Consider the following 55,149-nt stretch of genomic DNA (forward strand, 5'->3'; position numbering starts at 1 on the left):
GCCGAGGGCAGCGCGCCCGACACCCAGCCCTCGCAGCGGCCCGAGCCCATTCCCGCGCCGCAGGCCCCCGACGCCCCCGGCACCTCCGAGGCCGCGCGGCTGGCCGTGGGCGGCGATGCTCCAGTGCAGCCGGGGCTTCCGACGCTGCCGCCCGAGGCACCGCTGGCCGAAGCGCAGCCCGCCGTTTCCACCGACCCGGCCCAACCGCCGCAACCGGCAGAGGACAGCGGGCTGGCGGCAGAGCCGGAACCGGCCCCCGACGCTGTTTCGGAAGCACCCGAAATGGACAAATCTCCGCTGCCCGAGGCAGAGCCGGAAAAGCCCCGCGTCACCGTGCTGACCCCGGAGCGCAGCGAAACCTCCGAGCCCGCGCCGCAAGAGGAGCGCCCGGCCATTGGCACGCCCGCCGACACGCTGGTAGGGCGCGAAGGCGCGGTGCCGCAAAGCCGCCTGCCGGTGGTCTCGGACGCCGAAGAAGTACCGGACACCACAGCCCCCGCGCCGCAGGACAGCCCGCTCTATCGTTATGCGGCCGCCACGGATCTTCCCGCCGGCGAGCCCGCGCTGTCGATTGTCTTGATTGATGACGGCAGCGGGCCGCTTGGGCCGGAGGCGGTCGAGGCGTTCCCCTTCCCGGTGAGCTTTGCGATCTCGGCGGACCATCCCGATGCCGCGGCGGCCGCGGCGGCCTATCGCGCGCGCGGGTTCGAGGTGCTGGCTCTGTCCGACCTGCCCGAGAATGCCACGCCCGCCGATACCGAGGTCGCACTCGAAGGCGCGCTTGGCGCGGTCCCCGAGGCCATCGGCGTGCTCGAAGGGCCGGATCTGGGCCTGCATCAAAGCCGCGAAATCGGCACGCAGGCGGCGCAGTTCCTGCGCGATACCGGCCATGGGCTGCTGCTGATGGCCAATGGGCTCAACACCGCCGAGGCGCTGGCGCGCCGCGAGGGCGTTCCGGCGCTGACCGTGTTCCGGGACTTCGACGGCAAGGGGCAGGACCCGCGGGTGATGCGCCGGTTCCTCGATCAGGCCGCCTTCAAGGCGCGTCAGGAAGAGGGCGTGGTGATGCTGGGCCGTCTGCGCGCCGACACGGTCTCGGCGCTGCTCTTGTGGGGGCTGCAGGACCGCGCCAACAGCGTGGCGCTGGTGCCGGTCTCGGCCTTGCTGAAGCGCCAGCAGAACGACGGCTGATCTTTCCGCCTGACGGGCATTGAGCGGCTGGCGGGCTTGGGAGCGCGTCAGCCCTCGGCGCGCGCCCAGCGGCTGAGGTCGCGCTGCAGATCGCCATAGCCGGTCAGCCGCCGCTCGAAGGCGAGGCCAAGGCGGGCGGCGTGTGTCTCGGCGAGCGCCGCAAGCGCCGGGTCGTCGGTCTGCGCAAGATGCACCAGCGTGGTGTACTGGCCGAAATACATCTCGCGCAGATCCGGGTGCCGGTCGAGCCCGAGCGGACGCCAGACAAAAGCGTCGAACTGGCGCACGAGGAAATCGGTGAGGAAGAAACTGCGCATCTCGCCCCGTGCCTCGAACCGCGCGACGCCGTCGAAAAACGCATAGCAATGGGGGCCTTGCAGCATCTCGATGCCAAGCTCGTCGCACAGCGCCTGCAGTCGCCCGCCGGTGCCGCAATCGGCGTAGAGCAGCTTGATCTCGTCATACTGCGCGCGCTGCGCCGCCACGGCAGCGCGCACGGCCTCGGGGATGCGGTCCGGCGTGTTGTGAAGCTCGGCGGGCAGGCAGCGCAGGTCCAGATGGTCCAAGCTGCCAGCGGCCTGCGCCTTGATGTCGAGGATTTCGCGGGCCAGCGCGCCGCAGGCGATCAGCAGGATGCGGGCAGGCGCGGGGGGCGGCCCGTCACGGCGCGGCCTTAACTCTGCGCCAGGTCCAGAAGTGTCAGGTACAGAAAAGTCGGCCTGAGAAGGCTCAGAACCGGAAGTGTCAGGCCCGATGAAGTCAGGCGCGGGTGTCATCTGCTGGCACAGAGGACATGCCCCAGCGGATCAGCAGCGCGACGGCGAGAAGCAGCGGGATCACCTTGCTGGCGCCCCAGGCGACGAAGGCCCACACGGTCAGCCCCGCAGAAGCGAGAACCGCGATAAGAAGGGTCACAAGCGTGGTCACCGGCATGGGCATCTCCTTTCCCTGTCTCTAAAGATAGGGGCCTGTCCCCGTGAAAGCAAAGGCAAAAGCGAAATTCGGCCACATTCCTGCGCCGGACCGGCAGGCAGAGCCGCTGGGGCCGGGGGCGGGCCGCAAAGGCTGGGCTCATTGCGCGGGGGCGCGGTTGTGGCGGCGGGCGACCAGTTCCTTGGCGGTTTCCACGGCGACGGCGGCATCGCGGCAATAGGCGTCGGCCCCGATGGCACGGCCAAATTCCTCGTTCAGCGGCGCGCCGCCGACCAGCACGATGTAATCGTCGCGCAGCCCCTCGGCGACCATCGTGTCGATCACCACCTTCATATAGGGCATCGTGGTGGTGAGCAGCGCGGACATGCCGAGGATGTCGGGCTTTTCCGTGGCCATCGCCTCGAGATAGGCCTCGACGGCGTTGTTGATCCCCAGATCGACCACCTCGAACCCCGCGCCCTCCATCATCATCGCCACAAGGTTCTTGCCGATGTCGTGGATGTCGCCCTTGACCGTGCCGATCACCATCTTGCCGATGGTCGGCGCGCCGGTCTCGGCCAGCAGCGGCTTGAGGATCGACATGCCGCCCTTCATCGCATTGGCGGCCAGCAGCACCTCGGGCACGAAGAGAATGCCATCGCGGAAATCCTCGCCGACGATCTTCATGCCGCCGACCAGCGCCTCGGTCAGCACCCGGTAGGGTGCCCAGCCCCGATCCAGAAGAATGGTCACGCCTTCCTCGATCTCTTCCTTCATCCCGTCGTAGAGATCGTCGAACATCTGCTCGACCAGTTCGGCGTCATCGAGTTCCGAGAGAATGATCTCGTCGTCGGCCATGGTCACCTCCCTTGCAACTGCCTTGCAACTTCTTTCCAGCCTGCGCCCGGGTGCGCGCCCGCTCATGGCCGATTGCGACACCGGCGGGCCCGGAGGCGACCTGCGCGCCGGGGAGATTGCGTATGTTCACTTTATGTTCTACCGTGGCGCCATGAGCGAGATGTCCCGCATCGTCGAAAAAGAGCGCCGCAGGGGGCGCGGTGCGGGCTCGCGCGACAGCGGCCGGTTCGAGCGCTATTCCTATGCCGATGCGCATGATGGCTGGGACATTCCCGAAGATCTTCCGCCGCTGCGCACCGAGGTCTCGGAAGAACGCCCGCGCAGTATGATCAACCGCGTGCGCTCGCCCGACTTGCCGTTCGACCGGTCGATCAATCCCTACCGTGGCTGCGAACATGGTTGCATCTACTGTTTCGCCCGGCCCAGTCACGCCTATCTTGGCCTCTCGCCGGGGCTGGATTTCGAGACGCGGCTGGTGGCGCGGCCCGAGGCGCCGCAGGTGCTGGCGCGCGAGCTGCGGGCAAAGGGTTACGACGTGGCGCCGCTGGCGATTGGCACCAACACCGACCCTTACCAGCCGATCGAGCGCGACCGGGGCATCATGCGCGCCTGCCTTGAGGTGCTGTCGGAGTTCAACCACCCGGTGGCGATCGTCACCAAGGGCACGCTGATTGAGCGCGACATCGACATCCTGTCGGATATGGCCGCGCGCGGGCTGGTGCGGGTCGGCATTTCGGTCACCACGCTGGACGCCGATCTTTCCCGCCGGATGGAGCCGCGGGTGCCTGCGCCAGCGCGGCGGCTGGCGACGATCCAGCGGCTGAGCGCGGCGGGCATCCCGGTGCGGGTTATGGCCTCGCCGATGGTGCCCGCGCTGACCGACCCCGAGCTTGAGAGCATCCTTGCCGCCGGGGCCGAGGCCGGGGCGAGCGCCGCCAGCTGGATCATGCTGCGCCTGCCGCGCGAGGTCGCGCCGCTCTGGCGCGCATGGCTGGAAGAGCATTACCCGGGGCGCGCGGCGCGGGTGATGGCGCGGCTGCGCGAGATGCACGGTGGGCAGGACTATTCGGCGCGCTGGCACAGCCGGATGCGCGGCGAGGGGACCTATGCGCAGCTGATCGCGCAGCGGTTCGACAAGGCGGTGCGGCGGCTCGGGCTGGACGCGGCGCAGCCGGCGCTGCGCTGCGATCTGTTCCGAGCGCCGCCCCGGGCCGGTGATCAGCTGTCCCTGTTCTGAGACCCAGATCTCTTCGAAGGACGTTGCCTAGCGCACCACCCGAACCGGCTCGCAAGCGCAGAAGATCACCGTCTGACCGGCATTCTTGGCCGCCCGAAAGCCGCGCCGGTCAGCCCCGGCGACGCCCGCGCCGCGCGCGCTCGGGGGCAGAGCCGCTCAGCCCGTCGCTCTCGGAACTGAACGGACCCAGCGCCGCGACGATCTGCTCAAGCGTCGGGCGCGGGCCCAGCGGGCGCTCTTCCAGCGCCGCGCGCATGGCGCGCAGGTGCTCCGGCGTCGTGCCGCAGCAGCCGCCAATGATCCGCGCCCCGGCGTCGCGCGCCATCACCGCGTAATCGGCCATCAGATCCGGCGTGCCGTCATAGTGGATATGGCCGTCCTCATAGCGCGGGATCCCGGCGTTGCCCTTGGCGATGATCGGCCGTTCGGTGCCGCTGGCGGCAAAGCCCAGCACCGTGCGCAGAAGGTCCGACGCGCCAGTGCCGCAATTGGCGCCAAAGGCCAGCGGCGGGTTCGGCAGGCTCTCGACCAGCCGCCCGAACTCGGCCGAGGTGACCCCCATCATCGTGCGCCCTGCGGTGTCAAAGCTCATGGTGCCGCACCACGGCATGTCCTGCCGGGCAAAGGCCTCGGCGGCGGCGCGGACCTCTTCGGGCGCCGAGATGGTCTCGAGCCAGAGCACATCGGCGCCGCCTTCCTTCAGCCCGGCGGCGGTCTCTTCGAAAATCTCAACCGCCAGCGCGTGGCTGAGCGTGCCGACCGGCTCCATGATCTCGCCCGTGGGGCCGACCGATCCGGCGACCACCACCGGGCGCCCGGCGGCGTCGGCCACCTCACGCCCCAGTTCGGCGGCGCAGCGCGAGAGAGCGCGGGCACGGCCCCCGGCGTCATGTAGCTTCAGCCGGGCGGCATTGGCCCCAAAAGAGTTGGTCAAAAAGATATCGGATCCCGCGTCGACCGCCCCTTGGTAGAGGGCGCGGATCTTGCCCGGCTGCGTCTCGTTCCACAGTTCGGGCGCATCGCCTGGCGCAAGCCCCATGTTGAACAGCGTGGTGCCCGTGGCGCCATCGGCAAGCAGCCAATCGCGCGTGCCGAGCAGCTTGGAAAGCGCATTCGTCATAGTATGCCTCTTGGAAATTCTCCCCCGCCGTGGGCTTTCCACATCATGGCACATGGCGCAATCCCTCCCGTCGCGGCGGCGCCAATCAGCCGGTTTTCCCTGTGCGAGACGGCAACGCTCAGCCGGTCATGCCGGGCCCGCGCAGCACCATCAGCTCGCCCACATTCTCGCGCGTGACATAGCCCAGAACGCGGCTCTGCGCGTCGATCACCGCCACGGCGGGCGCTTGTGCCAGCGCGTCCAGCACCGATTGCAGCGGCGCGGCGAGGGGCAGTTGCGGCACTTCGGTCATCAGCTCCGAAACCTGCCGCGCCGCGTGATCCTCGGCCATGCCGCGAAACAGCGCATCGCGGGTCAGAAAGCCCGCAAGCTCGCCGCCGGGGGCCAGCACCGGAAACTCGTGCTGCGTGGTGCGGATCAGGGTCTGCCCGGCCATCGCCAGCGTGTCCTCGGGGCGCAGCGCCTCAAAGCTGGTGATCATCGCGTCGCGCGCCAGAAGATCATGCGCCACCGCGCGGCTCGCGACGTCCTGACTTTCCGCCTGTCCGGCGAAGAACACGAAGATGGCGATCAGGATCAGGATGAAATTGCCCGAGCTGAGCCCCCAGAAGGCAAGGCCAAAGGCGAGGATCTGCCCGGTGGTGGCCGCCGCCTGCGTGGCCTTCACCCGTCCGATGCGCAGCGCCAGCACGGCGCGCAGCACGCGGCCTCCGTCCATCGGAAAGGCGGGGATCATGTTGAACAGCGCCAGCGCGAGGTTGATCGACGCAAGCTGCCCGAGGAAGGCGCCGGTGCCGGTGCCAAGCCCTTCGAGCCCGCCGAAGCCCGAAGAGGCGCCAAGCAGCACCAGCACCAGCCAGATCACCACGTTTACCATGGGCCCGGCCAGCGCGACGAGGATCTCTTGCACCGGGTTTTCGGGCATCCGCTCGAGCCGCGCCAGCCCACCGATCGGCAGCAGCGTGATATCGGGCGTCTTGATGCCGAAGCGCCGGGCGGTCAGCGCGTGGCCGAACTCATGCGCCACGACGCAGGCGAAGAGGGCGAGGATGAAGAGGATGTTCTGCACCGCCGCCGCCGCGCCGCCCACCGACCACGCCGCCGCGCCGATCCAGAGCAGCAGCAGAACGAAGGTCGCATGCACCCGCAGCTCCGAGCCGAACAGGCGACCGATGGGAAATGACCAGGACATGGGCAGAGCCTCTCTCGCTGGGCGGGCGGCACCCGTGGCCGCTGCCTTCCCCAGAAGAGTTAATCATTTCCGCCTGTTTCGGAAGAGGGCGCAGCCACGCGCGGTTTTTTGCCGCGATGCTGCAACCGGGTTTGGCGCTACGCGTTGGCTCTCTGAGGCAGGCGCGCATCGCGCCGCACAGAGGAGATTTTCATGAAACGATTTGCCCTAGCCACCGCGCTTGTCACTCTCGCTGCCGCGCCGGTTGCCGCCGCCACCGCCACCGCGCAGCTGTCGGGCACCGATGGCAGCGCCATTGGCACCGTGACGGTCACCGACACCCCCTCGGGCATGGCGCATGCCAGCGTCGAGCTGCAGGGCCTTCCGGAAGGCGTGCATGGCATCCACATCCACGAGACCGGCGATTGCTCGGCCAGCGATTTCACCTCGGCGGGCGGCCACCTCGCGGGAGATGCCGAGCATGGCGTGATGGTCGAAGGCGGGCCGCATCCGGGTGATCTGCCGAACGCGCATGTGCCCGCCGATGGCGCGGTGACGGTCGAGGCCTTCCTGCCCGATTTCGATGTGGAAAGCCTGATGATGGACGACGATGGCTCGGCCTTCATCGTGCACGCGGGGCCGGATGACTACGAAAGCCAGCCCTCGGGCGATGCGGGCAGCCGTCTGGCCTGCGGTGTGTTTGAAGCGGACTGACCCACGGTTGATCTGACGCGGTGTGCGGATCAGCGCGCGCCGTGTCAGTGGCTCATAGCCCATGCGATGGCGTCCTCGAGCCGGTCATCGCCCCAGAAAAGCTCGTGTCCCACCAGAAAGCTCGGTGAGCCAAACACCCCCAGCGTCATGGCATCGGCGGTGGCGCTGGCGAGCGCCTGAACGATTTCTTCTGACCCGGCGCGCTCCATCACCCGCTCGGGGTCCTGACCGATCTCGCGCAGGCTTTCAGGCAGGTTCGGAGCCTCGCCCGCAGGCTCGCCTTGTTCGAACCAGCGCCGATAGGTGGCGCTCGTGTAGTCGATGCCCCAGCCCTCGTGCATGCCGAGCTCGGCCACCTCATTGGCCAGCACCAGCCCCGCCAGTGGATAGGGCGCCGGAAGCTTCGGCGAAAGCCCGTACCCCTCGGCCCGCCGCGCGATGTCGCGCCACATGTAGGCGGTCTTTTCCGGCTTGCCTTTAAAGGGGATGTTGTTCTGCGCGACCATCACGTGGCGGACGTTGAACGGATGCCAGCGGACCTCAACCCCTTCGGCTTCCGCCAGCTGAGGCAGGCGCATGACGGTCAGGTAGCTGTAGGTGCTGCCGATGGAGTACCAGAAGTCGATCGGTGTCATGCGAAATCCCCCTTGCTCAGGAGATTAACAGAAAGCCGCGCGGAAATCTCGGCGCGGCTTCAAGTGCTCAGTCTGGCTGTCCGCGCCGCCTCGCAGCTGACGCGGACAGGGCCGGAGCCGTGTCAGCCATTGCCCGAGCCGGTGAAGCGGGCCGCGTCGGCGGCCGCGCGGCGGATGGCGTTCGACTTGTGGACGGTCTCCATATACTCGGCCTCGGGGTCGCTGTCGTAGACCACGCCGCCGCCCGCCTGAATGTAGAGCTTTTCATCCTTCACGATGGCGGTGCGCAGGGCGATGCACATGTCCATGTCGCCGCCCGCGCTGAAGTAGCCCACACCGCCCGCATAGACGCCGCGCTTTTCGGGCTCCAGCTCATCGATGATCTCCATCGCGCGCACCTTGGGCGCACCCGAGACGGTGCCTGCGGGCATCCCGGCAAAGAAGGCCGACAGCGCGTCCTGATCCTCGGCCAGCTCGCCCACGACGTTCGACACGATGTGCATCACGTGGCTGTAGCGCTCGATGGTGAACTGCTCGGTCGGGCGCACGGTGCCGATCTTCGAGACCTTGCCGGTGTCGTTACGCCCCAGATCGAGCAGCATGAGGTGCTCGGCCAGTTCCTTCTTGTCCGCCAGAAGATCGGCCTCGAGCGCGCGATCTTCCTCGGGGGTGGCACCGCGCGGGCGGGTGCCAGCGATCGGGCGGATGGTGACCTCGCGGCCAAAGACCCGCACGAGGATCTCGGGGCTTGCGCCGACCACCTGAAAGCCGCCGAAGTTGAAATAGAACATGAAGGGCGACGGGTTGGTACGCCGCAGGCTGCGATAAAGCGAGAAGGGCGGCAGCGGGAAATCCTGCGTCCAGCGCTGCGCCGGAACCACCTGAAAGATGTCGCCCGCGCGGATGTAATCCTTGGCCTTCTCGACCGCGGCCTTATAGCTCTCGCGGGTGAAGTTCGAGACCGGCTCACCGACCTCGCGCGCCTCGCCCAACTCGCGGCCCGCCTGCGGCAGCGCGCGTTCCAGATCGCGCACCGCGTCCATCACCCGTTCGGCGGCCTGCGCATAGGCGGCGCGCGCCGACTGGCCCGACTGCACCCAAGCGGGGGCCACGACCGTAACCTCGCCCTTCACCCCGTCGAGCACCGCCACCACCGAGGGGCGCAGCATCACCGCGTCGGGCAGGCCAAGCGGATCGGGGTTCACGTTGGGCAGGCGCTCGACCAGACGGATCATGTCATAGCCGAGGTAGCCGAAAAGACCCGCCGCGGCCTGCGGCAGATCCTCGGGCAGGTCGATCTTGCTCTCGGCGATCAGCGCGCGCAGCGAGGCGAGCGGATCGAGGGTTTCTTCCTCGAAGGCCTCGGGATCAAAGCGCGCCTGACGGTTCAGCCGCGCCTGCTGGCCGTGGCATTTCCACACGAGGTCGGGCTTCATGCCGATGATCGAGTAGCGCCCGCGCACCTCGCCGCCGGTGACCGACTCCAGCATGAAGGCGTCCTTGGCCGCCCCCGTCAGCTTGAGCATCAGCGACACCGGCGTGTCGAGGTCGGCGGCGAGCCGCGTGTAGACGACTTGGTTTTCGCCCGCTTCATAGGCGCGGGCGAACTCTTCGTAGGAAGGCGTGAGAGTGACCATTGGCTTACCGGAAGTTGGTGTGAACGGCATTCACCGCCTGCTGGTCGATCGAGACCCCGGCACGCTCCTGAATGTCGGTGACATAGGCGCGGAAGAGGTCCTGCGCCACGCTGTTTGCGGCCCGGTCACGCAGCAGCCCTTCAAGCTGCTTGGAGGCATCCGTGTCGCGATCGACCGGCGCGATCCCGTCGAGCTGCATGACCAGCGCGGCACCGTCGCCGGGCAGGGCGCGGGTCTCGCCTTCGGTCATCTCGAAGGCGGCGGGCAACAGCGCGGCGGGCATCTCGGGGATCTGCGCGTCGCGGGTCAGCCGCTCTTCGCGGGTCGGCTCGAGGCCCAGATCCTCGAAGCTGGCACCGTCCTTGATCTGCTGCGCGAGGTCTTCGGCCTGCGCGACCAGCATCTCGGTGGTCTTGTCCTTGTCCCAGCCTTCGGCAACCTCGGCGCGCACTTCCTCGAAGGGACGCGGCGCGGGCGGGCGGATCTCGTCAAGGCGCATGGCATAGACGCCACCATCGCCCAGTTCGGCAATCGCCGGGTAGTCGTCTTCGGTGACCTGCTGCGCGGCCTCGCGGAACACGTCATAGCCCGCGATGCCCTGATCGCTCTGCTGGTTCCACTCGATCTGGCCAAGCTCCATATCGGTGTCACCGGCAAGCTCTTCGAGCGTCGCGCCGCCCGCAAGCTCGTCGTCGAGGCTTTGCGCCATTCCCTCGATCACGCGGCGGGCGCGGTCCAGCGCCAGCTCGTCGCGCAGCTGCGGCACGGCTTCCTCAAAGGGCGTTTCCTGCGCCTGCAGGATACCGTTCACCCGGTAGAGCGCCGGGCCGAGGTTCGACGGCAGCGGGCCGACGACATCGCCGCTTCCGGCGGCGAAGACTTCGGCACCGGCCTCGCCAAGCGCGTCTTCGGTCAGATCGCCCATATCGGTGTCGCTCAGCTCCAGCCCGCGCTCTTCGACCAGACCTTCGAAGTCGATCTCGCCCGACGTGATGCGCGCCATCGCCGCCTGCGCTTCGGCGTCATCCCCAAAGACCAGACGTTCGATCAGGCGACGCTCGGGCAGGTTGAACTCTTCGCTGCGCTCGTCATAGGCGGCCTGCAGCGCTGCATCATCCAGCTCGACGCTGTCGACGATCATGTCGGGCGTGATCCAAGCGTAGGTGATGACCTTGGTCTCGGGCATGGTGAACTGATCGATGTGATCGTCGTACCATGCCTGCAGCTCGTCATCGGAGGGCACCGGCAGGCCGGTCTCCAGCGCGTCGCGGCCGATGCGCGCCCAAGTGAACGAGCGCGTCTCGCCCGCCCAGCCAAGCAGCGTGTCGACATAGGTGTCGGGCAGCGCGGTGCCCGAGTAGATCGCGGCGTTGATCAGGTTGCGGGCGCTCTCGTGGCGCAGATCGGTTTCGAACTCGGCCTCGGTCAGACCGGCGTTCTTCAGCGCGTAGGCATAGCTTTCGCGGCTGAACTTGCCGTCCGGTCCTTGGAAGGCCGGCATCTCGCTCAGCGCCTCGGCCACCTGATCGTCGCCGACCGAAAGCCCGATGCGCTGTGCCTCGTCGTCCAGCGCGGCGCCGGTCACCACCTGCGCCAGCACCTGCCGGTCGAGGCCGAACTGCTGCGCCTGATCCAGCGTCATCGGCTGGCCGGTCTGCGCCTCAAACGCGCGCATCTCGTTCTGCAGCGCGCGGGTGTAATCGGTGGTCGAGATATCGGTGTCGCCCACCGAACCGATGCCGCTTACGCCGCCGCTGAAGTTGACCGTGCCGAAGGCGCCGAAGCCCATCACCACGAGGATCAGGAGACCCCATACAAGGGTCTTGCTGATACTGCTCTTGCCGCGTGCCATCGCTGCCTCTCGCTCGTCCTGTTTCTGGCGTCGGGGTTTACTGGGCCAAGCCCTTGCTCGCAAGGGGCCTCTCGGCCTTGTTGGCCTGCGGCCAGTCGAGCGCGGCAAGCCGGTCGAAGAGCGTGCCGATCTCGGCCCGGTTCACATTGGCGAAGGCAAAGCGGAACTGCCGCGCGCCGCGCGGGTCAGAGGCGGGCATGAACATCGTGCCGGGCAGGGTCAGCACGCTTGCCTCGCGCACCAGCTTCGGCGCCAGATCGGCAGAGCTGCCCTCGAAAGGATGCTCGAAATAGGCGAAATAGGCCCCAAGCCCGAGCAGCTTCCAGCCCTTGGCTTCCAGCTTGGGCATATTGTCGGCGATGGCGGCGCGGCGGTCGAGGATTTCATCGCGCTCTCTGGCCACCCATTGGCCAAGGTTCCGCAGTCCCCAGAGCGCCGCGCGCTGCCCGAGCTGCGGCGTGCAAATGGTTACAGTGTCGAGAAATTTCTCGATCTCTGGCAGCAGATCTTCAGAAGCGATCACCGCGCCGACGCGGTGCCCGGTCAGACGGTAAGCCTTGGAGAAACTGTAGAGCTGGATCAGATGCGCGCGGTCCTCGGGGTCGGTCAGCAGATCATGCGGCGCGCCGCTGCGGCTGTCGAAATCCTTGTAGGTCTCGTCGACGATCAGCTTGAGGTCATGCGCCTTGGCCAGCTTCATGAAGGCGCGCAGGGTCTCTGCGGGATATTCCGCGCCACCGGGGTTATTAGGTGAAACCAACACGATAGCGCGCGTTCTTTCGGTGATGAGCGAGGAGGCGGTTTCGGTCTGCGGAATGAGGTGTTCGTCGGTCGGCAGGGGCACCGTGGTGACACCGTCCATATCCAGCCACATTTTATGGTTGAAGTACCAAGGGGTTGGCAGAAGAACCTCGTCCCCTTCACCGCAGATCGCGCTAATGCTGGCTGCGAAGGCTTGGTTGCAACCCGCGGTGATTGCGACATTTTCTGGGCGAACCTCTGCGCCATAATGCGCAGACCAATGCGCTGCCAGTTCCGCGCGCAAATCCGGTAGTCCCAGAACCGGCCCGTAAAGGTGCGTTGCCGGGTCTTGCAGGGCCTCGGCCATCGCCGCCACCAGCGGTGCGGGCGGCGGGTCGATCGGCGCGGCCTGACTGACGTTGATCAGCGGACGGTCGGGCGGGAAGGTGACCCCATCGAGCCAGCGGCGCGCCTCCATCACCGGCGGGGCGAAGGTGGTCTGGGTGCGGCTGAGCTTGGTCATGTCTGGTCTCTCCCTCAAAACTGCGCGGACGCTATCAGCGCCATGCAGCCGGGGGAAGAGGTCTCAGGCGGCTTCCCCAGCGTCGAAACTGGCGCGGGCGGCGGTGATCTCGCCATGGTGGCTGTCGGCCCAGACCAGCAGCGCGCCAATCGGCGCCAGCGACGAGCGGCCAAGCTCGGTCAGCGCGTATTCGACCGATGGCGGCTTGGTCGGAAAGACCTGCCGCGACACCATGCCATCGCGCTCCAACTGCCGCAGAGTCTGTGTGAGCATACGTTTGGAAATGTCTCCAACCTGCCGTTGCAATTGGGAAAATCGCTTTGGAGCGGGTTCGAGCGCCACGAGGATCAGCAGCGTCCACTTTTGCGCCACCCGGTCGAGCACATCCCGCACCGGGCATTGCGCCTCATCCTCGGGGGCGCCGGTCCATGCGGCCATACTTTCGAGCATGGCGCGCACCGCATCAGGGTTCCCTGCGTGTAACCTTGTCATGCGAATGTGCCTCCTTCCGGGATCAAGCGAGTAGGTCTAAAAAAGAGACCATAACTCGAATCAGAACCCTGCGCCAGATCGCATCGGACCGGGCAGGGCGCACAGAAAGGAAAGACCATGTCGGAGAAGCTTGATTACCTGATCACCGGCGCCACCGGGCAGCTTGGTGCCCTCGTGCTGGAGCACCTGCGCGCAGCGGCCCCGAAGGCACGCATTGGCGCGCTGGTGCGCCGGGCCGAGGCCGCCGCCGCGCTCGAGGCACAGGGCCTTGTGGTGCGGGTCGCCAGTTACGACGATCCGGCGGCGCTGGAGGCGGCGTTTGCGGGCGTCGACAAACTGCTGCTCATCTCCTCCAGCGAGGTCGGCAAGCGGGCGGAGCAGCACGGCAATGTGATCGCCGCGGCAGAAAAGGCCGGGGTTGGCTTCATCGCCTATACCTCGATCCTGAACGCCACGAGCTCGCCGCTGACCGTTCTGCCGGGCGAACATGTGGAGACCGAAGAGGCGCTGGCCGCCTCGGGTCTGCGCTACGCGCTGCTGCGCAATGGCTGGTACAGCGAGAACTACGTGATGGGCGCCGGTGCCGCGCTGGAGCATGGGGCGCTGATCGGTGCGGCGGGCGACGGGCACATCGCCTCGGCGGCACGGGCAGATTTTGCGGCCGCGGCCGTGGCGGTGCTGACCGGCGAGACCCCGGCGCGCGGCACGGTCTATGAGCTGGCAGGCGACGACAGCTACACGTTGACCGAGTTCGCCGCGGCGCTGTCGGAGATCGCGGGCAAAGAGATCCCCTATGTGAACATGAGCGAGGCCGATTATGCCGCGGCGCTTGAAGGCGCGGGACTGCCCGCTCCGGTGGCGCATATGCTGGCCGACAGCGACAATGGCGCGGCTCAGGACGGGCTCTACAGCGACGACATGACACTCTCGCAGCTGATCGGTCGCCCGACCACGCCGTGGCGCGAGACGCTGAAAGCGGGCGTCAAACTGGACGCGTAACCGGCGCTAAAGGCACAAACGAAAAGGGGCGCCGCCGTGATGGCAGCGCCCCTTTGCAATGTGGAAGACCCGAAGATCAGTCCGCGGTGCCGTGGAACGGTTTGACGTATTGTAGCGCCATATCCCACGGGAAGAAGATCCACGTGTCCTGGCTCACCTCGGTGATGTAGCTGTCGACCTGCGGGCGGCCCATCGGCTTGGCGTAGACGGTGGCCACATGCGCCTTGGGCAGATGTTTGCGCACCACTTCCAGCGTGCGGCCGGTGTCGACCAGATCGTCGATGATCAGCACGCCGTCGCCGTCGCCCATCACCTCCATGTCGGGGAACTTGATGACCTTCGGCTCGGACTGATCCTGATGGTTGTAGCTCTTGACCGAGATCGTATCGACCATGCGGATGTTGAGCTCGCGCGCGATTATCATCGCGGGGGCCATGCCGCCGCGGGTGATTGCCACCACGGCGCGCCATTCGCCACCGCTTTCGGGGGCATGGCTTTGCAGCCGCCACGCCAGCGCGCGGCTGTCGCGGTGCAGCTGGTCCCAGCTTACGTGAAAGCCCTTTTCATGGGGCAGGCGGTCGGTCATCTCGGGCATGGGAGCACTCCCTGGCGGATATCTGTCGTCGGTGTGAAGGGCTCAGCCCTTGGAGATGTCGGGCGCGTCGACGGCCTTCATGCCCACGACATGATAGCCCGCGTCCACGTGGTGCGTCTCGCCTGTCACGCCCGCGCCCAGATCAGACAGCAGGTAAAGCGCCGATCCGCCGACGTCGTCAATGGTCACGTTACGGCGCAGGGGCGAGTTATATTCATTCCACTTCATGATGTAGCGGAAATCGCCGATGCCCGAGGCGGCCAGCGTCTTGATCGGACCTGCGGAGATTGCGTTGACCCGGATGCCGTCCTTGCCGAGGTCTTCGGCGAGGTAGCGCACGGAGGCTTCGAGGGCCGCTTTGGCCACGCCCATCACGTTGTAATGGGGCATGATCCGCTCGGCACCGTAATAGGTAAGCGTCAGCGCGGAGCCGCCATCGGTCATCATCTTCTCGGCGCGCTGCATCACCGCGGTGAAGCTGTAGACCGAGATATCCATGGTCAGCTTGAAGTTGTCGCGGCTGGTGTCGACGTAGCGGCCACGCAGTTCGTTCTTGTCGGAAAAGCCGATCGCGTGCACCACGAAGTCGATCTTGTCCCAGCTCTCCTTGAGGCTGTCGAAGAGCGCGTCGATCGACGCCTCGTCGGACACGTCGCAAGGCAGCACGATGTTCGAGCCAAGCTGCTCGGCCAGCGGATCGACCCGCTTTTTCAGTGCGTCCCCTTGGTAGGAGAAGGCAAGCTCTGCCCCCGCCTCGCGCAGTTTCTTCGCGATGCCCCAGGCAATCGACTTGTCATTGGCGAGACCCATGATCAGGCCGCGTTTTCCGGCCATCAGAGTATTTGACATCCCTCACCTCTACCCGGCATTGATTTTGTTTGTGTCCTTTAGGCGATTGGCCGGGGCGCATCAAGGGTTTGAGCGACGCCACGTCAGAAAGCGGGCGGCACAGAGCGGGCAGCACAGGGAGACAGGCAGATGAGCGACCGGACCGGAATCTTTGCAGGGGATGACCCTTTCGAGATCGCACGCAACTGGCTGAAAGAGGCCGAGGGCACCGAGCCCAACGATCCCAACGCCATCGCCCTGTCGACGGTCGATGCGGAGGGTCTGCCCAATGTGCGCATGGTTCTGCTCAAGGAAATCGAGGCGAGTGCCTTTGTTTTCTACACCAACTACGAAAGTGCCAAATCTAAGGAAATTTTAGGCAGCGGTAAGGCAGCTTTTGTGTTACATTGGAAATCGTTGCGGCGTCAGATCCGTGTTCGTGGATTTGTCGACAGGGAGGACGGCCCGCAAGCGGATGCATATTACGCGTCTCGTTCGCTCAAATCGCGTCTCGGGGCCTGGGCTTCCAAACAGTCCCGGCCTCTTGCGTCGCGAGCGGCACTTATGGCGGAAGTTGCCAAGATTACGGCGACGAAGGGGCCGAACCCGCCGCGGCCTGATTATTGGGGGGGATTTCGCATCACTCCCGTTGAAGTTGAATTTTGGGCCGATGGGGCGTTCCGGTTGCATGACAGGTTCGTCTGGAGGCGCACAAGTGTTTCGGATGAGTGGACAGTGACCAGATTAAATCCTTGAATTTCATGTTACGCGAAATGCAATTTCGCAGAGAATACAGGTTTCAATGACTTGCAATTGAGAGCCACACTGGCGCAAGACAGTGGTGGGGATACGCAAGACGACCAGTGGAAACGCATTTGACACAAGAAGAGAGTGAAACGCGGCGCGTGCTCGGCCGGGTAAAATGGTTTGACCCGGTAAAGGGTTTCGGGTTCGTCCTCGCGGATGAGGGAGGGCCCGACATTTTGCTGCATGCCAATGTGCTGCGCAACTTTGGGCAGAGTTCGGTCGCCGATGCGGCGCGGATCGAAGTGGGCGTTCAGCGCACCGATCGCGGCATACAAGCCACCGAAGTGTTCCGGATCGAACCGCCGGAGGCGCCCTCTGGGGCTCCGCTTGCGGATTTCGAGGAGATCGACCCCGAGATCATCAAGGCAGCTCCGCTGGAGCCGGCACGGGTGAAATGGTTCGACAAGGCCAAGGGCTTTGGCTTTGCGAATGTCTTCGGACGCGATCAGGACGTCTTCATCCATATCGAGGTGCTCAGGCGCTCGGGGCTGGCCGATTTGCAGCCCGGCGAGGCGCTGGCAATCCGCGTGATCGAAGGAAAACGCGGTCAGATGGCCACGGAGGTCTGCGCATGGGAAACCGCCTTGGTGCCCTGAGCCTTCTCGGGCTGGGGCTGAGCATTCTGTCAGGGCAGGCGGCGCAGGCGGCCTGCAATGACGAAAGCCTGTGGCTTCGCGGTGACTGGGGCAGCGCACGCTTTGCGGTGCAGGTCGCGGATGACACGCTCGAGCGGGCGCGGGGGCTCATGTTCGTCGAGCAGATGCCCTCGAGCGCGGGCATGCTCTTCGTCTATGATGCGCCGCATGAGATGAGCTTTTGGATGAAGAACACGCTGATCCCACTGGACATGGTCTTTGCGGATTCCGAAGGCGTGGTCATCTCAGTGCATGAAAACGCCGTGCCCGGCGATCTGACGCCGATCCCCAGCGCGGGAGAGGCGCAATATGTGCTGGAGATCAACGGCGGTCTGGCGGCACAGCTGGGCATCGCCGAGGGCAGCGAAATGCAACATCCGCGCATCTCTGCCGCCGCTTGGCCCTGCGAGTGAGTTTTCCGCTTTTCAATCCCTGACGAGGCTTGTATTGCCTGTCGCGTCGGGGCGTAGCGCAGCCTGGTAGCGCGACGGTTTTGGGTACCGTAGGTCGGAGGTTCGAATCCTCTCGCCCCGACCACCACAGAGCGGCGGAACAAGTGTTCCGCGTCTCTGGCTTCCTGCTTCAGCACAATCCCTTCCGACGCGGCAGATGTGACCGAGAGATCGCAGGTGCTCAGTTTTTGGGCGTCAGGGCAATCCCGAGAAAAAAAGTCATTAGGGCTGACCTGAAGACAATCGGCCACATCTTGTGTCAGGCGGGGCTCTATTGTTGCGCGGGCGGCTCAAAGCCTACGCTACGTAAGCTTTGTGGCGATACGTCCAGTACCGCACAGCGCGCAATTACCCATATAGATGGTGTCCCCGAGGGGGCGGCTCACCAAATATATGGTTGCGGTGGGAATTTTTCGTTGACCGATGACGGGTTCTTGATCCAGTTTGTTGTCAGCGGATCAAGAGCCACAATATGTAGTGGCCTTCAGCAGGGTCAGATCAAACCTAAGCCTTTCTAATTCTGGCGGGCGCGCGATGGCGTGTCCGGCTGGGAAAGGTCTGTGCCTCGCAATCCGATTTGAATTGTGGCCAAGGCAAAGGCAGAGGCGAACATGAAGATCGACAGACGTTTTACCACCGCGGGGCAGGACGCATACGCGGGCATCGATTTTGTCACCACCAGTTCCGAGATCCGCAATCCCGACGGCAGCTCGGTCTTCAAGCTCGACGCGCTGGAGGTTCCGGCGGGCTGGAGTCAGGTCGCCTCTGACGTGATCGCGCAGAAATACTTCCGCAAGGCCGGTGTCCCGAGCGAACTTAAGACCGTCAAAGAGCAGGGCGTGCCGGAGTTTCTCTGGCGCTCTGTGCCTGCCTCGGCGGACACGCCGCGTGGCGGCGAAACCTCGGCCAAGCAGGTCTTTGACCGCCTCGCAGGCGCATGGACCTACTGGGGCTGGAAGGGCGGCTACTTCACCGCCGAGAGCGATGCGCGCGCCTATTACGACGAGATGCGCCACATGCTTGCCCGCCAAATGGCCGCGCCAAATTCGCCGCAATGGTTCAACACCGGCCTGCACTGGGCCTATGGCATCGACGGGCCGAGCCAGGGCCATTTCTATGTGGACCATAAGACCGGCAAGCTCACCAAATCGAAATCCGCCTACGAGCATCCGCAGCCCCACGCCTGTTTCATCCAGTCGGTCAGCGACGATCTTGTGACCGAGGGCGGCATCATGGACCTCTGGGTGCGCGAGGCGCGCCTGTTCAAATATGGCTCGGGCACCGGCACCAACTTTTCGAGCCTGCGCGCCGAGAATGAGCCGCTGTCGGGCGGTGGCAAATCCTCGGGCCTCATGGGCTTTCTGAAGATCGGCGACCGTGCGGCGGGGGCGATCAAGTCGGGCGGCACCACGCGCCGCGCCGCGAAGATGGTGATCGTCGACGCCGACCACCCGGATATCGAGGATTTCATCAACTGGAAGGTCCGCGAAGAGCAGAAGGTGGCCAGCATCGTCGCCGGCTCGAAGATGCACGAGAAGATGCTCAACGCCATCTTTGACGCGATCCGGGGCTGGGACGGCACCGAGAGCGACGCCTATGATCCCAAGGTGAACGCGGGGCTGAAAACCGCTGTTCGTGAGGCGAAAAAGCTCGCAATCCCAGAGACCTATATCAAGCGGGTGCTGGACTACGCGAAGCAGGGCTACGCCGGCATCGAGTTTCCGACCTACAACACCGACTGGGACAGCGAAGCCTATGCCAGCGTCTCGGGCCAGAACTCCAACAATTCGATCCGTGTCACCGATGCCTTCCTGCAGGCGGTGCGCGACGATGCCGATTGGGAGCTGATCCGCCGCACCGACGGCAAGACCGCCAAGACGATCAAGGCGCGCGACCTGTGGGAGCAGGTGGGCCATGCCGCATGGGCCTGCGCCGATCCCGGGATCCAGTTCCACGACACGGTGAACGCATGGCACACATGCCCCGAAGATGGCGCGATCCGCGGCTCGAACCCGTGCTCGGAGTATATGTTCCTCGACGACACCGCCTGTAACCTCGCCTCGATGAACCTGCTGACCTTCCTCAAGAACGGCAAGTTCGATGCAGACGGCTATGTGCACGCCACGCGGCTGTGGACGCTGACGCTGGAAATCTCGGTGCTGATGGCGCAGTTCCCCAGCAAGGAGATCGCGCAGCTTTCCTATGATTTCCGGACACTTGGCCTTGGTTATGCAAACATCGGCGGGCTGCTGATGACCATGGGGCTGAGCTATGACAGCGACGCGGGCCGGGCGCTCTGCGGGGCTCTGACGGCGATCATGACCGGCACGGCCTATGCGACCTCGGCAGAGGTGGCGGCAGAGCTTGGGGCCTTCTCGGGCTACGCGCGGAACCGCGAGCATATGCTGCGGGTGATGCGCAATCACCGCGCCGCCGCTTATGGGCGCGCCGAGGGCTATGAGGGGCTGGCGGTGCCGCCGGTGCCGCTGGATCACGCGAACTGTCCGGATCAAACCCTTGTCGATCTTGCGAAATCTGCGTGGGACGAGGCGCTGACGCTGGGCGAGAAACACGGCTACCGCAACGCGCAGGCGACGGTGATCGCGCCCACCGGCACCATCGGTCTGGTGATGGATTGCGACACCACCGGGATCGAGCCTGATTTCGCGCTGGTGAAGTTCAAGAAGCTGGCGGGCGGCGGCTATTTCAAGATCATCAACCGCTCGGTGCCCTCGGCACTGGCGGGGCTGGGCTACACCTCCAGCCAGATCGAAGAGATCACCTCTTACGCGGTGGGCCATGGTTCGCTTGGCAATGCGCCGGGGGTGAACCACACGGCGCTGATCGGCCACGGCTTTGGCAAGGCGCAGCTCGAAAAGATCGAGGCGGCGCTGGCCACCGCCTTCGACATCCGCTTCGTGTTCAACCAGTTCACGCTGGGCGAAGAGTTTTGCCGCGGCACGCTGGGCATTCCCGCCGACAAGCTGAACGACCCGAGCTTCGATCTGCTGCGTCACCTCGGCTTCAGCAAGGCCGAGATCGAGGCGGCGAACGACCATGTGTGCGGGACCATGACGCTGGAAGGCGCGCCGTTCCTGAAGGCCGAGCACATCGGCATCTTCGATTGCGCCAACCCCTGCGGCAAGAAGGGCAAGCGCTACCTCAGCGTCGACAGCCACATCCGCATGATGGCCGCCGCGCAGAGCTTTATCTCGGGGGCAATCTCCAAGACCATCAACATGCCCAACTCCGCCACCATCGAGGACTGTCAGCAGGCCTATGAGCTGTCGTGGTCGCTGGGGGTGAAGGCCAACGCGCTCTATCGCGACGGCTCCAAGCTCAGCCAACCGCTGGCCTCTGCACTGGTCGAAGATGACGAGGACGCGCAGGAGGTTCTCGAGACCGGCACACCCACCGAGAAGGCGCAGGTGTTGGCCGAGAAGGTGATCGAGAAGGTGGTGGTCAAGGAGCTGGTCCGCAGCCACCGAGAGAAGATGCCCGATCGCCGCAAGGGCTACACCCAGAAGGCGGTTGTCGGCGGGCATAAGGTCTATCTGCGCACTGGCGAATATGGCGACGGCTCGCTTGGCGAGATCTTCATCGACATGCACAAGGAGGGCGCGGGCTTCCGCGCGATGATGAACAACTTCGCCATCGCGGTCTCGGTCGGCCTGCAATACGGCGTGCCGCTGGAGGAGTTCGTCGACGCCTTCACCTTCACCAAGTTCGAACCGGCGGGCATGGTGCAGGGCAACGACAGCATCAAGAACGCCACGTCGATCCTCGATTACGTGTTCCGCGAACTGGCGGTGTCCTATCTCGACCGCACCGATCTGGCGCATGTGAAGCCCTCGGGCGCGACCTTCGACGATCTGGGCCGCGGCGAGGAAGACGGGCTGGGCAATGTCGAGGAACTCAGCGAACGCGCCGCGAACCGCTCGCTGGAAGTGCTCAAGCACATCTCCTCGTCGGGCTATCTGCGCAAGCGTCTGCCCGAGGAGCTTTCGGCGCTCGGCACGCTGGTCGCCGAAGAGCGCGTAAGCACGGGGGTGACTTCGGTGACCGCCACCGCCACCTCGTCGCTGGCCATGGATGCGCGAACCAAGGCGCGGATGCAGGGCTATGAGGGCGAGGCCTGCGGCGAATGCGGCAACTACACGCTGGTGCGCAACGGCACCTGCATGAAGTGCAACACCTGCGGCTCGACCAGCGGCTGCAGCTAAGACGGATCACCGGGGCCGGGAGACCGGCCCATGGTTTCGGAGCGGGTGCGCCCGCTCCGCACATGCCCGGGCCGCAGGCAGAACACATCGCGAGCAGCACAACAGGATGAGCCTTGGCGCATGAACCTCAGAGCCCCTTCGGGGGCTCTTTTTCTTTTTTGATCACTGCAGTGTGGCGTCCTCTTGAAGCGGCGGGACTATTCCAGCGCGTAATCCTTCAGCGCCTTGCGCTGCAGCTTGCCGTTGGGATTGCGCGGCAGCATTTCGACCCGGACCCACGCGCGCGGCTGTTTGTAGCGGGCCAGCCGATCTGCCGCGAGCGCCGCTAGAGTATCGCTGTCGAGCTCTTGCTCGGCGGTGTAGAAGGCCGCGATCACCGACACGCCGTCTTTCACCATCACATCGGTCACCGCCAGTTCCTGCACACCGGGCAGATCCGCCAGCGCCGCTTCAACCTCCAGCGGCGAGACGCGGTAGCCGCCCGCGTTCATCATGTCGTCATCGCGGCCAAGATAGGTGATCGCGCCGCTGTCGGTCATAACCCCATGATCCCCGGTGACAAACCACTCCCCTATGTAGCGCGCCGCGGTCTCTTCCGCTGCGCCGATATAGCCGGTCATCAGGCCCGGGTCGCTGCGGTGCACGGCGATGGTTCCGGGCGTGTCCCGGGGCACCGGTGCGCCGTCCTCGCCAAGGATCGCCACGCGCCGCCCGTGCTGCGGCCAGCCGAGCGCGCCCTCGCTGGCTGGTTTTTCGGGGCTGGCCGAAATGAAGGTCGAGCATTCGGACATGCCGAAGGCCTCAAAAATCTCGGTCCCGGTTGCCGCGCCCCATGCCTGCCGCAGCGCCTCAGCCAGTTTTTCACCTGCGGCCAGCGCATGGCGCAGCTTTGGCAGCGGCGGCACCGGGTATTTCAGGAATTGCCGAAATACCCCCGGCGCGGCGGCGAAGAGGCTGGCATCATTGCGTTTCATCAAAAGCGCCAGCTGCGCGGGGTCGGTGCCCGCCTTGGGGATCAGCGCGGTCGCGCCGATGGTCCAAGGGTCCATCAGCCCGGTGCCCAGCGTGTAGGTCCAGTTGAAGGCGCCCGCGTGCAACAGCCGGTCGCTGGGTTGTAGCCCGGTCCAGCCGCGCATCATCATCTGCCGCGCCCAGATCGCGCGATGCGCATGACCGACGGCGCGCGGCGTCCCCGAAGTGCCGGAGGTGAAGACCACATAAGCCAGCCGTTCGGGATCGCCCATGTCATAGTCCGCCGGGGGAAGATCGCGCCATGCGGTGAAGGTGGCCTCGGAGATGACCGGCGTTTCGGTTTCGGGGCAGGCGATGCCCGCGCCAAGCAGGATCGCGGCGGGGCTGATCTGCTCCAGCAGCTTGGCCACTTCCGGCGCGGTCAGCTGCGACGAGGTGGGCACGGGCACGATCCCGGCGGTGATCGCGCCGAGATAGGCGATGGGGAAATCCACCGTATTGCCCAGCCTCAGCAGCAGCATCTCGCCCGGCGCGACGCCCGCCTGCAGCAGCCCGGTGGCGGTGCCCCGCACGGCGGCGATCAGCCTTGCATAGGACCAGCGCTCGGCCCCGGTGGTGCGCAGGATCGACAGGGCGATCTTGTCAGGCACGGCCTCTCCGGCGGCGAGCACATGGGCCGCGAGGTTGAACGGAGCGGGACAGGGCGCAAAGGGCCCTTCATCGAAAACGGACTGCATGACAAAAGGCTTAGGCAGCGCGCCGCATTCGCGCAAGCCTGCATGAGCGCCATTGCCAGCGCGCCGCGCGGGCGCTATGGCAAACGTCATGTCGCGCGATCCTCGAACACTCATCCGCATTGCCCGCGAGTCCGGGCAGGAGCAAACCGCCGAACCCCTCGATCTGGGGATGCGCGTGCGCGAGCTTCGCAAGGAACGCGACTGGACGCTCGAGCAGGCGGCGAAACAGGCCGGGCTTGCTCGCTCGACCCTGTCGAAGATCGAAAACGGCCAGATGTCACCCACTTACGAGGCGCTGAAGAAGCTGGCCGTGGGGCTGGGCATCTCGGTGCCGCAGCTGTTCACCCCGCCGAAGCGCGAGCAGGTCTCGGGCCGGATGGTGCATGTGAAGGATGGCGAGGGGCTGCATCAGGTCACTACGACCTACGAGCATGAGCTGCTGGCCGAAAGCCTGACGCGCAAGAAGATGCTGCCCTACCGGGCGCGGGTCCGCGCGCGGTCGATGGATGAATTCGACGGCTGGGTGCGGCACGACGGCGAGGAATTCCTCTACGTGCTCACCGGGGTGGTGACGCTCTACACCGAGTTCTATGAGCCCATCGAGATGCGCCGCGGCGATTCCGCCTATTATGACGCCTCGATGGGGCACAACGTGGTGTCGGTCAGCCCCGAGGATGCGACGATCCTCTGGGTCACGTCTCTGACCTGAGGCTGATCTCAGGCTGGCCTGAGGCTCGTCTGAGCTTGGGCCCGGCCCCCACCTCGCCGGTCATCCCACCAGTCAGCCCGCCGGTTAGCCAGCCAGTCGGTCGATCTGTCGGTGCAGGACGTTGGCGAAGGCCCAATCATCCAGCTCGCGCGTGGCTTCCTGCTGCGTGAGGTCATGGCGGGCGGCGATATGCTGCGCCGTCTCGGTGTGAGCGTGGCGGCGCGCGCGCAGGGCGGCCTCATCGATATGCGGGAAGCGTGCTTTCAGGCGCTCGACGGTGAGGCCCCAGTTGCGGGTGGTGTCTTGCCATTCCATGTCTGTCATCACTCCATGTCTCATGACTCTTGAACGAGGTCGCCCGGCGGTTGTTCCCACATGCGGGTCACCGCAGGTGGTAGTTTCCGCAGGCGCGCTCCGAAGGATCGGAAGCTCGAGTAGAAGCCCGATCCGAAGGCCGCGCCTTGGCGGTGACGTCCACCTAAGATGAGGCAGGCGAATTACCATAGCGTTAGGATGCGACACGCCGTCCGCTCGGCCAAAGCCAGCGCATGAGACAGGCGAATGAGCCAATCACCGCCGGTAGCGCCACCGGCGGTGATTGCAAGCGGTTGCGCTCAGCGCTCGGGGAGCAGTCCGCGCGGGGCGAAGCGCAGCACCAACAGCAGGATCACCCCCATGGTCAGCAGGCGCATGTGCTGCACGCTGTCCTGCAGATGGCCCTTGAGCCAGTTGCCATCGGCCATGCCCGCGGTGATCGCAGTGATGACGAATTGCCCCATGGGCTCGACCTGCACCCAGAGGAACCAGATCAGAAACCCGCCGAGCACCGCGCCGAGGTTGTTGCCCGAGCCGCCGACGATGACCATCACCCAGATCAGGAAGGTATAGCGCAGCGGCTGGTAAGTGCCGGGGGTCAGCTGCCCGTCGAGCGTGGTCATCATCGCGCCCGCCATGCCGCAGAGCGCGCAGCCAAGGATGAACACCTGCAGGTGGCGGCGGGTGACATTCTTGCCCATCGCTTCGGCCGAGACCTCATTGTCGCGGATCGCCCGCATCATCCGGCCCCAGGGCGAGTTCAGCGCCAGTTGGGCGAGGATCAGCAGCACCACCAGCACCACGGCGAACAGCACCGAGTAGCCCAGCTTCACCGCCAGCGTCGAGGCGGTGGTGGCGTCGAGGCCCAGAGACCCAGCCGTTTCGACAAAGCCCGGATCGGCCTGCAGGTCGATCTCATAGGGCACCGGGCGCGGCAGGCCGATGACGTTCTTGACGCCGCGCGACAGCCAGTCCTCGTTCTTCAGCACCGCGATGATGATCTCGGCGATGCCCAGCGTGGCGATGGCCAGATAATCCGAACGCAGGCCAAGCGCGGTCTTGCCGATCGCCCAGGCCACGCCCGCCGCCATCAGCCCGCCCACCGGCCACGCCAGCAGCACCGGCAGGCCCAGCCCGCCGAGATAGCCCGCCGAGGCCGCGTCTACCGCCTCGATGGCCTCGACACCGGGATCGAGCAGCGCGCGATAGGCAAAGAACCCGGCGATGGTGATCGCGGCCACGGCCCAGCCGCGCAGCCCCTTGCCCAGCCGTTTCCATGCCAGCACCGCTGCGGCGATCACCGCCGCGCCAAAGGCCAGCGCGCCCAGCACGCGCGGCCCGCCTGCGGCGAAAGCCTCGGGCACCGGCGCCATAGACACCAGCACCACCGCCAGACCGCCCACGGCGACAAAGCCCATGACACCCACGTTGAAGAGCCCGGCAAGGCCCCATTGCAGGTTCACCCCCAGCGCCATGATCGCGCTGACGAGGCCCATGTTGAGAATGATCAGCGCCGAGTTCCAGCTTTGCAGAACGCCGGTGCCGAGGATCAGCGCTGCAACCAGCGCAAAGAGGCCGAGGGTGCGGGTCATATGGTCTGCCCCTTGAACAGTCCGGTCGGGCGGAACAGCAGCACGATCACCAGGATCACGAAGCTGACCGCGAATTTGTAGTCGGTGGACAGCAGCTGCACGAGCCCGTCGGGCGCAAGGCTCTCGGGCATCAGATAGCCCAGAACCTTCTTCCACGCGTAGGTTATGCCGACTTCGGAAAAGGCGATGACGAAGCCGCCGGCGATGGCGCCCAGCGGATTGCCGATGCCGCCGACGATGGCCGCCGCGAAGATCGGCAGCAGCAGCTGGAAGTAGGTGAAGGGCTTGAAGCTCTTGTCGAGCCCATAGAGCACGCCCGCGATGGTCGCCAGCGCCGCCACGATGAGCCAGGTCACGGTCACCACACGCTCGGGGTTGATGCCCGAAAGCAGCGCCAGATCCTCATTGTCGGAATAGGCGCGCATCGACTTGCCGGTGCGCGTGCGGTTGAGGAACCAAAAGAGCAGCGAGACGGTGATCAGCGCGACCACCACGGTGAGCGCCTGCGTGGTCTTGATCGCCAGCCCCTCGTCAAGGCCGGTCATCGCCTTGAAGTCCCGGGCCGAGATCAGGAACCGCTCGCCGTCGGCGAAGTTCTGATCGTCAGGCCCGATGACGAAGCGCGTCAGCCCGTTGTAAACGAACATCACCCCCATCGAGACGATCACCAGGATCACCGGCTTGGCCTTCTGCCGGCGGTAAAAGCGATAGACCGCGCGGTCGGTAATCAGCACCAGCAATGCTGCGCCGAGGATGCCGACCGGGATCGCCAGCAGCGCGGTGGGCAGCGGCCCGAGGTTCACCCCAAGCGCCTGCAGCCCCCATGTGGCCAGCACGGCGCACATGGTGCCCCAGGCCATCGTGTCGCCATGGGCGAAGTTGGAAAACCGCAGGATGGCGTAGGTCAGCGTCACCCCCAGCGCGCCAAGCGCCAGCTGGCTGCCATAGGCGAGGGCGGGGACAAGAACGAAATTGGCGAGCGCCACGAAGGCGTTGAGGATATCCATCAGGGCAGGATCCCGCATGTCAGAAAATCTATCTCCGCCGAGGGCGGCGCATCGGTGCCGCTGTCGACGATCTGGCGCGTCCAGAGCGCCGTTGTCTCGGAGGTCAGGCTCAGCACCATCCGCGTGCCCTCGGAGGGCTGCCAGAGGAACGGCCCGGCAAAGCCGAGCGCCTCGGCGGGCTGCGCGGGCTCCTCGTCGACAGTGACCTCATAGCGCCCGGCGCCTGCGGCATCGGTCTCCAGCGGGGCCAGTACGAAGCGCACGGGCCCGTCGCCCGCAGCGCACGTCCCGGCCTCAGAACAGGCGGTTACAAAGCTGCACTCCAGCACCAGCCGCGCGCCCTCGGCGGCAGCCGGATGGGGCAGGCCAAGCAGTTGAAGGGGCAGGGCGGCCAGCGCCGCGATCCGCAGAGCTCTCATTTGCACAGCTCTCATTTGCACACCCCCAGGTAGCTGATCACCTCCGGCCCCTCGGCGCGATGCACCGTGTAGCGGGTCTCGCCAGTGGCGGCGCGGGTGAAGAAATGCCGCTCCTCGATCTCACCGCCCCAAAGCGACATGGTGCTGCCGTCCGAAACCCCGATGAGCTCGACGCCGCGCCCGCCCGACGACAGCTGCGCGCGCACCACCATGCTGGTCTCGTCGAGCCCGCCGGAACTGCCGTTCAGCACCGGCGCGAAATCGGTCTCGCCGCAGGGCGCGGCCTCGCGGCATTCCGTGGCGAAATCGCACGCCAGCGCGACCTGCCGCTGCACCGGAGCATCCTGCAGCGACATCTGCGGGCCCTCCTGAGCAAGCGCGGGCGCGGCCATGGCGCAAAGCACCAGCAGCTTCATCGTTCCGCAAATACGCATATTCAGCCCTCTCCGCCGCCGCTCAGCCACCGAGGAAGCTCCGCCGCACGTCGGGATCGGCCAGCAGGTCCTTGCCGGTCCCGGTGAAGGCGTTCGCCCCCTGCACCAGCACATAGCCCTTGTCGGCGATCTCCAGCGCCTGCCGGGCGTTCTGCTCGACCATGAGGATCGGAATGCCGGTGCGCGCCACTTCGAGGATGCGGTCGAAAAGCTCGTCCATGACGATCGGCGAGACGCCCGCCGTGGGCTCGTCCAGCATCAGCACCTTGGGCCGGGTCATCAGCGCGCGGCCCACGGCGACCTGCTGGCGCTGGCCGCCCGAAAGCTCGCCCGCCGCCTGTTTGCGCTTGTCCTTGAGGATCGGGAAGAGCCCATAGATCTGCTCCATGGTCTCGCGGATGTCATCGCGCCGGATGAAGGCACCCATCTCGAGGTTCTCTTCGACGGTCATCGAGGGGAAGATGTTGCGCACCTGCGGCACGAAGCCCATGCCGCGCCGCACCCGCTCTTGGGGGCTGAGGGCGGTGATGTCCTCACCGTCGAGCCGCACCGCGCCCGAGCGCAGGTCGAGCATGCCGAAGACCGCCTTCATGGCGGTTGATTTGCCCGCGCCATTGGGGCCGACGATTACCGCGATCTCGCCGCGCTCCACCGCGATGGTGCAGCCGTGCAGGATATCCGCGCCTTTGCCGTAGCCGCCGGTCATCGCGTCGCCGATAAGGAACGGCCCTTCGGTCTTTCCTACGGCTGCAGCATGGCCGCCGCCGCTGACCGGCATGGCCTCTCCCATCCCTGCGGGATTGGTGATCGAGCGGTCGTTGTTGCCGCGATCGTCATAGGTCTCGCCGCTCATGCCGCGCCCGCCTCTTCTTCTCTTTCCAAATACGCCGGGGGAGACGCGCGCAGCGCGGCTGGGGCGGAGCCCCCTTTGTCTTTCACTGCGCGCCTTTGGCGCGCGGGGGCAGAGCCCCCAGCTTTACTCAACAAGCAGATCATCCGCCGATCATCTCCTTGTTCTTCAGCCCCGTGCCCAGATAGGCCTCGATCACCGCCTCATTGGCCTTGATCTCATCCACCGTGCCCTCGGCCAGCACCTTGCCCTCGGCCATGACGATGACCGGGTCGCACAGGCGCCCGATGAAATCCATGTCGTGTTCGATCATGCAGAACGTGTAGCCGCGCTCTTGGTTGAGGCGCAGGATCGCGTCGCCGATGGTATTGAGCAGCGTGCGGTTCACCCCCGCGCCGACCTCGTCAAGGAAGACAATCTTGGCGTCGACCATCATCGTGCGGCCCAGTTCCAGCAGCTTCTTCTGCCCGCCCGAGAGGTTTCCGGCCTTCTCGTCCTTGAGGTGCGAGATGGTCAGAAAGTCGAGCACCTCGTCCGCCTGCTTCAGCAGCGCCGCTTCTTCCTGCGCGATGCGCCCGCGCCCGAAGATGGCGTTCCACAGGCTCTCGCCCGACTGGTTGCCGGGCACCATCATCAGGTTCTCGCGGCAGGTCATCGAGCTGAACTCATGGGCGATCTGGAAGGTGCGCAGCAGGCCCTTGTGAAACAGCTCATGCGGCGGCAGGCCGCTGATGTCCTCGCCATCCATGAAGACATGGCCCGAGGTCGGCGGCAGCGCACCGGCCACGACGTTGAAGAGCGTGGTTTTACCGGCGCCATTGGGGCCGACGAGCCCGGTGATCGAGCCCTTGGCGATCTCGAGGCTGGCCCCGTCAACGGCACGGAAACCGCCGAAGTGGCGGTGGAGATTTTCGACGCGGATCAAATCTTGGGTCCCCGGAGGTTTGCGTGGGGTTTCTCGTGACGGGCGTTCGGCGTCCCGCGTTCTGTCCGGCGCGTGTTCTCCCGCGCCCTTGCTGGCGGGCGCGCCCGGGATCGCTCCCGGACGCGCCGGTTTGCTTACTTGAAGGAGACGGTCTCGAAGGCGCCGTCTTTGACTTCGTAGTAACGGTAGGTGCCAGCGGCTTCGCCTGCGCCGATCAGTTCGACGTTGGTGGCGCCGACGTAGTCGATGTCGCCGCCTTCGGCGAGGATCTCCAGCGCCTTGCCAAGCTCGCCCGGCAGGATCGGCTCGCCCGGCGCGTTGGCCACGTCGAGGATGTTGGCCGCAACCGCGGCCGACGAGGGCTCGCCGCCCTTGGCCATGGCCAGCGCGATCAGCGCCGCCGCGTCATAGCTTTCGCGGGTGTAGGTGCTTTCTGCGTTCACACCGGCGGCTTCGGCAACCTCGGCGAATTTATCCGCGCCTTCGCCCTGAGCCCAGGGCACCGAGCCGAAGGATCCGTCGATGTCGCTGCCGAGATCGGCCAGCAGCGCGTCGGAATACATGCCGTCACCCATGGCGAAAGTGTCGAAGGCGCCGGTGTCGAGCGCGGCTTGGATCATGCCCTTGCCGCCCTGATCGGAATAGCCCAGCACCACCAGCACGTCGCCTCCCGCAGAGGCCAGCGCGCCGACTTCGGCGGAGTAATCGGCTTTGCCGTCTTCATGCGGCGCGGCGAGGGTCACTTCGCCGCCAGCCTCTTTGAAGGCCGCCTCGAAGGCATCGGCAAAGCCCTTGCCGTAGTCGTTGTTGGTGTAGGTCAGTGCCACCGAAGAGATGCCGCGGTCCTGCAGGATGCCCGCCAGCACTTCGCCCTGACGCGCGTCGGAGGGGGCGGTGCGGAAGAAAAGACCGTTGTCCTCGACCGTCGAAAGCGCCGGCGAGGTCGCCGAGGGCGAGATCATCGGCACGCCGTTCGGCACGGCGACGTTCGAGAGCACTGCACCGGTCACGCCCGAGCAGTCGGCGCCCATGATGGCGACGATGCCGTCGGTGGTGACAAGGCGCTCTGCGGCGGCGGTGGCGGCGGCGCTGTCGATGCAGGTGCTGTCTGCGCGCACCGGAACCAGCGTGACGTTCTCGAGGAACTTGCCGCTGTCGTTCACCTCGGTCATCGCCAGTTCGGCACTGTCGGCCATCGCCGGGGTCAGCGACTCGATGGGGCCGGTGTAGCCGAGGATCACGCCGATCTTGGCGTCATCGGCGAAGGCGGCACCGGCGGTGACGAGCGGAAGCGTAGAGGCCAGAAGCCACTTCTTCATGTGGTATCTCCCAGATTGGTTACTTGTTATTCTCGGCGGAGCCTATGCGGGCAAAATGCAAAAGAAAAGGGCGTTCCGCGAGCGATAATTACGTTCTCCCAACGTCAATCACGTTGCCGACAGATCGGCGGTTAAGCGCTGGTCCAAAGTATTTCTCGCCCCATGTCGTCGGGTCAGGAGGATGCGACCATGCGAGACCGCTTCATCACTTTTTCGAGCACGCTGAGCGTGATGCTTGCCTTGGCGGGCGGACCGGCTTTGGCGCTAGAGACCAGCGCGGGTGAGATGCGGATCACGCCGGTTGTCGACGGGCTCGAGATGCCGTGGGGCTTTGATTTCCTGCCCGGCGGCGGCGTGCTGATCACCGAGAAGGCGGGTGTTCTGCTGCGCGTCAAGGATGGGCGGGCCGAGCCCCTTTCGGGCCTGCCAGAGGTCGCCGACAGCGGTCAGGGCGGTTTGCTCGATGTGCTGGTTCCCGAGGATTTTGCGCAGAGCCGCGAGGTCTTCATGACCTATGCCAAGCCGCAGGAGGATGGCGGCGCGGGCACCGCGGTGCTGCGCGCGGTGCTTCCCGAGGCGGGCACGGCGCTGCAGGACGTGCAGGTGATCTTTGAGATGACGCAGGGCAATTCCAGCGGGCGGCATTTCGGCTCGCGTCTGGTCGAAGGCCCGGACGACACGCTCTTTGTCACGGTCGGCGAGCGGGGCGAGGCGGCGGCGGCGCAGGATCTGTCGCGTCACAATGGATCTGTGCTGCGCATCGGGCGCGACGGCTCTGTCCCGCAGGACAACCCGTTCATCGGCACCGCCGGGGCGCAGGCGGCGATCTGGAGCTTTGGGCACCGCAACCCGCAGGGCGCGGCGATGGATGCCGAAGGGCGGCTGTGGGTGGCTGAGCATGGCGCCAAGGGCGGCGATGAGGTCAATCTGATCGAGCGCGCGGGCAACTACGGCTGGCCGGTGATCTCTTATGGCACGCATTATTCCGGCGCGAAGATCGGCGAGGGCACCGAAAAGCCCGGGCTGACCCAGCCGGTGTTCTACTGGGACCCGTCGATTGCGCCTTCGGGCATGGTGTTCCTTGAAGACAGCGCCGTGCCCGCATGGGACGGCGATGCGCTGGTCGGCTCGCTGAAGTTCGATTTCATCTCGCGGCTGTCGGGGGAGCCGCTGCGCGAGGTCGAACGGATCGAAGCGCCGGAGACGGGCAGGGTGCGCGACGTGGATCAGGGGCCGGACGGCGCGATCTGGTTCCTGTCCGAGATCGACGGCACGCTCTACCGGATGACGCCACAGACGGGGGCGGGCGAGGACGGCTGAGCCGCTATTCCTCGGCCCGCACCGTGCCTTGGGTGCCGCGCTCGCGGTAGGGCGTGGTCTGGTAATGCGCCCGGTAGCATTTGGAGAAATGCGAGGGGCTGGCAAAACCGCAGGCCAGCGCGACGTTGATCACGCTCATGTCGGTCTGCATCAGCAGGTTGCGCGCCTTCTGCAGGCGCAGTTCCATGTAGTAGCGCTTGGGCGAGCGGTTGAGATAGCGCCGGAACAGCCGTTCAAGCTGGCGGGTGGACATGCCCACTTCCTTGGCCAGCACCGCAGGGCTGATCGGCTCTTCGATATTGGCCTCCATACGGTGGATGACCTGACTTAGCTTGGGGTGGCGCACGCCGATGCGGGTGGGCACCGAAAGCCGCTGGCTGTCCTGATCGGTGCGGATCGAGCTGTAGATGATCTGGTCGGCCACGGCATTGGCGAGATCGGCACCGTGACCGTCGGCGATGATCTTCAGCATCAGGTCGATCGAGGCGGTGCCGCCCGCCGCCGTCATGCGGTTGCCGTCGATCACATAGATCCGCTTCGACAGTTCGACCTCTTCGAATTCCTCGGCGAAACCGTCGTGGTTCTCCCAGTGAATCGTCGCGCGCTTGCCGTCGAGCAGCCCGGCCTTGGCCAGCGTCCAACTGGCGGTGCACAGCCCGCCAACCGCCTGACAGCGCCGTGCTTCGCGGCGCAGCCAGTTCAGCAGCTTGCGGGAGGTGGCCAGATGCACGTCGATGCCGCCGCAGACCATGATGGTGTCGTCCCGGCCAAGCTCGGGCAGTTCGGGGGCAACCTTGAACTCCGGCCCTGCCGAGCAGCGCACCGTGTCGCCATCAGCGCCAGCGAGCGTCCATTCGTAGAGCGTCTGACCTGACATGCGATTGGCGATGCGCAAAGCCTCGATCGCGGCCGAAAAGCTCAGAAGCGTGAATTGCTCCAGCAAAACAAAGGTGAAGCGGCGCGGCTTCTGCAGATTGGCTTGTGCGGCGGGCACTCGCGGGTCGGGCATCGCGCGGATCCTTGCTGGTTACCTGCTGCGCAGGGGCAGGCGGGCTCACATGGTCAGGAAAGCCTATCTGCGTCAAGAGATGTCGTTTTGATGACACTGCCTTTCCGGGAATTTTGCTGTTTTGATACGCGCCCAGTTCTGACGTGGCGTCCTTGACGCGACGTGTATTTGCTGTGGCGTTGTCGCCTTGGGTTCGCTATACGCGATCCACGTTTCAAGGAACGTTTACGCTAACGGAGTGTCGTCGGGAGAAAGCCATGACCGAGTGGAACAAATCGAGCTGGAGAACCAAGCCGCGGATTCAGATGCCGGATTATGAAGATCAGGCAGAATTGAACGCTGTGGAGGCTCAGCTTTCGAAGTATCCGCCGCTGGTTTTTGCGGGCGAAGCCCGGCGCTTGCGCGATGAGCTGGGCAAGGCGTCGCGCGGCGAGGCGTTCCTGCTGCAGGGCGGGGATTGCGCCGAAGCCTTCGATCAGTTCTCGGCCAATTCTATCCGCGACACCTTCAAGGTGATGCTGCAGATGGCGATGGTGCTGACCTATGGCGCCAAGGTGCCGGTGGTGAAAGTGGGCCGGATGGCCGGTCAGTTCGCCAAGCCGCGGTCGGCCCCCACGGAAACCGTGGATGGCGTCGAACTGCCGAGCTTCCGCGGTGACATCATCAACGAGCTGGCCTTCACCCCCGAAGCGCGCAAGCCCGATCCGCGCAAGATGCTGCAGGCCTACACGCAGGCGGCGGCGACGCTGAACCTGATCCGCGCCTTCTCGACCGGCGGTTATGCCGACGTGCATCAGGTGCACCAGTGGACGCTTGGCTTTGTCGAGGGCGAGAAAGCCACGCGCTACCGCGATATGGCCAACCGGATTGGCGACACGCTGGACTTCATGAAGGCCGCCGGTGTCGACAGCAACCGTTCGGCGGCGCTGCATCAGGTGAACTTCTACACCAGCCACGAGTCGCTGCTGCTGGAGTATGAAGAGGCGCTGACCCGCATCGACTCGACCTCGGGCAAATGGCTCGCAGGCTCGGGCCACATGATCTGGATCGGCGACCGCACCCGCCAGCCCGATGGCGCGCACGTGGAATTTGCCCGCGGCGTGATGAACCCGATCGGCCTCAAGTGCGGCCCCTCGATGACCACCGAAGATCTCAAGGTGCTGATCGAAAAGCTGAACCCCGAGAACGAAGCGGGCCGCCTGACCCTGATCTCGCGCTTCGGTGCGGGCAATGTGGGCGATCACCTGCCGCGTCTGGTGAAGACCGTGAAGGAAATGGGCGCCAACGTCGTCTGGACCTGCGATCCGATGCACGGCAACACCATCAAGTCGGCTTCGGGCTACAAGACCCGCCCGTTCGACTCGGTGCTGCGCGAGGTGCGCGAGTTCTTCGCCGTGCACCGCGACGAGGGCACCGTGCCCGGCGGCGTGCATTTCGAGATGACCGGTCAGGATGTGACCGAATGCACCGGTGGCCTTTACGCCGTGTCCGACGAGAACCTCTCGGACCGCTACCACACCGCCTGCGATCCGCGTCTCAACGCCTCGCAGTCGCTGGAACTGGCCTTCCTCGTCGCCGAGGAACTGACCGCGCTGCGCGACAAATCGGCAGAGGTTGCCTCGGCCTGAGCCAGCGCAACTTAAGAGTTGAGAAAGGCGGTCCCTCGGGGCCGCCTTTTTGCTTTTGGGGTCCGGTGGGATCCTGCAGCGACAAATCGCTGCGCGGTTCGGCCAATTTCGGCCCACGCGGTAATTGTGAGAGATCCGAAGCCGCACCTTCTGCGTAGTCCTTGTAACCCTCAAGGAGATTGCAGATGCTTCGACGTCCATTCCCCCTTACGGCGGTCGGCCTCGCTGCCGCAGCCACGCTTGTCGCCCCGATCACCGGTCAGGCCGCCGGTCAGACCGCTGGCGAGATTTTCCGCCCGCTTCCCGCAGAGCAGCGCGACCTTCAGGACATGCGCTGGGACAAGCGCCCGGTGCTGCTCTTCGCGCCCTCCGAAAGCGATGCGACCTACAGCCAGCAGATGGCGCTCTTCCGTCAGGCCGAGGCGGAACTGCGCGACCGAGATATCGTGGTGCTCAGCGACCTGCGACCGGATCAGCCGAGCCCGCTACGGCAGGGGTTCTCGCCCGGCGGGTTCAAGCTGGTGCTGGTCGGCAAGGACGGCGGCGTGAAACTAGAGGAAGACGCGGTGCTGTACCCCGAGCAGTTGTTCGCGGTGATCGACCGGATGCCGATGCGCCGGAACGAGATGAACGACTGAGACCCCTAGGGCCGTGGCTCACGCGGGCCGCGGCTGCCAGAGATAGGGGACGTCGAGTCCATCGTCGGGGCCCGGCACGAAGCCGCGGGAGCGGTAGAACCCATTGGCCGGGCTTCCAACAAGGGCGATGAGCCGGATCGGCAGGCCGCCGCTTTGCGCCCGCTTCATCGCGGCGCAGAGCAGTCGATCGCCAAGCCCGCGTCCCTGAAATTCTGGCGCGATGTAGAGGTGATCGAGATAGAGATCCTCGGGCCGATGGCGCAGAACCATGAAGCCCGCGAGCGCGCCGTCGCAGCGCAGAACGGTCGTGTCCTCAGGCGTATAGCTGTCGAGAAACCTGTTTCGCGCGCGGTCGGGATCGAAACGCCCCAGCGCCTCGAGGCTTGGGCGCATTGCCGCGACGCGCAGCGCGGCAAGGGTTTCGGCGTCGTCAGCTATGGCGGGCTCTAGGGCGATGTTCATACGCGCCCTCCTGAGCGACAATTTCTGCCGGAGTGTTATGGGCTGGTGCGCTCGTAGCTGCAATCGCAGCCGGGCGATAAGAAAGGCCCGCCGCGCGGATGCGGGCGGGCCTTTGCTGTCTGTGTCGATGCCTTGCGCTCAGGCGTCTTCGGTCTCGCCGCCGACCGGAGCGGCGTTCTCGTCCTGCTTTCCGAAATCCTTCGGCGACAGAAGCGCAAGCTGGTCGCTGGCCCAATGGTTGGTGTCGCGCTTTTCGACGGCGGCGCGCAGGAGCGCGATGCGGGCGCGACGCTCTTGCTCGGGCATGTCGATGGCCAGATCGATGGCGAAATCCATGGCGCGGGTCGACCAGGGGTTGGTCAGCACCGCCGCGCCAAGCTCCACCGCTGCGCCTGCGAATTCCGACAGCACCAGCACGCCGTCGCCATCCTTGCGCGAGGCGACATATTCCTTGCACACAAGGTTCATGCCGTCGGCAAGCGGGGTGATCCAGGCCACGTCGGCCACCTGATACCAAGCCACCAGTTCCTCGAAGGGAATGGCGCGCGAGATCAGCGCGCAGGGCTGGAAGGTGAAGCTGCCGAAACGCCCGTTGATCCGGCCCGCGATCTCTTCGAGCTCTTTCTGGATCGGCTCGTAGACCGTCATATTGCGGTTGGCGGGCACCGAGACGTGCAGCAGACGCACCTGACCGCGCAGGTCCGGGCGACGCTCCAGCAGACGTTCGAACGCCAAGAGCTGATCGGCACCGCCCTTGGTGTAATCGGTGCGCCCGACCGACAGCAGCAGCTTGCCATCGCCGATCTCCGAGCGGAAGCGGGCGGCGAGCTTGTCGGTGTCCTCGCTCTCGGCAAGGCTTTTGATGTAGTCGGTGTTCACGCCCACTGGGGTCACGCCCAGATGCACGATATGCCCGTCGTCGAGGTGAATCTCGGTCGGCACCGTGCGGTCCGACAGCGCCGAGCCTTCGGACATCATGTCTTCGGCGACCTTGGTGCGCGGCACTTGGCCCACGTCGCGCAGGCTTCGCACACAGCTCAGGAAGTTCGAGGCGTAGCGCGGGATGTGAAAGCCCACCACGTCCGCGGCCAGCAGCGAGTCGATGATCTCGCCGCGCCACGGCAGCACGTTGAACATATCCGCCGCCGGGAAGGGCGTGTGGTGATAGAAGGAGATGCGCAGGTCGGGCCGCATCTGGCGCAGGTAGCCGGGCACCAGCCACAGGTTGTAGTCATGCACCCAGACCGCCGCGCCATGGGCGGCCTCCGAAGCGGCGGCCTCGGCGAAGGCCCAGTTCACCTCGCGGAAGGTCGGCCAGTCGACCGGGTCGTAGTTATACTTTTCCTTGAACCCGTGCAGGATCGGCCAGAACGCCTCTTTCGAGGTGATGTGGTAGAAGCTGCGCACCTGTTCGGCGGTCAGCGGCAGGCGCGAGACGGTGTATTTGCCAAAGCTGTCCTCGATATCCACCACGCGGTCGAAACCGGGGTTCGAGGGGTCTTCGGCCTCTTTCCATGCCACCCAGGCGGCCTTGTCGACCGAGCCGAAGAAGCTTTTCAGCGTGGGGACGATGCCGTTGGGGCTTTTGTTTTCACGGAACTCGATCTTGCCATTCACCTCGACCTCTTCATAGGGCTGGCGGTGGTAGACGATCACCAGATCACTGGGCATGGGTCAGGCTCCTTTCGGAAGGTCGTGCATTTCAAAGGTCTGGATCGCCTCGAGGATTCCCGCGGCGCCGATGCGCTCTGCCTTATGGACATGCGGCAGGTCCTTGACCTCTTTGATCAGGGCGTCCTCGGCGCCGCCCACGGCGACGGCGGGCAGCCCGCATTGCAGCATCGACAGATCATTGAGCGTGTCGCCCGCGGCAAGCACGCGACGCTCTTCGATCTTCAGATGCGAGACGAGACGGCGCAGCGACGGCCCCTTCGAGATGCCGCGCGGCAGCACGTCGAAATAGCGGTTGTCCGAGACCAGCGGGTCATGGCCCATCTCGCGCACCTTGTCGTGCGCCGAAGGATCGAAGGTCTCGGCGTCGAGGTCATAGCTGATGCGGTAGCGGAAGTCGGTCGGCTGCAGCGTCAGGCCGGGGTGGCCTTCGAGCGCCGCGCGCACCGTGTCACCGGCGTTGCCCCAAGTCTCGGCGATCTCTTCCTCGAGCGGTTCGATCGGGTGGATGTCGCCATCCTGCACCTCGGCGATGGTGGTGCCCACGTCGCCGACCACGAACTCGGGCCACGGCACGCCGCCGTCGCAAAGCTCGCGGATGAAGCGCGGGTCGCGGCCGGTGACGAAGATCAGGCCCACGGTGTCGCGGTTCGCCTCGATCCAGTCATAGAGGGTTTTCCGGTCCGCATCTGTGCCGCCGAGGAAGGTGCCGTCGAGATCGGTCGCCAGCACGAAGCGGCAGGTTGCGATGTCTCGGGCCTTCGTGGTGTCGAGGCTCATGCGGGGTCTCCTTCGTGGGGATGCAGTAGCAGGTCGAGGGCGCGGGGTTCGCCCTCGATCGGGGCAGCCCAAAGCTGCTGGAAGGTGGCGGTGAGCGGCGCGCCCTCATGCAGGACGGCGTGGACCGCTTCGCAGATCGGCATGCGCACGCCGAGGCGGCGCGCCAGATCGACCACCGAGACGGCGTTCACCTCGCCCTCGACCACGACCGGCTTGCCGTCAAAGCATTCGTCGCGGGCCATGCCGCGCCCAAGCTGCGTGCCGAGCGCCATATTGCGCGAGGTGGTGGACGAACAGGTCAGCGTGAGATCGCCCGCGCCCGCAAGGCCGGTCACCGTCTCGCGGCGGCCGCCAAGCGCTTCGGCAAGGAACTTCATCTCATCCATGCCGCGGGTGATCAGCGCCGCGCGGGTGTTCTCGGCAAAACCAGCGCCGGTCATCATACCGCAGGCGATGGCGATCACATTCTTCACCGCGCCGCCAACCTCTACGCCGACCAGATCGTCGGAGATATAGGGGCGGAACGCCTCGGTCTGCATGGTCAGCGCGAGCCGGGCCGCGGGGGCTTTCTCGGGCTCGATCCGGTCGTGATGGGTGAAGTTGAAGGCCACAGTGGCAGCGGTCGGATGGCCGAGCGCGGTTTCCGTGGCGAAGGTCGGCCCAGAAAGGGCGCCGACGGGATGGCCGGGAAGCTCTTCCTCGACCACATGGCTCAGCAGATAGCCGGTGCCGCGCTCGATGCCCTTGCAGCAGAGCGCGAGGGGCACGCCTTCGGGCAGAAACTCGCGCATCGAGCGGGCGACGTCGCGCAATGTGTGGGAGGGGGTGACCAGCAGAACCGCTTCGGTGTTTTCGAGCGCTTCGCGCAGGTCAGAGGTTGGACGCAGCGTTGCGGGCAGGTCGATGCCGGGCAGATGGTCTGGGTTCTGGCCGGTCTCGGCCATGGCCTTGGCAAGATCGGGGCGGCGGCCCCAGATGCGTGTCTCGCATCCTGCGCGGGCGGCGGTGGCGGCAAGGGCGGTGCCCCAGCTCCCCATGCCGATCACGGTCAGGCGAGAATAGGGCGTGGCGCGCCGGGGGCCGGTAAGGCTGTTGGGCTGCGCGGGCGGGGTTGGGATGCTCTGTCCGTCCATGACACATGTGGGGCCGCTGCCACGTGGTGGCACCGTCGGCGACCCAGAGGGCTCTCTCCGTTGCTGTTGTCCTGATAACGCTGACTCTAGGTCGATTGTTCCGGGAATAACACCAGTGGACGCGAAATTTTTCTGCGCTTGCGAGGTATTTTCGATGCAACCCGCTGACATAACACGCATGTTTTGATCTAAAATTGCTGCCTAAATTTTAATCATGGAACCATCTGGCGGCTTGTGACGTTCGAGAAAACAAGAGGTTGAGCGTTCCGCCGCTTATCTCCGGGTGCCTCGGATTTGACCTGCGGAAAATTGGCCATACTCTCTTACCCATACGCCGCAGTGCAGCGGGGCTGATTAGACAGGCCTTAGCACGGCATTGATATTTTGGCGGTCCGTCACGAGGGCGGATCACCGAGATCAGGTCACTCGAAAGGAGTTCCAGACGTGAGCACGCCCGATATGAAGACCGGCAAATCCAAAGTGAGAACTGCGATCTTCCCCGTTGCCGGACTCGGGACCCGTTTCCTGCCCGCGACCAAGGCAACACCGAAAGAGCTGCTGCCCGTTCTCGACAAGCCGCTGCTGCAGTTCGCCATCGACGAGGCGCGCGCCGCCGGGATCGAGCGGATGATCTTCGTCTCGCACCCCAGCAAGAGCGCCATCGAACGCTACGTCCATCAGGACAAAGACCTTTGCGACACGCTGCGCGAGCGCGGCAAGCACAAGATCGCCGACTCTCTGCATGAGGCGGCGATCAACCCCGATGAAGAGCAGGTGTTCTTTGTCATGCAGCCCGAGCCGCTTGGCCTTGGTCACGCGGTGCTCTGCGCTGCCGAACATGCGCTGCCGGGGCCGGTGGCGGTGATCCTGCCCGACGATCTGATCGTCGGCGAGAAGGGCTGCCTGTCCGAGATGATCGAAGCCTATGAGACCTCGGATCCGGGCCACATGGTTGCGACCATGGAAGTGAAGCGCGACGAGGTTTCGGCCTATGGCGTTCTGGTGCCCGAGGGCGAGGCCGAGGGCCAGATGCTGCGCGCGTCGGGCATGGTCGAGAAGCCCGAGGCGGACAAGGCGCCGTCGCTGCAGGCGGTGGTTGGCCGCTACGTGCTGGACGGGTCGATCTTTGCCGATCTCGACGGCCTGCCCGCCGGTCTGGGCGGCGAGATTCAGCTGACCGATGCCATCGCGCTTGGCGCGGAGAAGGTGGGCCTGTGTGGTTTCCGTTTCTCGGGTGACCGTTTCGACTGCGGCTCCAAGGCCGGGATGCTGCGTGCAACGCTGGCCTATGCCGGAACGCAGAAGGAATTCCACCCGGTGCTGCAGGAACTGCAGCCGCTGCCCATCGCGGCCGAGTGATCTTTTCGGACGCAGGTCCGCAAATTCAAAACGCGGCGCTTTCGGGCGCCGCGTTTTTCTTATGTCGCGATGGGGTTGCCGAACTGGCTCAATCGTCGTTGGAGACGATCAGGCGCAGGTAGGGCGGACGTTTGCCGCTGCTGTCCTGCGCGGGTTTGAACGGAGCGGGCGTGAAGGGCGAGCCATCTTCGGCAAGCGCGCGCACCGGCGCGACGGGCGGCTTGGGAAGGCTGACGGGCTTTTTGATGCTGTGCTCTTCGCGCTTGGCCAAAGCCTCGCCCGGCGCATGCATGCTGATGCTTTCGATACGGAAGCGCCGGGGCGTGCGGCCGACGCGGCCATGGGTCACCAGTGCGCCGATCATCCGGCTGAGATCGCCCATATCCGAGCGCAGCGGCAGAAGCACCATGTCCCCGGTCAGGCGGCTTTTGCCGAAGCCTTCCTCGGCCACAAGGTGCATCCGCACTTCCACGCCGTCGGCAAAGAGTTTGGCAATGGCCGCGCCCAGTTGGTCGCGATCCTCGGGGGCGATCAGGGCCGAGAGCGGCATGCCCGAGGTCTCCATTCCCATAAGCTCGTTGAGATGGGTGCCCGCCACGCGCAACTTTGCCAGCATCGGGGCAATGCGCTCTCCGAGGAAAGCATATTCCAAGGCGCTTTCGATGCCGCGGGGGTCGATCTGGCTGCGCAGCGGGATCTGCCCGTCGGCGCCGACGAGCCCCTGCCAATAGGCCTCGATCAGCCGCAGCGGCGCGAGGCGCCGTTCCTTCTCGTGCTCTGTCATAGACACCACACCCTCGCCGTTACCACCCAACCCGAACATCTGCACTCGCTCCAATGCTACCACTTTTCGCCAGATGCGCTCCCCCGAATGCAGCCGACGTTGATTGGAGATTAAGTTACCTCAAATGCGTCCGGTTTTCGCCCCAATTGTGACCGAAGGGTTAACAGTGCCCTTTAGGGTGCGGCTGGACAGGCCACGCATGGGCTTGTAGGCCATTGAAAGCGGGCGTCGAATTTTGCCCGGACGCGAATTTGAAAGGGTCTGAAATGCGGCAATCCATGACCGGCTTTGCATCACGCCAAGGGGAAACCGCGGGGCTCCGCTGGAGCTGGGAGTTGCGCGGGGTGAATGGCAAGGGGCTGGAGCTGCGCCTTCGGCTGCCCGACTGGATCGAGGGGCTCGAGCCGCAGGTGCGCGCCGCGGCGCAAAAGGCGCTGGCGCGGGGCAACGTGCAGATCTCGCTCAAGACGCAGGGCAACGGTGAGGAAGCGGCGGCCGAGCTTGATGAGGCGGTGCTGACGCGGATCCTGACGGCGATGGCGCGGATCGAGGGGGCTGCGGCCGGGCAGGGGCTGGTGCTTTCGCCATCCTCCGCGGCGCAGATTGTCGCCCTGCGCGGCGTGCTGAGCACCTCTGGCGCGCCCGCCGATATCACCCAGTTGCGCGGCGAGATGCTGGCGGCCTTTGGCGAGGCGCTGGAGGAGTTCACCCAGATGCGCCGCACCGAAGGCGCGGCCTTGGCCGGGATCCTGACCGGGCAGCTTGATGAGATCGAGAATTTGGTGGCGCAGGCCGCCGCGGCGGTCGAGGCGCGTCGGGGCGAGCAGGACGAGCGTCTGCGCGCCCAGTTGCAGCGCGTGATGGAGGGGGTGAGCGGTGTCGACGAGGCGCGTGTCGCGCAGGAACTGGCGGTGATCGCGGTGAAATCCGACGTCACCGAAGAGCTTGACCGCCTGACCGCCCATGTGGCCGCGGCGCGCGATCTTCTGGCGGCAGAGGGCGCGGTGGGGCGGCGCCTCGACTTTCTGATGCAGGAATTCAACCGCGAGGCGAACACGCTCTGTTCGAAATCCGGCTCCGCCGCCTTGACGCAGGTCGGCCTGACCCTCAAGACGGTCATCGACCAGATGCGCGAGCAAGTGCAGAACGTGGAGTAATATGACTATGAGCGGACGGCGCGGCCTCCTGATCATCCTTTCCTCGCCCTCGGGCGCGGGCAAATCGACCTTGGCCAAGCGTCTGCGGGCGTGGGACCCGTCGATCATCTTTTCGGTCTCGGCGACCACACGGGCGCCGCGGCCCGGCGAGGTGGACGGCGAGGACTACCACTTCATGCCCGAGATCGACTTCAAAAAGGCCGTGTCGAGCGGCAATATGCTCGAACACGCGCATGTCTTCGGCAATTTCTATGGCTCGCCCAAGGGCCCGGTGCGCGACGCGATCATCGACGGGCAGGACGTGCTGTTCGACATCGACTGGCAGGGCGCGCAGCAGATCACCAACTCCGAGCTTGGCCTGCACACGCTGTCGATCTTCCTGCTGCCGCCGTCGATCGGCGAGCTCAAGCGGCGGCTCGAGGCGCGCGGTCAGGACGGCGCCGATGTCATCGACAAGCGGATGCAGAAAAGCTGGGACGAGATCTCGCATTGGGGCTCGTATGACTTCGTTCTGGTGAACGAGGATCTCGACGAGACCGAGGCGCAGCTCAAGAGCATCATCACCGCCACGCGGCTGCGCCGCACCCAGCAGCCCGGTCTGCTGAACCATGTGCGCGCGCTGCAGGCAGAGTTTGAGGAGGGCGACGTATGACAGTTTACGCATTGGACGGGGTGGTCCCGGAGCTTCACGAAAGCGCCTGGGTCGCGCCCGATGCGAACCTCATCGGCAAAATTGTCATGGAAGAGGGCAGCTCGGTCTGGTTCGGCTGCACGCTGCGCGGCGACAATGAGGAAATCCGCGTGGGCGCAGGCTCGAACGTGCAGGAGAACGTGGTGTGCCACACCGACATGGGTTTCCCGCTGACCATCGGCGCGGGCTGCACCATCGGCCATAAGGCGATGCTGCACGGCTGCACGATCGGCGAGAACTCTCTGATCGGCATGGGGGCGACGATCCTCAACGGCGCGAAGATCGGGCGCAACTGCCTGATCGGTGCCGGGGCGCTGATCCCGGAAGGCAAGGAAATCCCCGATGGCAGCCTTGTGATGGGCATGCCCGGCAAGGTGGTCCGGCAGCTTGACGAGGCGGCGATCGAAGGGTTGCGGAAGTCGGCGCTGAACTATCAAGAAAATGCCCGACGCTTCAGCGCCGGGCTAATCCCTGTCTGATCCGGCGAAAGCTCGGTCAGGCGTTGGCGAGTGCGTATTCGACCTTGCTGCTAACTTCGTCCTGAAGACGACGGGTCAGCAGCGGCGTCGGGATGCCGCGAAGCGCCGGTTTGCGGTTCGGTGCGCGCTGGCTTTCCTGCAGGAAGCCAAGGATTTGCTCGGCATGATCACGGTTGCGCGCCACAAGCTTGTGGCCCTTTACCGTCCATTGCCAATAGGCGTCCTCCGGCCAAGAGATCGTCTTCGCCTCGAAGGTCTTGCAGGCCTTGCACCACACCATGCCCCGCTCGTTCAGCCGATACCCTTCGCCGGTCTCACCCGGTTGCAGGAACTTCGGCTTCTTGCAGTCCGGCTGTTGCCACTTGAACTGCTCGGGGAAAAGTTCTTCTACGACAACGCGGCCCCAGACATGCGAATGCTCTGGGACGTCAGGTAGCCGTACGACACAGGTAAACCGGAAAGGCTCGAAGAACTGGGCAGCCTTGCCGCAATCACTACAGCGTACATCGAGAGGATCATTCTGCATCTTCGTCGACGCTCCTGTAAGTTGTAGATGCCCCCACCTACGTCTTTAGGATGTGTTAAGAATTGGGCTGAAATCAACCTTAATTATTGCAAACTTCCCGTTACACGAGTGTAAAGCGGACGACAGTAAACAATTCAGGCGGGTGCTCAGGATTGTTGAAGATGCTTTTGAATTTTCGGTGATTTTGTTCATATTTGCGTGTGAATGCGGGGCGATTGTTCCATCTAGGTTCTGCGCGGATTCTTGCCTAGATTCTCTGTCTTGTCCTGACGGGGGCACTGTGCAAAGGCTGTGGCCGAATTAAGGAGGCCCCATGGACACCCGCAAGACCCTCATTCGCCCGGTTCCCGTACCCGCATCGGTCTCTTCGGCCGTGGTCACGCCCATCATGCCGGCGGTGGTTTACGCCTCCGACAGCCCGGATTCGCTCGACGATCAGTACAATGGCGTCACCTCCGGCTACACCTATGCGCGCGAAGGTCATCCCAACGCCGACATGCTGGCGCAGCGCATCGACGCGCTTGAGGGGATGGAGGGCGGCATCGTCACCGGATCCGGCATGTCCGCTGTGTCCGCCGTTCTGCTTGGGCTTCTGAGCGCGGGCGATCACGTTCTGGGGGCCGATCAGCTGTACGGTCGCTCGCTGCGCATGATGGCCGAAGATCTGCCGCGCTTGGGCATCGCCACCTCGTTGGCCGATCCGACCGACATCACCGCCTTTGCCGCCGAGCTGCGGCCCGAGACCAAGCTGGTGCTGATCGAACTGGTGTCGAACCCGACGCTGCGGATCGCCGACCTCGACGGGATCGCCGCGCTCTGCAAGGAAAAGGGCGTGCTGCTGGCGGTGGACAACACTTTCACCACCCCCGCCGCGATCAAGCCGGTGGAGCACGGGGCCGATATCGTCATTCATTCGGTGACCAAACTGCTCGCGGGCCATGCGGATGTGACGCTGGGCTGGGTGGCCGCCAAAGATCCAGAGGTGAACCAGCGCCTGCGCGTCTTCGCCGTGACCGCGGGCCTCACCGCAAGCCCGTTTGATTGCTGGCTGGCCGAGCGCGGGCTGATGACCTTCCCGCTGCGGTTCCGCCAGACGCAGGAGACGGCGCAGCGGCTGTCCGATTTCCTGACCGGCAAGCCGGGCGTGCGCCGCGTGCTCTATCCGGGCCGCGCCGACCACCCCGACGCCGGGCGCGCGCAATCGGTGCTGCGGGGCAATCCGGGCAATATGCTCAGCTTCGAACTGGATGGCGGGCGGGCCGCGGCCAACGCTTTCACCGAGGCAGCGCAGGGCATCGCCTTTGCCCCGACGCTCGGCGATGTGGGCACCACGCTGTCGCATCCCGCGTCCTCGTCGCACCGCGCGCTGACCCCCGAGGGGCGCGCCGTGCTGGGGATCTCCGAGGGCTTCTTCCGAGTCTCGGTGGGGCTTGAGGGTCCCGAGGCGCTGCTCGAGGTCTTCGAGAGTGGCCTCAAAGCCGCGCGAGAGGCGCTCTGATGAAGGCCGAGGCGCGCGATCTGATCGACGCCATGCCGCTCCCGGCGGTGCTGATCCGCTGGGACGAGAGGATCGACGCCGCCAACGCCGAAGCGACCGCCTTGCTGGGCGAGGGGCTCGCGGGTCGGCATTTCATCACCGTGCTGCGCCAGCCGGTGCTGCTGGACGCGATCGAGGGCACGTTTCGTGACGGCACACCGCGCAAGACCCGCTACCTGTCGACCGATGGACGGCAGGACACCGCCTTTGATGTGGCCTGCCGCGCGGTGGCGCTCGAGAAAGGGCCGGGCGTGCTGCTCACCTTCGCCGATGTCACCCATCTGGAGCAGGCCGGGCAGATGCGGCGCGATTTTGTCGCCAACGTCAGCCATGAGCTGCGCACGCCGCTGACCGCTTTGCTGGGCTTCATAGAGACCCTGCGCGGCCCCGCGCGCGAAGATGCGGCGGCGCGCGAGCGCTTTCTCGGGATCATGGAGACCGAGGCCGAACGCATGGAACGGCTCGTGGGCGATCTGCTCTCGCTCAGCCGTCTGGAGGCGGAAGAGCGCGTGCGCCCGACCGAGCCGCTCGATCTGCCGGAGCTTATGAGCTCGGTGCTGAACGGGCTGGCGCCGCTGGCCCAAGAGGCAGGTGTCAGCTTGGTCCGCGATCTGCCCGAGGGGTCACTGGAGGTGGTTGGCGATTCCGATCAGCTGCGGCAGGTCATGGTCAATCTCGTTGAAAACGCGGTGAAATATTCCGGTCGCGGCGCGCAGGTGACGGTGCGCCTGTCGCCGCCCACCTATCAGCCGCGGCTGCGGGCTGAGGGGGTCGAGATCGAGGTGACCGACACTGGGCCGGGCTTTGATCCGCTGCATATCCCGCGCCTGACCGAGCGGTTCTACCGTGTCGACAATCACCGCTCGCGCGAGATGGGCGGCACCGGGCTGGGCCTCGCCATCGTCAAGCACATCGTGAACCGGCACCGCGGACGGCTGCGGATCGAGAGCACCCCGGGCAAGGGCAGCACCTTCCGGGTGATTCTGCCGCTGCGTGCCAGCGCGCCGCGGGTCGAGGACGCCTGATTCCCGTTCCGCGACTGCACGGTGGATTTTTATGATGAGGGCCCGTCGCATTGCGGCGGGTCCTTTTTTGCGCGCGCTGCGGGTGTCGCAGGGTGTCACATAGGGCGCTCTATGGTTGAATCTGGCAAGAATAATAACCCTTAAGTCGAGTCCAGCCCAAAAATGGCCACGGAAATTTAATCGAAATTTTGCCGGTCGAAATTTTAAATAAATACGTAAAAACATATACATAATGTCCTGTGGGCCGCTTCGCGCCGACGTGGGCGACAGGCTGTCATAAAAGCGTTACACAGGTGTCACAAAAGCATAGCGAAGGATGCCTAGGCACCGCTTCAAGTTCCCCGACCGGGGGACGGGTTCTGACCAAACAGGAGCATTCATATGCAATCCGTCAAACTCGCCGTTTCGGCACTCGCGCTCGCCGCTGCTTCGGCCACCGCTGCTGCCGCACGTGACAACGTGCAAATTGCTGGCTCGTCGACCGTGCTGCCCTACGCCTCGATCGTCGCCGAAGCCTTTGGCGAGAACTTCGACTTCCCGACCCCCGTCGTGGAATCGGGCGGCTCCTCGGCTGGCCTGAAGCGCTTCTGCGAAGGCGTTGGCGAGAACACCATCGACATCGCGAACGCCTCGCGCGCCATCCGCGAAAAAGAGATCAAAGCCTGTGCCGACGCTGGCGTGACCGACATCATCCAGGTCCGCATCGGCTATGACGGCATCGTCTTCGCGTCGCAAAAAGACGGCCCCGCCTTCACCGCGTTCGAGCCGGCCGACTGGTACAACGCTCTGGCACCGAAAGTCGTCGTCGACGGCGAGCTGGTCGACAACCCCTACACCAAATGGTCGGAATTCAACGCCGATCTGCCGGACGTCGAGATCGCTGCCTTCATCCCGGGCACCAAGCACGGCACCCGCGAAGTCTTTGAAGAGAAGGTTCTGGCGGCTGGCTGCGAGACCACCGGCGCTCTGGAAGCCATGGTCGCTTCGGGCATGTCGGAAGACGACGCTGAAGACGCCTGCATCGCGGTCCGCACCGACGGCAAGTCGGTCGACATCGACGGCGACTACACCGAGACCCTGGCCCGTATCGACAGCAACGCAAACGGCGTTGGCGTCTTCGGCCTCGCGTTCTACGAGAACAACACCGACAAGCTCAAAGTCGCGACCATGTCCGGCATCGAGCCGTCGACCGAGACCATCGCGTCGGGCGAATACCCGGTGTCGCGTCCGCTGTTCTTCTACATCAAGAAAGCCCACATCGGCGTGATCCCCGGCCTGAAAGAATTCGCAGAGTTCTTCGTTGCTGACGAGATCGCTGGCCCCGATGGCCCGCTTGCCAACTACGGCCTCGTGTCCGACCCCGAGCTGAGCGCGACTCAGTCGATGGTCGCCGACGAGGAAACCATGTAAGCGGACGTCAGTCTGTTGGGCGGAGGGCAGCTTCGCGCTGCCCTCCGTTTTGCTTTTTGGTGATCTCGCACCGGAATAACTTGGGGGCCCAATGCCTGTTCTCTGGCTGATCCTGATCGTTCTCGCGCTGGCCGTCGCGGGATATTTCGCCGGGCGCGCACGCGCCATTTCCAGCGCCGGCGACGACCGACGCGGCCTTCATTCGCTGCCGAATTATTATGGCTGGAACGTCGCGATCAAAGCGATGGCACCGGCCTTCCTCGTTCTGATCATCTGGCTGGTCGCCCAGCCTTTCGTGGTCAACAGCAAGGCCACCGACCTGCTTGACGCTGCCGCCATCCCCGAAGGGTCCACGCTGGGTCTGGTGATGTCGGATGTGCGCCGCGTGGCTGACGGGCTCGACCTCGCCGTCGAGCAGGGGCTGCTGACCGCTGGCGAGGCCTCGGACCTGAGCACGTCGGGCACCGACGTTCGCGGCATCCTCGGCAGCGCCGGTGTTGCCGTGGGCTCTGACATCACGCCCGAGGTGCTGGACGCCGCGCAAAGCTACCGCACAAGCAACGCCACCGGCAATCTGCTGCGCGCCATCGTGGTGCTTGGCCTCGCGCTGGCTGGCGGCGCATGGGCGCTGGCGCAGACCAACAAGGATTTCCGCGCGCGCAACTCGGTCGAATATGCGATCCGCGCGATCCTGATCGGCGCTGCCTCGATCGCGATCCTGACCACCATCGGCATCGTGCTGTCGCTGGTCTTCAACACCGTCGAGTTCTTCCGCATCTACCCGGCGTCGGAATTCTTCGGCTCCTTCACATGGTCGCCCAGCTTCGGCGGTGGCTCGCAGCTTGGCATCTGGCCGCTGCTCTGGGGCACGCTCTATATCTCGCTGATCGCGCTGATCGTCGCGGTGCCGATCGGGCTCTTTGCGGCGGTCTACCTGTCGGAATACGCCGGGCCGAAGTTCCGCGCCGTCGCCAAACCCGCGCTGGAACTCTTGGCCGGTATCCCGACCATCGTTTACGGTCTCTTCGCGCTGCTGACGGTCGGCCCGCTGCTGCTGTCGGTCTTTGGCCGCGACGGGCTGAACTGGATGCAGGCGGGCACCGCCGTGATGACCGCGGGCCTCGTGATGGGCATCATGCTGATCCCCTTCGTCAGTTCGCTGTCGGATGACATCATCAACGCCGTGCCGCAATCGCTGCGCGACGGGTCTTACGGGCTTGGCGCGACCCAGTCCGAGACCATCAAGCAGGTGATCCTGCCCGCCGCGCTGCCCGGCATCGTCGGCGCGATCCTTCTGGCCGCCTCGCGCGCCATCGGCGAGACGATGATCGTGGTGATGGGGGCAGGGGCCGCGGCCAGGCTGTCGCTCAACCCGTTCGACGCGATGACCACCGTCACCGCCAAGATCGTCAGCCAGCTGACCGGCGACGCGGATTTCGCCTCGCCCGAAGCGCTGGTGGCCTTCGCCCTCGGCATGACGCTCTTCGTCATGACCTTGGCGCTCAACGTCTTCGCGCTCTACATCGTGCGCAAATACCGGGAGCAGTACGACTGATGTCCGACGCAACCTATTCCGGCGACGCGCCCAAGTCCCACGGGCTGCTGACCGTCGATCCCCGCACCAAGAAACGCAACGCCTCCGAGAAACGCTTTCGTACCTATGGCCTCGCCGCTATTGGCGCCGGTGTGTTCTTTCTCGCGGTGCTGCTGATCGCCATCGTCAGCAACGGCATCGGCGCGTTCCAGCAGACCTTCATCGAGGTGCCGGTCTATCTCGAAGAAGCCAAGCTCGACAAAAACGGCAACCGCGATCCGGCGGAAATGCAAAAGGTCTCGACCTTTGGCTACAACCCGCTGATCCAGAACTCGCTGTGGAAAGTCGTCGTCGACAGCGGCGCCGACACTCCCTTCGAGGAAGCCAAGGACGTCAAGGAGATGATCTCTGCCTCGGCTGCGGCCAAGGTGCGCGACTGGGTGCTGGCGCACCCCGAGCGGATCGGCGAAACCGTCGATTTCCAGATCCTCGCCTCGAGCCGCGTCGATGGCTACCTCAAGGGCCGCGTCAGCCGCGAGAGCATCGCGCAGGACAAGAACATCGACGCCGAGCATCTCGATCTGGTCGACGCGCTGCGCGCGCAGGGCGTGGTCCACAAGAGCTTCAACTGGGAGTTCATCACCGGTGCCGACGCCTCCGAAAGCCGCGCTGAACAGGCCGGTCTGGGCGTGTCGATGCTGGGCTCGCTCTTCATGATGATCACCGTGCTGCTGCTGGCGCTGCCGATTGGCGTCGCGGCCTCGATCTACCTCGAAGAGTTTGCCCGGCAGAACAAGTTCACCGACTTCATCGAGGTGAACATCTCCAACCTTGCCGCCGTGCCCTCGATCGTCTTCGGGATCCTCGGCCTCGCTGCCTTCATCCAGTTCGCGCATCTGCCGCAGTCGGCACCGCTTGTGGGCGGCCTGACGCTGACGCTGATGACGCTGCCGACCATCGTGATCTCGACCCGTGCCGCGCTCAAGGCGGTGCCGCCGTCGATCCGCGATGCGGCGCTGGGGGTGGGTGCCTCGAAAATGCAGGCGACCTTCCATCACGTGCTGCCGCTGGCCATGCCCGGCATCCTGACCGGCACGATCATCGGCCTTGCCCAAGCACTCGGCGAAACCGCGCCGCTGCTGCTGATCGGCATGGTCGGCTATATCGCCACCAACTATCCCGAGGGGGTCTTTTCGGGCTTCCTGTCGCCGAACTCGGCCATGCCCGCCCAGATCTACGAATGGGCCAAGCGCGCCGACCCTGCCTACTACGAGCGTGCCTGGGGCGGGATCATCATCCTGCTGGTGTTCCTGCTGGCCATGAACCTGCTCGCCATCGTGCTGCGCCGCAAGTTCGAGCGCCGCTGGTAAGCTATAAGGATATTGAACATGTACGACTCGCCATTGAGGAAGACCGAAGTGGATACCAACGCTAGCAAGATTTCCGCCCGTGACGTGCAGGTCTATTATGGGGACACGCACGCCATCAAGGACGTCAACGTCGAGATCCTCGACAAGACCGTGACCGCTTTCATCGGTCCGTCGGGCTGCGGCAAATCCACCTTCCTGCGCACCCTGAACCGGATGAACGACACGATCGACATCTGCCGCGTCGAAGGGCTCATCGAGCTCGACGGCGAGGACATCTACGACAAGCGTGTCGACCCGGTGCAGCTGCGCGCCAAAGTGGGCATGGTGTTCCAAAAGCCGAACCCGTTCCCCAAGTCGATCTACGACAACGTCGCTTACGGGCCGAAAATCCACGGGCTGGCCAAGAACAAGGCCGAGCTTGACGAGATCGTCGAGAAGGCGCTGCGCCGCGGCGCCATCTGGAACGAGGTGAAGGACCGTCTCGACGCGCCGGGCACCGGCCTTTCGGGCGGCCAGCAGCAGCGTCTGTGCATCGCCCGCGCCGTGGCCACAGAGCCTGAGGTGCTGCTGATGGACGAGCCCTGCTCGGCGCTCGACCCGATCGCCACCGGTCAGGTCGAGGAACTGATCGACGAGCTGCGCGAGAACTACTCGGTGGTGATCGTGACCCACTCCATGCAGCAAGCTGCGCGGGTGAGCCAGAAGACCGCCTTCTTCCACCTCGGCAACCTCGTGGAATACGGCGACACCTCGCAGATCTTCACCAACCCCGTGGATCCCCGCACGGAATCCTACATCACCGGACGGATCGGATAAGTCATGAGTGACGAGCTGAAGAAACACATCGCCTCGGCCTTCGACCGCGACCTCGAAGGCATTCAGGCGCAGATCCTCAAGATGGGCGGCCTTGTCGAGGCGGCGATCCATGATGCCGCGCTCTCGCTCGAGAGCCGCGACGAGGAACTGGCACAGAAGGTCGTCGCCGGTGACAAGGCGATCGACGAGCTTGAAGAGCTGCTCAACGAGGAAGCCGCGCGGGTGATCGCGCTGCGCGCCCCCACCGCCCGCGACCTGCGCGTGGTGCTTTCGGTGATGCGCATGTCGGCCAACCTCGAGCGGATCGGCGATCTGTCGAAGAACATGGCCAAGCGCACCTCGGTGCTCTCGCAACTGGCGCAGATCGAAGGCTCGGCCACCGCGCTGCGCCGCATGTCGCGCGAGGTCGAGCATATGCTGAAGGATGGTCTCGACGCCTACATCCGCCGCGATGAGGCGCTGGCCCGTGACGTGATCGAGCGCGACCGCGATGTGGACCAGATGTACAACACGCTGTTCCGCGAGTTCCTGACCTTCATGCTCGAGGATCCGCGCAACATCACCTCCTGCATGCATCTGCATTTCATCGCCAAGAACGTCGAGCGTATGGGCGACCATGTGACCGCCATCGCAGAGCAGGTGATTTTCCTCGCCACCGGCCAGATGCCGCATGAGGGCCGGGTGAAAGAAGACCGCACCTCCTCCGACCCGGCGCTCAGCGCCAATGCGGGCAAGGAGTGAGGCATGGCCGCTGATCAACCCACGGTTCTGGTGGTCGAGGATGAGGCCGCGCAGCGCGAGGTGCTGCGCTACAACCTCGAGGCCGAGGGCTTCCGCGTCGCTGCCGCTGGCAATGGCGAAGAGGCGCTGGTGCTGCTCGACGAAGAGAACCCGGATGTGGTGGTGCTCGACTGGATGCTGCCCAATCTCTCGGGGATCGAGGTCTGCCGTCAGATCAAGACCCGCACCGAGACCCGCAGCCTGCCGGTGATCATGCTCTCGGCGCGCTCCGAAGAGGTCGACCGCATTCGCGGCCTCGACACCGGCGCCGACGATTATGTGGTCAAACCCTACAGCCTGCGCGAGCTGATGGCGCGAGTGAAGGCGCAGCTGCGCCGCGCGCGCCCCTCGGCGGCGGGGCTGCGGCTGGAGTTCGAGGACATCGTGCTCGACGCCGAGACCCACCGGGTGATGCGCGGCGGGCAGGAACTGAAACTCGGGCCGACCGAGTTCCGCCTGCTCTCCACCTTCATGGAAAAGCCCGGCCGCGTCTGGTCGCGCGAGCAGCTGCTCGACCGGGTCTGGGGTCGCGACATCTATGTGGACACGCGCACCGTCGACGTCCACATCGGCCGTCTGCGCAAGGCGCTCGGCGCCCATGGCGGCGAGGATCTGTTGCGCACCGTGCGCGGCGCGGGCTACGCGCTCGGCTGAGCGCGCACCTCACACCCCACAGCGAAAGGGCGGCCCCAGGGCCGCCCTTTTTTGGTCCGCGCTTCTTCTCTTTTAAAATACGCCGGGGGAGTCCGCGTCAGCGGACGGGGGCAGCGCCCCCATCGCGGCGGGCGTCAGCCCGCCGCGCCCGCGGTATCCACATCCACCACGACAGAAAAGCCGGGCCGCAGCGCCTGCGCATCCTGTCCGTCGTCGATCGAGATCCGCACCGGCAGCCGCTGCGCGATCTTGGTGAAATTGCCCGTGGCGTTGGAGCCTGACAGCAGGCTGAATTCCGAGGCGGCGGCGGGCGAGAAGCCCTGCACATGGCCCGCAAAGGCGCGCCCGCCAAGCGCGTCCACGGTAAAGCGCACGGGCTGTCCCGCCTGCAGCCCGTGCAGCGCGGTTTCCTTGAAGTTGGCGATCACCCACAGATCGGTGCCCACATGGCTCACCAGCGTGGTGCCCGCCGTCGCATATTGGCCCACATGCGCCGAGACCTGACCGAGGCGGCCATCCGCCGGGGCGCGGATCTCGGTGTGGTCGAGGTCGATCTGCGCCAGTTCCACCGCCGCTTTGGCGCTTTCCACATCCGCGTTGCGCGCGGCGATCTGCAGCTTTGCGCTCGCGGTGGCCTCGCGCTGGACCTGAAGCTGCGCTTCGGCCTGCCGCACAGAGGCCTGCGCCTGCCGCAGCGCAAGATCGGTCTGATCGGCGCTGGATTGGGACGTCACGCCGCGCTCGCGCAGCTTGTCCATCCGCTCGGCATCGGTCTGCGCGGTCTCCAGCGTCGATTGCGCCGAGGCGAGCGCGGCCTCTGCCGAATGCTCGCTGGCCACCGCCGAGCTGACGCTCTGTTTCGCCACATCGACGGCGGCCTTGGCAGAGGCCAGCGTTGCCTGCGCCTGCGAGAGTTTCTGGCGATAGCTCGACGGGTCAATGCGCGCGATCAAATCGCCTTGCTTGACGGTCTGGAAGTCGCTCACGTCGACCTCGGACAGATAGCCCGAGAGCTGCGGCGCGATCTGCGTGACCTTGCCGCGCAGATAGGCGTTCTCGGTCGAGGGATGGGCGGCGGCGAAGGGCGGCAGGTGCCATGCAAACAGCAGCAGCAGCACACCGGCGATGCCGATCGCCGAGGCGATAAGGGTCGGGAGGGAGAGGAATTTCTTCATTGTTCTTGCTCGGATGGGTCAGGAGGGTTGCGGCTCTGGCTGGGTGTTTTGCTCAGCGTCTTGCTCAGCGTCGGGTCGGGCGAGGCGCGCGGCCAGCCAGTCGCGGAAGATGTGCAGCACCAGCGCCACGAGGGCTGCCAGAGCCACGAGAAAGATCATGAAATAGCCGTCGTTATAGGCCATCACATAGGCTTGGCTCGAGGCGGTGCTGGCCAGTTGCGACACCGCCTGAGCTTTCAGTTGCGCACTGTCGGCGATCTGCGGCGCAAGCTGCTGCATGCTGGCGGCGATGCTCTGCGCGGTCATCGGA

General features: G+C 65.3%; 54 protein-coding genes and 1 tRNA gene (1 of these 55 only partly in view). 25 read left to right on the forward strand and 30 right to left on the reverse strand.

What is annotated here, in order from left to right; translation table 11 throughout:
* The coding region (locus tag G0A00_RS07785) for a divergent polysaccharide deacetylase family protein (RefSeq protein ID WP_164214198.1) at nt 1-1,191 on the forward strand (1,191 nt) is incomplete at its 5' end.
* Between the two features lie 47 nt (nt 1,192-1,238).
* On the opposite strand, the gene G0A00_RS07790 is transcribed toward G0A00_RS07785, so the two are convergent.
* The 3 genes from G0A00_RS07790 to G0A00_RS07795 all read right to left on the reverse strand — a co-directional run bounded on the left by G0A00_RS07790 (nt 1,239) and on the right by G0A00_RS07795 (nt 2,961).
* A complete protein-coding gene (locus G0A00_RS07790; protein WP_368667677.1) occupies nt 1,239-1,826 on the reverse strand; it encodes a DUF1638 domain-containing protein in 588 nt (195 codons plus the stop codon).
* Between the two features lie 124 nt (nt 1,827-1,950).
* Nucleotides 1,951-2,124, reverse strand: coding sequence for a hypothetical protein (locus G0A00_RS26345; protein WP_193789500.1), 174 nt, complete (start codon nt 2,122-2,124; stop codon nt 1,951-1,953).
* Nucleotides 2,125-2,262: 138 nt separating this feature from the next.
* Complete coding sequence (locus G0A00_RS07795; RefSeq protein WP_066100089.1) at nt 2,263-2,961, reverse strand: B12-binding domain-containing protein; 699 nt, start codon at nt 2,959-2,961, stop codon at nt 2,263-2,265.
* A gap of 151 nt (nt 2,962-3,112) precedes the next feature.
* On the opposite strand from G0A00_RS07795, the gene G0A00_RS07800 reads away from it, so the two are divergent.
* Entirely contained in the window at nt 3,113-4,198 is a 1,086-nt protein-coding gene (locus G0A00_RS07800) for a PA0069 family radical SAM protein (protein WP_164179515.1), read from the forward strand.
* A 109-nt stretch (nt 4,199-4,307) separates the two neighbouring features.
* Here G0A00_RS07800 and bmt read toward each other — a convergent pair whose 3' ends face one another.
* Both bmt and G0A00_RS07810 read right to left on the reverse strand, forming a co-directional pair.
* Nucleotides 4,308-5,318, reverse strand: a complete 1,011-nt coding sequence (gene bmt, locus G0A00_RS07805; RefSeq protein WP_164179517.1) for a betaine--homocysteine S-methyltransferase — start codon at nt 5,316-5,318, stop codon at nt 4,308-4,310.
* 118 nt (nt 5,319-5,436) lie between these two features.
* Nucleotides 5,437-6,510 (reverse strand): site-2 protease family protein, encoded by a 1,074-nt coding sequence (locus tag G0A00_RS07810; RefSeq protein WP_164179518.1) that lies wholly within the window; start codon nt 6,508-6,510, stop codon nt 5,437-5,439.
* A 192-nt stretch (nt 6,511-6,702) separates the two neighbouring features.
* On the opposite strand from G0A00_RS07810, the gene G0A00_RS07815 reads away from it, so the two are divergent.
* Nucleotides 6,703-7,203, forward strand: coding sequence for a superoxide dismutase family protein (locus G0A00_RS07815; RefSeq protein ID WP_164179519.1), 501 nt, complete (start codon nt 6,703-6,705; stop codon nt 7,201-7,203).
* Between the two features lie 44 nt (nt 7,204-7,247).
* Here G0A00_RS07815 and G0A00_RS07820 read toward each other — a convergent pair whose 3' ends face one another.
* The 5 genes from G0A00_RS07820 to G0A00_RS07840 form a co-directional block, all read right to left on the reverse strand.
* Nucleotides 7,248-7,838, reverse strand: a complete 591-nt coding sequence (locus tag G0A00_RS07820; protein ID WP_164179520.1) for a 2-hydroxychromene-2-carboxylate isomerase — start codon at nt 7,836-7,838, stop codon at nt 7,248-7,250.
* 122 nt (nt 7,839-7,960) lie between these two features.
* Nucleotides 7,961-9,475, reverse strand: coding sequence for an anthranilate synthase component I (gene trpE / locus G0A00_RS07825; protein ID WP_066100068.1), 1,515 nt, complete (start codon nt 9,473-9,475; stop codon nt 7,961-7,963).
* A 4-nt stretch (nt 9,476-9,479) separates the two neighbouring features.
* Complete coding sequence (locus G0A00_RS07830; protein ID WP_164179521.1) at nt 9,480-11,327, reverse strand: peptidyl-prolyl cis-trans isomerase; 1,848 nt, start codon at nt 11,325-11,327, stop codon at nt 9,480-9,482.
* A gap of 37 nt (nt 11,328-11,364) precedes the next feature.
* Complete coding sequence (locus G0A00_RS07835) at nt 11,365-12,591, reverse strand: aminotransferase (protein ID WP_164179522.1); 1,227 nt, start codon at nt 12,589-12,591, stop codon at nt 11,365-11,367.
* A 63-nt stretch (nt 12,592-12,654) separates the two neighbouring features.
* The gene (locus G0A00_RS07840; RefSeq protein ID WP_164179523.1) at nt 12,655-13,083 is read right to left on the reverse strand and encodes a helix-turn-helix domain-containing protein; all 429 of its coding nucleotides are present in this window, start codon (nt 13,081-13,083) and stop codon (nt 12,655-12,657) included.
* Between the two features lie 117 nt (nt 13,084-13,200).
* Here G0A00_RS07840 and G0A00_RS07845 point away from each other — a divergent pair, with 117 nt between their 5' ends.
* The gene (locus G0A00_RS07845) at nt 13,201-14,082 is read left to right on the forward strand and encodes an NmrA family NAD(P)-binding protein (RefSeq protein WP_164179524.1); all 882 of its coding nucleotides are present in this window, start codon (nt 13,201-13,203) and stop codon (nt 14,080-14,082) included.
* A 76-nt stretch (nt 14,083-14,158) separates the two neighbouring features.
* On the opposite strand, the gene gpt is transcribed toward G0A00_RS07845, so the two are convergent.
* Both gpt and fabI read right to left on the reverse strand, forming a co-directional pair.
* Nucleotides 14,159-14,668, reverse strand: a complete 510-nt coding sequence (gpt, locus tag G0A00_RS07850; protein ID WP_164179853.1) for a xanthine phosphoribosyltransferase — start codon at nt 14,666-14,668, stop codon at nt 14,159-14,161.
* A gap of 51 nt (nt 14,669-14,719) precedes the next feature.
* Nucleotides 14,720-15,526: an enoyl-ACP reductase FabI gene (gene fabI / locus G0A00_RS07855; protein ID WP_164179526.1), complete on the reverse strand. Its 807-nt coding sequence runs from the start codon at nt 15,524-15,526 to the stop codon at nt 14,720-14,722.
* Nucleotides 15,527-15,655: 129 nt separating this feature from the next.
* On the opposite strand from fabI, the gene pdxH reads away from it, so the two are divergent.
* The 5 genes from pdxH to G0A00_RS07880 all read left to right on the forward strand — a co-directional run bounded on the left by pdxH (nt 15,656) and on the right by G0A00_RS07880 (nt 21,622).
* A complete protein-coding gene (gene pdxH / locus G0A00_RS07860) occupies nt 15,656-16,261 on the forward strand; it encodes a pyridoxamine 5'-phosphate oxidase (RefSeq protein ID WP_164179527.1) in 606 nt (201 codons plus the stop codon).
* A gap of 107 nt (nt 16,262-16,368) precedes the next feature.
* Entirely contained in the window at nt 16,369-16,908 is a 540-nt protein-coding gene (locus G0A00_RS07865; protein ID WP_164179528.1) for a cold shock domain-containing protein, read from the forward strand.
* Nucleotides 16,884-17,360 carry a DUF192 domain-containing protein gene (locus G0A00_RS07870; RefSeq protein WP_164179529.1) on the forward strand — a complete coding sequence of 159 codons (477 nt, stop codon included), beginning with the start codon at nt 16,884-16,886 and terminating at the stop codon, nt 17,358-17,360. Before G0A00_RS07865 ends, G0A00_RS07870 begins: the two co-directional genes overlap by 25 nt.
* A gap of 47 nt (nt 17,361-17,407) precedes the next feature.
* Nucleotides 17,408-17,484: transfer RNA gene (locus tag G0A00_RS07875), tRNA-Pro, on the forward strand.
* Nucleotides 17,485-18,010: 526 nt separating this feature from the next.
* The gene (locus tag G0A00_RS07880) at nt 18,011-21,622 is read left to right on the forward strand and encodes a vitamin B12-dependent ribonucleotide reductase (RefSeq protein ID WP_164179530.1); all 3,612 of its coding nucleotides are present in this window, start codon (nt 18,011-18,013) and stop codon (nt 21,620-21,622) included.
* Nucleotides 21,623-21,819: 197 nt separating this feature from the next.
* On the opposite strand, the gene G0A00_RS07885 is transcribed toward G0A00_RS07880, so the two are convergent.
* On the reverse strand, nt 21,820-23,331 hold the full coding sequence (locus tag G0A00_RS07885; RefSeq protein ID WP_164179531.1) for a class I adenylate-forming enzyme family protein: 1,512 nt from the start codon (nt 23,329-23,331) through the stop codon (nt 21,820-21,822).
* Nucleotides 23,332-23,419: 88 nt separating this feature from the next.
* Here G0A00_RS07885 and G0A00_RS07890 point away from each other — a divergent pair, with 88 nt between their 5' ends.
* Nucleotides 23,420-24,040 carry a helix-turn-helix domain-containing protein gene (locus tag G0A00_RS07890; protein WP_066100043.1) on the forward strand — a complete coding sequence of 207 codons (621 nt, stop codon included), beginning with the start codon at nt 23,420-23,422 and terminating at the stop codon, nt 24,038-24,040.
* Between the two features lie 84 nt (nt 24,041-24,124).
* On the opposite strand, the gene G0A00_RS07895 is transcribed toward G0A00_RS07890, so the two are convergent.
* The 8 genes from G0A00_RS07895 to G0A00_RS07930 all read right to left on the reverse strand — a co-directional run bounded on the left by G0A00_RS07895 (nt 24,125) and on the right by G0A00_RS07930 (nt 30,901).
* On the reverse strand, nt 24,125-24,355 hold the full coding sequence (locus tag G0A00_RS07895; protein ID WP_164214199.1) for a hypothetical protein: 231 nt from the start codon (nt 24,353-24,355) through the stop codon (nt 24,125-24,127).
* A gap of 299 nt (nt 24,356-24,654) precedes the next feature.
* Nucleotides 24,655-25,947: a branched-chain amino acid ABC transporter permease gene (locus tag G0A00_RS07900; protein WP_164179533.1), complete on the reverse strand. Its 1,293-nt coding sequence runs from the start codon at nt 25,945-25,947 to the stop codon at nt 24,655-24,657.
* Nucleotides 25,944-26,954 (reverse strand): branched-chain amino acid ABC transporter permease, encoded by a 1,011-nt coding sequence (locus G0A00_RS07905; protein WP_164179855.1) that lies wholly within the window; start codon nt 26,952-26,954, stop codon nt 25,944-25,946. The genes G0A00_RS07900 and G0A00_RS07905 overlap by 4 nt, the downstream gene beginning before the upstream one ends.
* Nucleotides 26,954-27,373, reverse strand: a complete 420-nt coding sequence (locus G0A00_RS07910; RefSeq protein WP_164179534.1) for a hypothetical protein — start codon at nt 27,371-27,373, stop codon at nt 26,954-26,956. Before G0A00_RS07910 ends, G0A00_RS07905 begins: the two co-directional genes overlap by 1 nt.
* An 11-nt stretch (nt 27,374-27,384) precedes the next feature.
* Entirely contained in the window at nt 27,385-27,807 is a 423-nt protein-coding gene (locus tag G0A00_RS07915) for a hypothetical protein (RefSeq protein ID WP_164179536.1), read from the reverse strand.
* Nucleotides 27,808-27,829: 22 nt separating this feature from the next.
* Nucleotides 27,830-28,660: an ABC transporter ATP-binding protein gene (locus G0A00_RS07920; protein WP_164179538.1), complete on the reverse strand. Its 831-nt coding sequence runs from the start codon at nt 28,658-28,660 to the stop codon at nt 27,830-27,832.
* Between the two features lie 139 nt (nt 28,661-28,799).
* Nucleotides 28,800-29,582: an ABC transporter ATP-binding protein gene (locus G0A00_RS07925; RefSeq protein ID WP_066100025.1), complete on the reverse strand. Its 783-nt coding sequence runs from the start codon at nt 29,580-29,582 to the stop codon at nt 28,800-28,802.
* A 134-nt stretch (nt 29,583-29,716) separates the two neighbouring features.
* The gene (locus G0A00_RS07930) at nt 29,717-30,901 is read right to left on the reverse strand and encodes an ABC transporter substrate-binding protein (RefSeq protein WP_066100022.1); all 1,185 of its coding nucleotides are present in this window, start codon (nt 30,899-30,901) and stop codon (nt 29,717-29,719) included.
* A gap of 189 nt (nt 30,902-31,090) precedes the next feature.
* Between G0A00_RS07930 and G0A00_RS07935 the strand changes: the two genes are divergently transcribed.
* Nucleotides 31,091-32,221: a PQQ-dependent sugar dehydrogenase gene (locus G0A00_RS07935; protein WP_203595315.1), complete on the forward strand. Its 1,131-nt coding sequence runs from the start codon at nt 31,091-31,093 to the stop codon at nt 32,219-32,221.
* Between the two features lie 4 nt (nt 32,222-32,225).
* Here G0A00_RS07935 and G0A00_RS07940 read toward each other — a convergent pair whose 3' ends face one another.
* Nucleotides 32,226-33,230 carry a GlxA family transcriptional regulator gene (locus tag G0A00_RS07940; RefSeq protein ID WP_164179540.1) on the reverse strand — a complete coding sequence of 335 codons (1,005 nt, stop codon included), beginning with the start codon at nt 33,228-33,230 and terminating at the stop codon, nt 32,226-32,228.
* 257 nt (nt 33,231-33,487) lie between these two features.
* Between G0A00_RS07940 and G0A00_RS07945 the strand changes: the two genes are divergently transcribed.
* Both G0A00_RS07945 and G0A00_RS07950 read left to right on the forward strand, forming a co-directional pair.
* Nucleotides 33,488-34,858, forward strand: coding sequence for a class II 3-deoxy-7-phosphoheptulonate synthase (locus G0A00_RS07945; RefSeq protein WP_164179542.1), 1,371 nt, complete (start codon nt 33,488-33,490; stop codon nt 34,856-34,858).
* Between the two features lie 185 nt (nt 34,859-35,043).
* A complete protein-coding gene (locus G0A00_RS07950; RefSeq protein WP_164179544.1) occupies nt 35,044-35,496 on the forward strand; it encodes a DUF4174 domain-containing protein in 453 nt (150 codons plus the stop codon).
* 18 nt (nt 35,497-35,514) lie between these two features.
* Here the strand turns inward: G0A00_RS07950 and G0A00_RS07955 are convergent, their stop codons facing one another.
* The 4 genes from G0A00_RS07955 to G0A00_RS07970 all read right to left on the reverse strand — a co-directional run bounded on the left by G0A00_RS07955 (nt 35,515) and on the right by G0A00_RS07970 (nt 39,542).
* Nucleotides 35,515-35,958: a GNAT family N-acetyltransferase gene (locus G0A00_RS07955; RefSeq protein WP_235952930.1), complete on the reverse strand. Its 444-nt coding sequence runs from the start codon at nt 35,956-35,958 to the stop codon at nt 35,515-35,517.
* Nucleotides 35,959-36,096: 138 nt separating this feature from the next.
* Nucleotides 36,097-37,629, reverse strand: a complete 1,533-nt coding sequence (gene ggpS, locus G0A00_RS07960; protein WP_164179546.1) for a glucosylglycerol-phosphate synthase — start codon at nt 37,627-37,629, stop codon at nt 36,097-36,099.
* Between the two features lie 3 nt (nt 37,630-37,632).
* Nucleotides 37,633-38,409 (reverse strand): HAD-IIB family hydrolase, encoded by a 777-nt coding sequence (locus G0A00_RS07965; protein WP_164179549.1) that lies wholly within the window; start codon nt 38,407-38,409, stop codon nt 37,633-37,635.
* On the reverse strand, nt 38,406-39,542 hold the full coding sequence (locus tag G0A00_RS07970) for an NAD(P)H-dependent glycerol-3-phosphate dehydrogenase (protein ID WP_164179551.1): 1,137 nt from the start codon (nt 39,540-39,542) through the stop codon (nt 38,406-38,408). The genes G0A00_RS07965 and G0A00_RS07970 overlap by 4 nt, the downstream gene beginning before the upstream one ends.
* A gap of 444 nt (nt 39,543-39,986) precedes the next feature.
* Here G0A00_RS07970 and G0A00_RS07975 point away from each other — a divergent pair, with 444 nt between their 5' ends.
* Complete coding sequence (locus tag G0A00_RS07975) at nt 39,987-40,901, forward strand: UTP--glucose-1-phosphate uridylyltransferase (protein ID WP_368667676.1); 915 nt, start codon at nt 39,987-39,989, stop codon at nt 40,899-40,901.
* Nucleotides 40,902-40,989: 88 nt separating this feature from the next.
* Here G0A00_RS07975 and G0A00_RS07980 read toward each other — a convergent pair whose 3' ends face one another.
* Nucleotides 40,990-41,685: a PAS domain-containing protein gene (locus G0A00_RS07980; RefSeq protein ID WP_235952932.1), complete on the reverse strand. Its 696-nt coding sequence runs from the start codon at nt 41,683-41,685 to the stop codon at nt 40,990-40,992.
* A 266-nt stretch (nt 41,686-41,951) separates the two neighbouring features.
* On the opposite strand from G0A00_RS07980, the gene G0A00_RS07985 reads away from it, so the two are divergent.
* Genes G0A00_RS07985 through G0A00_RS07995 form a run of 3 tightly spaced genes read left to right on the forward strand, consistent with a single transcriptional unit; the run spans nt 41,952 to nt 44,012 of the window.
* On the forward strand, nt 41,952-42,842 hold the full coding sequence (locus G0A00_RS07985; RefSeq protein ID WP_164179555.1) for a YicC/YloC family endoribonuclease: 891 nt from the start codon (nt 41,952-41,954) through the stop codon (nt 42,840-42,842).
* A 7-nt stretch (nt 42,843-42,849) separates the two neighbouring features.
* Complete coding sequence (gene gmk / locus G0A00_RS07990; protein ID WP_164179557.1) at nt 42,850-43,494, forward strand: guanylate kinase; 645 nt, start codon at nt 42,850-42,852, stop codon at nt 43,492-43,494.
* The gene (locus tag G0A00_RS07995; protein ID WP_164179559.1) at nt 43,491-44,012 is read left to right on the forward strand and encodes a gamma carbonic anhydrase family protein; all 522 of its coding nucleotides are present in this window, start codon (nt 43,491-43,493) and stop codon (nt 44,010-44,012) included. Before gmk ends, G0A00_RS07995 begins: the two co-directional genes overlap by 4 nt.
* Before the next feature lie 16 nt (nt 44,013-44,028).
* On the opposite strand, the gene G0A00_RS08000 is transcribed toward G0A00_RS07995, so the two are convergent.
* Entirely contained in the window at nt 44,029-44,538 is a 510-nt protein-coding gene (locus tag G0A00_RS08000; protein ID WP_193789499.1) for a hypothetical protein, read from the reverse strand.
* Between the two features lie 313 nt (nt 44,539-44,851).
* Between G0A00_RS08000 and G0A00_RS08005 the strand changes: the two genes are divergently transcribed.
* From G0A00_RS08005 to phoB, 8 genes are all read left to right on the forward strand, one after another.
* A complete protein-coding gene (locus tag G0A00_RS08005) occupies nt 44,852-46,036 on the forward strand; it encodes a PLP-dependent aspartate aminotransferase family protein (RefSeq protein ID WP_164179562.1) in 1,185 nt (394 codons plus the stop codon).
* A complete protein-coding gene (locus tag G0A00_RS08010) occupies nt 46,036-47,100 on the forward strand; it encodes an ATP-binding protein (RefSeq protein WP_164179564.1) in 1,065 nt (354 codons plus the stop codon). Before G0A00_RS08005 ends, G0A00_RS08010 begins: the two co-directional genes overlap by 1 nt.
* A gap of 381 nt (nt 47,101-47,481) precedes the next feature.
* Nucleotides 47,482-48,510, forward strand: coding sequence for a substrate-binding domain-containing protein (locus G0A00_RS08015; RefSeq protein ID WP_164179566.1), 1,029 nt, complete (start codon nt 47,482-47,484; stop codon nt 48,508-48,510).
* A 91-nt stretch (nt 48,511-48,601) separates the two neighbouring features.
* Entirely contained in the window at nt 48,602-50,065 is a 1,464-nt protein-coding gene (pstC, locus tag G0A00_RS08020; RefSeq protein ID WP_164179568.1) for a phosphate ABC transporter permease subunit PstC, read from the forward strand.
* Entirely contained in the window at nt 50,065-51,414 is a 1,350-nt protein-coding gene (gene pstA / locus G0A00_RS08025) for a phosphate ABC transporter permease PstA (protein ID WP_164179570.1), read from the forward strand. Before pstC ends, pstA begins: the two co-directional genes overlap by 1 nt.
* 18 nt (nt 51,415-51,432) lie before the next feature.
* Entirely contained in the window at nt 51,433-52,230 is a 798-nt protein-coding gene (pstB, locus tag G0A00_RS08030; RefSeq protein WP_164179572.1) for a phosphate ABC transporter ATP-binding protein PstB, read from the forward strand.
* Between the two features lie 3 nt (nt 52,231-52,233).
* A complete protein-coding gene (gene phoU / locus G0A00_RS08035; RefSeq protein WP_164179574.1) occupies nt 52,234-52,971 on the forward strand; it encodes a phosphate signaling complex protein PhoU in 738 nt (245 codons plus the stop codon).
* Between the two features lie 3 nt (nt 52,972-52,974).
* Nucleotides 52,975-53,664 carry a phosphate regulon transcriptional regulator PhoB gene (gene phoB / locus G0A00_RS08040; RefSeq protein ID WP_164179576.1) on the forward strand — a complete coding sequence of 230 codons (690 nt, stop codon included), beginning with the start codon at nt 52,975-52,977 and terminating at the stop codon, nt 53,662-53,664.
* A gap of 134 nt (nt 53,665-53,798) precedes the next feature.
* Here phoB and G0A00_RS08045 read toward each other — a convergent pair whose 3' ends face one another.
* Together G0A00_RS08045 and G0A00_RS08050 are read right to left on the reverse strand one after the other, a co-directional pair.
* On the reverse strand, nt 53,799-54,839 hold the full coding sequence (locus tag G0A00_RS08045) for an HlyD family secretion protein (RefSeq protein ID WP_164179578.1): 1,041 nt from the start codon (nt 54,837-54,839) through the stop codon (nt 53,799-53,801).
* Between the two features lie 18 nt (nt 54,840-54,857).
* A protein-coding gene (locus tag G0A00_RS08050) for an MFS transporter (RefSeq protein ID WP_164179580.1) crosses the window boundary here: on the reverse strand, nt 54,858-55,149 show its final stretch. Its footprint extends 1,310 nt past the window's final position; only the last 292 of its 1,602 coding nucleotides appear in the window; its start codon lies beyond the right edge, outside the window; its stop codon occupies nt 54,858-54,860.

Source organism: Salipiger sp. PrR002 (assembly GCF_010500775.1).
Classification (GTDB): domain Bacteria; phylum Pseudomonadota; class Alphaproteobacteria; order Rhodobacterales; family Rhodobacteraceae; genus Salipiger.

What these genes read in the sequence shown, in the direction of transcription:
- G0A00_RS07800 (WP_164179515.1), top strand. Translation starts at nt 3,113, where the DNA reads ATGAGCGAGATGTCCCGCATCGTCGAAAAAGAGCGCCGCAGGGGGCGC.
- G0A00_RS07985 (WP_164179555.1), top strand. Translation starts at nt 41,952, where the DNA reads ATGCGGCAATCCATGACCGGCTTTGCATCACGCCAAGGGGAAACCGCG.
- G0A00_RS07880 (WP_164179530.1), top strand. Translation starts at nt 18,011, where the DNA reads ATGAAGATCGACAGACGTTTTACCACCGCGGGGCAGGACGCATACGCG.
- G0A00_RS07820 (WP_164179520.1), bottom strand. Translation starts at nt 7,838, where the DNA reads ATGACACCGATCGACTTCTGGTACTCCATCGGCAGCACCTACAGCTAC.
- G0A00_RS07930 (WP_066100022.1), bottom strand. Translation starts at nt 30,901, where the DNA reads ATGAAGAAGTGGCTTCTGGCCTCTACGCTTCCGCTCGTCACCGCCGGT.
- phoU (WP_164179574.1), top strand. Translation starts at nt 52,234, where the DNA reads ATGAGTGACGAGCTGAAGAAACACATCGCCTCGGCCTTCGACCGCGAC.
- G0A00_RS08005 (WP_164179562.1), top strand. Translation starts at nt 44,852, where the DNA reads ATGGACACCCGCAAGACCCTCATTCGCCCGGTTCCCGTACCCGCATCG.
- G0A00_RS07795 (WP_066100089.1), bottom strand. Translation starts at nt 2,961, where the DNA reads ATGGCCGACGACGAGATCATTCTCTCGGAACTCGATGACGCCGAACTG.
- G0A00_RS07815 (WP_164179519.1), top strand. Translation starts at nt 6,703, where the DNA reads ATGAAACGATTTGCCCTAGCCACCGCGCTTGTCACTCTCGCTGCCGCG.
- G0A00_RS07945 (WP_164179542.1), top strand. Translation starts at nt 33,488, where the DNA reads ATGACCGAGTGGAACAAATCGAGCTGGAGAACCAAGCCGCGGATTCAG.
- G0A00_RS07905 (WP_164179855.1), bottom strand. Translation starts at nt 26,954, where the DNA reads ATGGATATCCTCAACGCCTTCGTGGCGCTCGCCAATTTCGTTCTTGTC.
- G0A00_RS07835 (WP_164179522.1), bottom strand. Translation starts at nt 12,591, where the DNA reads ATGACCAAGCTCAGCCGCACCCAGACCACCTTCGCCCCGCCGGTGATG.
- ggpS (WP_164179546.1), bottom strand. Translation starts at nt 37,629, where the DNA reads ATGCCCAGTGATCTGGTGATCGTCTACCACCGCCAGCCCTATGAAGAG.
- G0A00_RS07965 (WP_164179549.1), bottom strand. Translation starts at nt 38,409, where the DNA reads ATGAGCCTCGACACCACGAAGGCCCGAGACATCGCAACCTGCCGCTTC.
- G0A00_RS26345 (WP_193789500.1), bottom strand. Translation starts at nt 2,124, where the DNA reads ATGCCGGTGACCACGCTTGTGACCCTTCTTATCGCGGTTCTCGCTTCT.
- G0A00_RS07830 (WP_164179521.1), bottom strand. Translation starts at nt 11,327, where the DNA reads ATGGCACGCGGCAAGAGCAGTATCAGCAAGACCCTTGTATGGGGTCTC.
- bmt (WP_164179517.1), bottom strand. Translation starts at nt 5,318, where the DNA reads ATGACGAATGCGCTTTCCAAGCTGCTCGGCACGCGCGATTGGCTGCTT.
- G0A00_RS07920 (WP_164179538.1), bottom strand. Translation starts at nt 28,660, where the DNA reads ATGAGCGGCGAGACCTATGACGATCGCGGCAACAACGACCGCTCGATC.
- G0A00_RS07935 (WP_203595315.1), top strand. Translation starts at nt 31,091, where the DNA reads ATGCGAGACCGCTTCATCACTTTTTCGAGCACGCTGAGCGTGATGCTT.
- trpE (WP_066100068.1), bottom strand. Translation starts at nt 9,475, where the DNA reads ATGGTCACTCTCACGCCTTCCTACGAAGAGTTCGCCCGCGCCTATGAA.
- G0A00_RS07840 (WP_164179523.1), bottom strand. Translation starts at nt 13,083, where the DNA reads ATGACAAGGTTACACGCAGGGAACCCTGATGCGGTGCGCGCCATGCTC.
- G0A00_RS07870 (WP_164179529.1), top strand. Translation starts at nt 16,884, where the DNA reads ATGGGAAACCGCCTTGGTGCCCTGAGCCTTCTCGGGCTGGGGCTGAGC.
- gmk (WP_164179557.1), top strand. Translation starts at nt 42,850, where the DNA reads ATGAGCGGACGGCGCGGCCTCCTGATCATCCTTTCCTCGCCCTCGGGC.
- G0A00_RS07970 (WP_164179551.1), bottom strand. Translation starts at nt 39,542, where the DNA reads ATGGACGGACAGAGCATCCCAACCCCGCCCGCGCAGCCCAACAGCCTT.
- phoB (WP_164179576.1), top strand. Translation starts at nt 52,975, where the DNA reads ATGGCCGCTGATCAACCCACGGTTCTGGTGGTCGAGGATGAGGCCGCG.
- G0A00_RS08010 (WP_164179564.1), top strand. Translation starts at nt 46,036, where the DNA reads ATGAAGGCCGAGGCGCGCGATCTGATCGACGCCATGCCGCTCCCGGCG.
- G0A00_RS07995 (WP_164179559.1), top strand. Translation starts at nt 43,491, where the DNA reads ATGACAGTTTACGCATTGGACGGGGTGGTCCCGGAGCTTCACGAAAGC.
- G0A00_RS08015 (WP_164179566.1), top strand. Translation starts at nt 47,482, where the DNA reads ATGCAATCCGTCAAACTCGCCGTTTCGGCACTCGCGCTCGCCGCTGCT.
- pdxH (WP_164179527.1), top strand. Translation starts at nt 15,656, where the DNA reads ATGAGCGACCGGACCGGAATCTTTGCAGGGGATGACCCTTTCGAGATC.
- pstA (WP_164179570.1), top strand. Translation starts at nt 50,065, where the DNA reads ATGTCCGACGCAACCTATTCCGGCGACGCGCCCAAGTCCCACGGGCTG.
- G0A00_RS07950 (WP_164179544.1), top strand. Translation starts at nt 35,044, where the DNA reads ATGCTTCGACGTCCATTCCCCCTTACGGCGGTCGGCCTCGCTGCCGCA.
- G0A00_RS07810 (WP_164179518.1), bottom strand. Translation starts at nt 6,510, where the DNA reads ATGTCCTGGTCATTTCCCATCGGTCGCCTGTTCGGCTCGGAGCTGCGG.
- G0A00_RS07940 (WP_164179540.1), bottom strand. Translation starts at nt 33,230, where the DNA reads ATGCCCGACCCGCGAGTGCCCGCCGCACAAGCCAATCTGCAGAAGCCG.
- G0A00_RS08000 (WP_193789499.1), bottom strand. Translation starts at nt 44,538, where the DNA reads ATGCAGAATGATCCTCTCGATGTACGCTGTAGTGATTGCGGCAAGGCT.
- G0A00_RS08045 (WP_164179578.1), bottom strand. Translation starts at nt 54,839, where the DNA reads ATGAAGAAATTCCTCTCCCTCCCGACCCTTATCGCCTCGGCGATCGGC.
- G0A00_RS07955 (WP_235952930.1), bottom strand. Translation starts at nt 35,958, where the DNA reads ATGAACATCGCCCTAGAGCCCGCCATAGCTGACGACGCCGAAACCCTT.
- G0A00_RS07900 (WP_164179533.1), bottom strand. Translation starts at nt 25,947, where the DNA reads ATGACCCGCACCCTCGGCCTCTTTGCGCTGGTTGCAGCGCTGATCCTC.
- G0A00_RS07845 (WP_164179524.1), top strand. Translation starts at nt 13,201, where the DNA reads ATGTCGGAGAAGCTTGATTACCTGATCACCGGCGCCACCGGGCAGCTT.
- G0A00_RS07980 (WP_235952932.1), bottom strand. Translation starts at nt 41,685, where the DNA reads ATGACAGAGCACGAGAAGGAACGGCGCCTCGCGCCGCTGCGGCTGATC.
- G0A00_RS07910 (WP_164179534.1), bottom strand. Translation starts at nt 27,373, where the DNA reads ATGAGAGCTCTGCGGATCGCGGCGCTGGCCGCCCTGCCCCTTCAACTG.
- gpt (WP_164179853.1), bottom strand. Translation starts at nt 14,668, where the DNA reads ATGACCGACCGCCTGCCCCATGAAAAGGGCTTTCACGTAAGCTGGGAC.
- G0A00_RS07890 (WP_066100043.1), top strand. Translation starts at nt 23,420, where the DNA reads ATGTCGCGCGATCCTCGAACACTCATCCGCATTGCCCGCGAGTCCGGG.
- G0A00_RS07915 (WP_164179536.1), bottom strand. Translation starts at nt 27,807, where the DNA reads ATGCGTATTTGCGGAACGATGAAGCTGCTGGTGCTTTGCGCCATGGCC.
- G0A00_RS07895 (WP_164214199.1), bottom strand. Translation starts at nt 24,355, where the DNA reads ATGGAATGGCAAGACACCACCCGCAACTGGGGCCTCACCGTCGAGCGC.
- pstC (WP_164179568.1), top strand. Translation starts at nt 48,602, where the DNA reads ATGCCTGTTCTCTGGCTGATCCTGATCGTTCTCGCGCTGGCCGTCGCG.
- pstB (WP_164179572.1), top strand. Translation starts at nt 51,433, where the DNA reads ATGTACGACTCGCCATTGAGGAAGACCGAAGTGGATACCAACGCTAGC.
- G0A00_RS07885 (WP_164179531.1), bottom strand. Translation starts at nt 23,331, where the DNA reads ATGCAGTCCGTTTTCGATGAAGGGCCCTTTGCGCCCTGTCCCGCTCCG.
- fabI (WP_164179526.1), bottom strand. Translation starts at nt 15,526, where the DNA reads ATGTCAAATACTCTGATGGCCGGAAAACGCGGCCTGATCATGGGTCTC.